This is a genomic window from Mesorhizobium sp. M0991 (assembly GCF_040318915.1).
In the GTDB taxonomy this organism is placed as follows: domain Bacteria; phylum Pseudomonadota; class Alphaproteobacteria; order Rhizobiales; family Rhizobiaceae; genus Mesorhizobium.
The window spans coordinates 111,000-168,670 of the sequence record NZ_JAMYNE010000012.1 but is presented as its reverse complement, the minus strand read 5'-3'; the positions used below and the strand labels follow the sequence as shown (position 1 = coordinate 168,670).

At 63.3% G+C, this 57,671-nt stretch carries 49 protein-coding genes and 2 pseudogenes (2 of these 51 cut by a window edge); 30 read left to right on the top strand and 21 right to left on the bottom strand.

The features are described 5' to 3' along the window. Positions 1-107, top strand: partial view of a LysE family translocator gene (locus tag NKH70_RS19160; protein ID WP_352909703.1) — the 3' end only. 508 nt of this gene lie to the left of the window's left edge; 107 of the gene's 615 nt are visible here — the last part of the coding sequence; its start codon lies off the left edge, out of view; the stop codon is at positions 105-107. 9 nt (positions 108-116) lie between these two features. Here the strand turns inward: NKH70_RS19160 and NKH70_RS19155 are convergent, their stop codons facing one another. Together NKH70_RS19155 and NKH70_RS19150 are read right to left on the bottom strand one after the other, a co-directional pair. After that, on the bottom strand, positions 117-440 hold the full coding sequence (locus NKH70_RS19155) for a YciI family protein (protein ID WP_023678126.1): 324 nt from the start codon (positions 438-440) through the stop codon (positions 117-119). A 137-nt stretch (positions 441-577) separates the two neighbouring features. Next, positions 578-1,141, bottom strand: coding sequence for a peroxidase-related enzyme (locus NKH70_RS19150; protein WP_352909706.1), 564 nt, complete (start codon positions 1,139-1,141; stop codon positions 578-580). Positions 1,142-1,275: 134 nt separating this feature from the next. On the opposite strand from NKH70_RS19150, the gene NKH70_RS19145 reads away from it, so the two are divergent. Together NKH70_RS19145 and NKH70_RS19140 are read left to right on the top strand one after the other, a co-directional pair. Continuing rightward, entirely contained in the window at positions 1,276-6,060 is a 4,785-nt protein-coding gene (locus NKH70_RS19145; RefSeq protein WP_352909709.1) for an NAD-glutamate dehydrogenase, read from the top strand. A gap of 188 nt (positions 6,061-6,248) precedes the next feature. Next, the gene (locus NKH70_RS19140) at positions 6,249-7,625 is read left to right on the top strand and encodes an MFS transporter (protein ID WP_352465602.1); all 1,377 of its coding nucleotides are present in this window, start codon (positions 6,249-6,251) and stop codon (positions 7,623-7,625) included. Positions 7,626-7,750: 125 nt separating this feature from the next. Here NKH70_RS19140 and purH read toward each other — a convergent pair whose 3' ends face one another. The 4 genes from purH to htpX all read right to left on the bottom strand — a co-directional run bounded on the left by purH (position 7,751) and on the right by htpX (position 13,742). Continuing rightward, positions 7,751-9,367, bottom strand: a complete 1,617-nt coding sequence (purH, locus tag NKH70_RS19135; RefSeq protein WP_353025821.1) for a bifunctional phosphoribosylaminoimidazolecarboxamide formyltransferase/IMP cyclohydrolase — start codon at positions 9,365-9,367, stop codon at positions 7,751-7,753. A gap of 84 nt (positions 9,368-9,451) precedes the next feature. Next, a complete protein-coding gene (locus tag NKH70_RS19130; protein ID WP_352909715.1) occupies positions 9,452-11,200 on the bottom strand; it encodes a heparinase II/III family protein in 1,749 nt (582 codons plus the stop codon). Between the two features lie 146 nt (positions 11,201-11,346). Continuing rightward, the gene (locus NKH70_RS19125; RefSeq protein WP_502908372.1) at positions 11,347-12,729 is read right to left on the bottom strand and encodes an RsmB/NOP family class I SAM-dependent RNA methyltransferase; all 1,383 of its coding nucleotides are present in this window, start codon (positions 12,727-12,729) and stop codon (positions 11,347-11,349) included. After that, complete coding sequence (gene htpX, locus NKH70_RS19120) at positions 12,726-13,742, bottom strand: zinc metalloprotease HtpX (RefSeq protein WP_352909721.1); 1,017 nt, start codon at positions 13,740-13,742, stop codon at positions 12,726-12,728. Before htpX ends, NKH70_RS19125 begins: the two co-directional genes overlap by 4 nt. Before the next feature lie 117 nt (positions 13,743-13,859). On the opposite strand from htpX, the gene NKH70_RS19115 reads away from it, so the two are divergent. Further along, complete coding sequence (locus NKH70_RS19115) at positions 13,860-14,072, top strand: DUF1674 domain-containing protein (RefSeq protein WP_352909723.1); 213 nt, start codon at positions 13,860-13,862, stop codon at positions 14,070-14,072. Positions 14,073-14,089: 17 nt separating this feature from the next. Here the strand turns inward: NKH70_RS19115 and NKH70_RS19110 are convergent, their stop codons facing one another. Then, positions 14,090-14,761, bottom strand: a complete 672-nt coding sequence (locus NKH70_RS19110) for an HAD-IA family hydrolase (RefSeq protein WP_353025818.1) — start codon at positions 14,759-14,761, stop codon at positions 14,090-14,092. A gap of 180 nt (positions 14,762-14,941) precedes the next feature. Between NKH70_RS19110 and NKH70_RS19105 the strand changes: the two genes are divergently transcribed. The 3 genes from NKH70_RS19105 to NKH70_RS19095 all read left to right on the top strand — a co-directional run bounded on the left by NKH70_RS19105 (position 14,942) and on the right by NKH70_RS19095 (position 19,156). Beyond that, positions 14,942-15,811 (top strand): transglutaminase-like domain-containing protein, encoded by an 870-nt coding sequence (locus tag NKH70_RS19105; RefSeq protein WP_352909729.1) that lies wholly within the window; start codon positions 14,942-14,944, stop codon positions 15,809-15,811. A gap of 328 nt (positions 15,812-16,139) precedes the next feature. Beyond that, entirely contained in the window at positions 16,140-17,501 is a 1,362-nt protein-coding gene (locus NKH70_RS19100) for a pilus assembly protein TadG-related protein (RefSeq protein ID WP_352909731.1), read from the top strand. A 386-nt stretch (positions 17,502-17,887) separates the two neighbouring features. Beyond that, on the top strand, positions 17,888-19,156 hold the full coding sequence (locus NKH70_RS19095) for a class I SAM-dependent methyltransferase (protein ID WP_352978937.1): 1,269 nt from the start codon (positions 17,888-17,890) through the stop codon (positions 19,154-19,156). Here the strand turns inward: NKH70_RS19095 and NKH70_RS19090 are convergent, their stop codons facing one another. Further along, positions 19,157-19,903: an MOSC domain-containing protein gene (locus NKH70_RS19090; protein WP_352909735.1), complete on the bottom strand. Its 747-nt coding sequence runs from the start codon at positions 19,901-19,903 to the stop codon at positions 19,157-19,159. 1 nt (position 19,904) lies between these two features. Then, positions 19,905-21,860, bottom strand: coding sequence for an acetate--CoA ligase (gene acs, locus NKH70_RS19085; RefSeq protein WP_352909737.1), 1,956 nt, complete (start codon positions 21,858-21,860; stop codon positions 19,905-19,907). Positions 21,861-22,165: 305 nt separating this feature from the next. Here acs and NKH70_RS19080 point away from each other — a divergent pair, with 305 nt between their 5' ends. After that, entirely contained in the window at positions 22,166-22,438 is a 273-nt protein-coding gene (locus NKH70_RS19080; RefSeq protein WP_352909739.1) for an usg protein, read from the top strand. 45 nt (positions 22,439-22,483) lie between these two features. Here NKH70_RS19080 and NKH70_RS19075 read toward each other — a convergent pair whose 3' ends face one another. Together NKH70_RS19075 and NKH70_RS19070 are read right to left on the bottom strand one after the other, a co-directional pair. After that, entirely contained in the window at positions 22,484-23,518 is a 1,035-nt protein-coding gene (locus NKH70_RS19075) for an aldo/keto reductase (protein WP_352909741.1), read from the bottom strand. A gap of 56 nt (positions 23,519-23,574) precedes the next feature. After that, positions 23,575-24,756, bottom strand: coding sequence for an MFS transporter (locus NKH70_RS19070; RefSeq protein WP_353025815.1), 1,182 nt, complete (start codon positions 24,754-24,756; stop codon positions 23,575-23,577). A 137-nt stretch (positions 24,757-24,893) separates the two neighbouring features. On the opposite strand from NKH70_RS19070, the gene NKH70_RS19065 reads away from it, so the two are divergent. Continuing rightward, positions 24,894-25,802 carry a LysR family transcriptional regulator gene (locus tag NKH70_RS19065; RefSeq protein ID WP_352909745.1) on the top strand — a complete coding sequence of 303 codons (909 nt, stop codon included), beginning with the start codon at positions 24,894-24,896 and terminating at the stop codon, positions 25,800-25,802. 58 nt (positions 25,803-25,860) lie between these two features. Here the strand turns inward: NKH70_RS19065 and NKH70_RS19060 are convergent. Both NKH70_RS19060 and NKH70_RS19055 read right to left on the bottom strand, forming a co-directional pair. Beyond that, positions 25,861-26,910: pseudogene (locus tag NKH70_RS19060) on the bottom strand (aldo/keto reductase). 109 nt (positions 26,911-27,019) lie between these two features. Further along, a complete protein-coding gene (locus NKH70_RS19055; RefSeq protein ID WP_352718302.1) occupies positions 27,020-27,682 on the bottom strand; it encodes a YggS family pyridoxal phosphate-dependent enzyme in 663 nt (220 codons plus the stop codon). A gap of 144 nt (positions 27,683-27,826) precedes the next feature. Between NKH70_RS19055 and leuS the strand changes: the two genes are divergently transcribed. Further along, positions 27,827-30,451 (top strand): leucine--tRNA ligase, encoded by a 2,625-nt coding sequence (gene leuS / locus NKH70_RS19050; protein WP_352978941.1) that lies wholly within the window; start codon positions 27,827-27,829, stop codon positions 30,449-30,451. Next, positions 30,438-31,019, top strand: coding sequence for an LPS assembly lipoprotein LptE (locus NKH70_RS19045; protein ID WP_352909754.1), 582 nt, complete (start codon positions 30,438-30,440; stop codon positions 31,017-31,019). The genes leuS and NKH70_RS19045 overlap by 14 nt, the downstream gene beginning before the upstream one ends. Before the next feature lie 157 nt (positions 31,020-31,176). Here the strand turns inward: NKH70_RS19045 and fsa are convergent, their stop codons facing one another. Further along, complete coding sequence (gene fsa / locus NKH70_RS19040) at positions 31,177-31,830, bottom strand: fructose-6-phosphate aldolase (protein WP_352465621.1); 654 nt, start codon at positions 31,828-31,830, stop codon at positions 31,177-31,179. Between the two features lie 90 nt (positions 31,831-31,920). Here fsa and NKH70_RS19035 point away from each other — a divergent pair, with 90 nt between their 5' ends. Next, the gene (locus NKH70_RS19035; protein WP_352909757.1) at positions 31,921-34,104 is read left to right on the top strand and encodes a primosomal protein N'; all 2,184 of its coding nucleotides are present in this window, start codon (positions 31,921-31,923) and stop codon (positions 34,102-34,104) included. Between the two features lie 9 nt (positions 34,105-34,113). On the opposite strand, the gene NKH70_RS19030 is transcribed toward NKH70_RS19035, so the two are convergent. Both NKH70_RS19030 and NKH70_RS19025 read right to left on the bottom strand, forming a co-directional pair. After that, the gene (locus NKH70_RS19030; protein ID WP_353025812.1) at positions 34,114-34,569 is read right to left on the bottom strand and encodes a type II toxin-antitoxin system VapC family toxin; all 456 of its coding nucleotides are present in this window, start codon (positions 34,567-34,569) and stop codon (positions 34,114-34,116) included. Beyond that, positions 34,566-34,811 (bottom strand): type II toxin-antitoxin system Phd/YefM family antitoxin, encoded by a 246-nt coding sequence (locus tag NKH70_RS19025; RefSeq protein ID WP_352909762.1) that lies wholly within the window; start codon positions 34,809-34,811, stop codon positions 34,566-34,568. Before NKH70_RS19025 ends, NKH70_RS19030 begins: the two co-directional genes overlap by 4 nt. 214 nt (positions 34,812-35,025) lie before the next feature. Here NKH70_RS19025 and NKH70_RS19020 point away from each other — a divergent pair, with 214 nt between their 5' ends. The 7 genes from NKH70_RS19020 (at position 35,026) to lepB (ending at position 41,898) form a co-directional block, all read left to right on the top strand. Then, complete coding sequence (locus NKH70_RS19020; RefSeq protein ID WP_352569521.1) at positions 35,026-35,421, top strand: AGROH133_08824 family phage infection protein; 396 nt, start codon at positions 35,026-35,028, stop codon at positions 35,419-35,421. A gap of 247 nt (positions 35,422-35,668) precedes the next feature. Continuing rightward, complete coding sequence (locus NKH70_RS19015; protein ID WP_352465625.1) at positions 35,669-36,229, top strand: F0F1 ATP synthase subunit delta; 561 nt, start codon at positions 35,669-35,671, stop codon at positions 36,227-36,229. Then, entirely contained in the window at positions 36,229-37,758 is a 1,530-nt protein-coding gene (atpA, locus tag NKH70_RS19010; protein ID WP_352489181.1) for a F0F1 ATP synthase subunit alpha, read from the top strand. Before NKH70_RS19015 ends, atpA begins: the two co-directional genes overlap by 1 nt. 28 nt (positions 37,759-37,786) lie before the next feature. Beyond that, positions 37,787-38,671 carry a F0F1 ATP synthase subunit gamma gene (locus NKH70_RS19005; RefSeq protein WP_352909767.1) on the top strand — a complete coding sequence of 295 codons (885 nt, stop codon included), beginning with the start codon at positions 37,787-37,789 and terminating at the stop codon, positions 38,669-38,671. Positions 38,672-38,738: 67 nt separating this feature from the next. After that, positions 38,739-40,304: a F0F1 ATP synthase subunit beta gene (gene atpD / locus NKH70_RS19000; RefSeq protein WP_352718290.1), complete on the top strand. Its 1,566-nt coding sequence runs from the start codon at positions 38,739-38,741 to the stop codon at positions 40,302-40,304. A 119-nt stretch (positions 40,305-40,423) separates the two neighbouring features. Beyond that, entirely contained in the window at positions 40,424-40,831 is a 408-nt protein-coding gene (locus NKH70_RS18995; RefSeq protein WP_352648928.1) for a F0F1 ATP synthase subunit epsilon, read from the top strand. A 323-nt stretch (positions 40,832-41,154) separates the two neighbouring features. Then, positions 41,155-41,898 (top strand): signal peptidase I, encoded by a 744-nt coding sequence (gene lepB / locus NKH70_RS18990; RefSeq protein WP_352721879.1) that lies wholly within the window; start codon positions 41,155-41,157, stop codon positions 41,896-41,898. A 2-nt stretch (positions 41,899-41,900) separates the two neighbouring features. Here lepB and uxuA read toward each other — a convergent pair whose 3' ends face one another. Both uxuA and NKH70_RS18980 read right to left on the bottom strand, forming a co-directional pair. After that, on the bottom strand, positions 41,901-43,079 hold the full coding sequence (gene uxuA, locus NKH70_RS18985) for a mannonate dehydratase (RefSeq protein WP_352721849.1): 1,179 nt from the start codon (positions 43,077-43,079) through the stop codon (positions 41,901-41,903). After that, positions 43,076-44,554 (bottom strand): mannitol dehydrogenase family protein, encoded by a 1,479-nt coding sequence (locus NKH70_RS18980; RefSeq protein WP_352909771.1) that lies wholly within the window; start codon positions 44,552-44,554, stop codon positions 43,076-43,078. The genes uxuA and NKH70_RS18980 overlap by 4 nt, the downstream gene beginning before the upstream one ends. Positions 44,555-44,730: 176 nt before the next feature. On the opposite strand from NKH70_RS18980, the gene uxaC reads away from it, so the two are divergent. The 9 genes from uxaC to recQ all read left to right on the top strand — a co-directional run bounded on the left by uxaC (position 44,731) and on the right by recQ (position 54,070). After that, the gene (gene uxaC / locus NKH70_RS18975) at positions 44,731-46,140 is read left to right on the top strand and encodes a glucuronate isomerase (RefSeq protein WP_352721853.1); all 1,410 of its coding nucleotides are present in this window, start codon (positions 44,731-44,733) and stop codon (positions 46,138-46,140) included. Between the two features lie 37 nt (positions 46,141-46,177). Beyond that, complete coding sequence (locus NKH70_RS18970) at positions 46,178-47,155, top strand: TRAP transporter substrate-binding protein (protein WP_352909774.1); 978 nt, start codon at positions 46,178-46,180, stop codon at positions 47,153-47,155. A 103-nt stretch (positions 47,156-47,258) separates the two neighbouring features. Next, the gene (locus NKH70_RS18965; protein WP_023719697.1) at positions 47,259-47,786 is read left to right on the top strand and encodes a TRAP transporter small permease; all 528 of its coding nucleotides are present in this window, start codon (positions 47,259-47,261) and stop codon (positions 47,784-47,786) included. Between the two features lie 5 nt (positions 47,787-47,791). After that, the gene (locus NKH70_RS18960) at positions 47,792-49,072 is read left to right on the top strand and encodes a TRAP transporter large permease (RefSeq protein WP_292656436.1); all 1,281 of its coding nucleotides are present in this window, start codon (positions 47,792-47,794) and stop codon (positions 49,070-49,072) included. Between the two features lie 10 nt (positions 49,073-49,082). Continuing rightward, positions 49,083-49,859, top strand: coding sequence for a FadR/GntR family transcriptional regulator (locus NKH70_RS18955; protein WP_352909777.1), 777 nt, complete (start codon positions 49,083-49,085; stop codon positions 49,857-49,859). Between the two features lie 28 nt (positions 49,860-49,887). Next, positions 49,888-50,745: a 5-dehydro-4-deoxy-D-glucuronate isomerase gene (gene kduI / locus NKH70_RS18950; protein WP_352909780.1), complete on the top strand. Its 858-nt coding sequence runs from the start codon at positions 49,888-49,890 to the stop codon at positions 50,743-50,745. Further along, positions 50,742-51,509, top strand: a complete 768-nt coding sequence (gene kduD, locus NKH70_RS18945; protein ID WP_352909782.1) for a 2-dehydro-3-deoxy-D-gluconate 5-dehydrogenase KduD — start codon at positions 50,742-50,744, stop codon at positions 51,507-51,509. Before kduI ends, kduD begins: the two co-directional genes overlap by 4 nt. Before the next feature lie 24 nt (positions 51,510-51,533). After that, positions 51,534-51,872, top strand: coding sequence for a cupin domain-containing protein (locus NKH70_RS18940; RefSeq protein WP_352721859.1), 339 nt, complete (start codon positions 51,534-51,536; stop codon positions 51,870-51,872). A gap of 362 nt (positions 51,873-52,234) precedes the next feature. Next, complete coding sequence (recQ, locus tag NKH70_RS18935; RefSeq protein ID WP_352721861.1) at positions 52,235-54,070, top strand: DNA helicase RecQ; 1,836 nt, start codon at positions 52,235-52,237, stop codon at positions 54,068-54,070. A gap of 21 nt (positions 54,071-54,091) precedes the next feature. Here recQ and NKH70_RS18930 read toward each other — a convergent pair whose 3' ends face one another. Continuing rightward, positions 54,092-54,346 carry a hypothetical protein gene (locus NKH70_RS18930; protein WP_352909785.1) on the bottom strand — a complete coding sequence of 85 codons (255 nt, stop codon included), beginning with the start codon at positions 54,344-54,346 and terminating at the stop codon, positions 54,092-54,094. A gap of 174 nt (positions 54,347-54,520) precedes the next feature. Then, positions 54,521-55,439 (bottom strand): annotated as a pseudogene (locus NKH70_RS18925) (alpha/beta fold hydrolase). Positions 55,440-56,166: 727 nt separating this feature from the next. On the opposite strand from NKH70_RS18925, the gene NKH70_RS18920 reads away from it, so the two are divergent. Both NKH70_RS18920 and NKH70_RS18915 read left to right on the top strand, forming a co-directional pair. Continuing rightward, positions 56,167-56,760, top strand: coding sequence for a TetR/AcrR family transcriptional regulator (locus NKH70_RS18920; protein WP_353025808.1), 594 nt, complete (start codon positions 56,167-56,169; stop codon positions 56,758-56,760). 76 nt (positions 56,761-56,836) lie between these two features. After that, positions 56,837-57,412 (top strand): DUF308 domain-containing protein, encoded by a 576-nt coding sequence (locus NKH70_RS18915; RefSeq protein WP_352721867.1) that lies wholly within the window; start codon positions 56,837-56,839, stop codon positions 57,410-57,412. 141 nt (positions 57,413-57,553) lie between these two features. Here NKH70_RS18915 and NKH70_RS18910 read toward each other — a convergent pair whose 3' ends face one another. Then, a protein-coding gene (locus NKH70_RS18910) for a DUF2182 domain-containing protein (protein ID WP_352721868.1) crosses the window boundary here: on the bottom strand, positions 57,554-57,671 show its 3' portion. 680 nt of this gene lie beyond the right edge of the window; 118 of the gene's 798 nt are visible here — the last part of the coding sequence; its start codon lies beyond the right edge, outside the window — the gene reads right to left on this strand; it ends in the stop codon at positions 57,554-57,556.

The following is a 57,671-nucleotide window of genomic DNA, read 5'->3' as shown; positions in this document are numbered from 1 at the left end:
CGCAGGCGCGCAAGCTCTTGAGGAGCAAGCGGGCGATGAAGATCGCCAACCGCGTCAGCGCCGGTACCATGGCCGGCGCTGCAGCGGCGATCGCCGCGCGGTCCTGAGCCGGCGCGTCAACCCATTTCGATTATCGGCGCAATCTCGACGCTGAAACCCGGGTCCGTCAGGATAGGACAATCCTTGGCTTTGCCGACGGCATCGTCGATGTCTTTCGCTTCGATGATGGTGTAACCGGCGGTCGGATTGCTGCCGCCATTGTTCTCGACCTTGCCGCCGGGCAGCAGGGTCTTCGACATGCCGACTGGATTGCCACCGTCGACCACGGCTGAGCCAAGCTTGCCGTACCAGCCGTTCCAGGCATCCATCGCTGCCTTCCGTTCGGCCTCCTCGGTCGGCATCTTGCCCGAGCCGTGATAGACGTAGAGAAATTTCGCCATGTTCTCCTCCTTTGATCGGCGGCATCGAACCGGCACGCGGTCATGCCGCATGCCGATCATCGGACCAAACCGGCAAACAAGCAACGAGAATGCGAAGTAGCTAATATAATGTGCGGTTGGATTCCATCAGCGGCGCCCTATCGCGCCATCGCGTGGTATTCATCGTTCGGCCGCATATCGATCGCCGATGCCAGCCGGTTCGACATGTTGAAGAACGCCGCGGTCGAGGCGACGTCCCAGATGTCGCGGTCGGAAAAGCCGACTTGCCGCAGCGCCGCCCGGTCCGCTTCGACGATCTTTGCCGGCTGTCCGGTCAGCTTCACCGCGAATTCGAGCATGGCGCGTTGCCTGTCCGACAGCTTGGCGGCGCGAAAATTCATCACCATCATTTCGCCGAAGGCCGGGTCGCCGGAAAGCTGGCGCACCGCCGCGCCATGCGCGACCAGGCAATAGTAGCAATGGTTGACCGACGAGACGGCCACCGCGATCATCTCGCGCTCGAGTTTCGACAGGCCGGATTCACCCAGCATCAAATCATTGTACATGTCGGTGAAAGCGCGCAGCTTCTTCTCGTCGAAGGCATAGGCGAGCAGCACATTGGGAACGAGGCCGAGCTTCTCCCGGCATTTGGCGAAATAAGCCTTGGTCGCGTCGCTCAGCTCCGCCGGTGCCAGGTCAAGCGCGGTGATTTTGTCCGTCATGGCGGATTTCTCCTCGTTTTTCGCCAGGCTGCCGGTGAATTCCGACATTTCGTCGCAAGCCGTCAAACCTTTGTCGCCAAATACCCGTCTTCTGCTACGATAGTTGTAAAAACATGACGGGAGGGAATTAGCTCATGGCCGGCCTGAAATCCGCAAGCCAGTTGAAAAAGATGAGCGCGGCCAAGGGTAGCGAAAAGCCCGGCAGGCTTGCCGACTACTTGCTGGCCCGAGCTCCGGCCGAAGATGTCGCCGCTTACGACGTCATCGATCTCGAACGTGCTGCCGAACTCGCCGGCCGCGCCGTGGCCAGGCACAAGAAGGACGACTGCGTCGTTGCCATAGACGTCGATTCCGGAGTCGTCCGCCAGGGCCGGCCGATGACGGTGATCACCGTCGTCAACGACAACATGCCGTTCCTTTTCGATTCCGTCCTTGGCGAGATCACCGAGAGCGCCGGCGAGCCGCTGCTGGTTACCCACCCGGTCATAGTCGTCAGGCACGGCAAGAACGGCGTCGAGGAAATCCTCGGCGATGGCGGTTATGCCAAGGGCGACCACAGCCATGACCGACTGAGCGTCATCCATGTCCATATCGGCCGCCTTTCGGCCGAGCAGGCCGAAGGCCTGGCCGCACGCCTGACGAAGCTGCTCGGCCACGTGCGCGCCGCCGTCACCGACTGGAAGCCGATGCTCGCCCGTCTCGACCAGGCGATCTCGGAATTCCGCTACTCGCCAGTGCCGCTCGACAAGGCCCATGTCACCGAGGCGATCGCGTTCCTCGAATGGCTGCGCGACGACAATTTCACCTTTCTCGGCATGCGCGAATTCAACTACACCGGCGGTGAGACGAGCGGCATGCTCGAGCGCGCCGAAAAGCCCGGCCTCGGCATCCTTTCCGATCCCGACGTGCTGGTGCTCAGGCGCGGCACCGAAGCGGTGAGCACGACGCCGGAAATCCGCGCCTTCCTGCATGGGCCGGAACCGCTGATCGTCACCAAGGCCAACGCCAAGTCATCGGTGCACCGCCGCATCTACCTCGACTACATCGGCATCAAGACCTACACCGGCAAAGGCGTGCTTTCAGGCGAGCTGCGCATCGTCGGCCTGTTCACCTCGACTGCCTATACGCGCTCGGTGATGAAAATCCCTTATCTGCGCTCGAAGGCGGAAACCGTCATTGCCAAATCCGGCTTCAATCCAAGCGACCATTCCGGCAAAGCTTTGATCAACGTGCTGGAGAGCTATCCGCGCGACGAGCTGTTCCAGGTTCCGGTGCCGATCCTGCGCAAGCATGCCGAAGCCATCCTGGGCTTGATCGAGCGGCCGCGCGTCAGGGCATTGGTGCGTGTCGACCAGTTCGACCGCTTCGTCTCCGTGCTCGTCTTCGTGCCGCGCGACCGCTACGACAGCGTCGTGCGCGAGAAGATCGGCACCTATCTGAAGACCGTCTTCGAAGGCCGGCTGTCGGCCTATTATCCGGCCTTCCCGGAAGGCGGGCTGGCGCGCGTCCATTTCATCATCGGTCGCTCCGGCGGCAAGACGCCGAAGGTCGAGCAAGCGACGATCGAGGCGGCGATCCGCGACATCGTACGGACCTGGGACGATGCACTGCGCGAGACCGCGACCGAGACCGGCGCCGATGCGAGACTCACGGCCATCGCCTCGCGTTTTTCGGAAAGTTATCGCGACAGTTTTTCGCCGGGCGTGGCGCTGGCCGACGCCGGGCGCATCGCCAAGCTCGATGCGTCAAATCCGATCGCCATCGACTATTACCGTCATGCCGACCAGAAGCCGCATCAGGCGGCGCTGAAGATCTATCACCATGGCAGCCCGGTGGCGCTGTCGCGGCGCGTGCCGGTGCTGGAAAACATCGGTTTCCGCGTCATCAGCGAGCGCACTTTCGGGGTCGGCGACAACCAATCCGGCATGGTCTTCATCCACGACATGGAACTCGAGAACAGCTACGGCAGGCCGATCGACCTCGGCAATGGCGGCGCGCTGTTCGAGGATGCGTTCCTTTCCGTCTGGCGCGGCGATGTCGACAATGACGGCTATAACGGCCTTGCCCAGACCGCCGGCCTGTGGTCGGGCGAGATCAGCGTCCTGCGCGCCTATGGCCGCTATCTGCAGCAGGCCGGTATCCCGCAGAGCCAGGATTTCATCGCCGCCGCACTCAACCGTTATCCCGAGATCGCCCGCGGCCTGCATGCGCTGTTCGTCGCCCGCCTCGGCCCGACGGCTGAAACGGAAGGCGTCGTCCAGGCCAAACATCTGAAGGCCAAGATCACGGATGCGCTGGAAGACGTTCCCAACATCGATGATGATACCATCATCCGCCGTTATCTGAACCTGATCGAGGCCTCGCTGCGCACCAATCATTTCGTTGCCGATACGAAAGAGAAGGGCCAATCGCTGGCGATCAAACTCGATTCGCAATCGGTCGACGGGCTGCCGGCGCCGCGGCCATGGCGGGAGATCTTCGTCTACGGCTCCGAGGTCGAGGGTGTGCATCTGCGCTTCGGCCCGGTCGCGCGCGGCGGCCTGCGCTGGTCGGACCGTGCCCAGGACTATCGCACCGAGGTGCTCGGCCTGGTCAAGGCACAGCAGGTCAAGAATGCGGTGATCGTGCCGGTTGGCGCCAAGGGCGGCTTCTACCCGAAAAAGCTGCCGATGAGCGCCGGGCGCGACGCCATTTTCGAGGCCGGCACGGCCGCCTACAAGAATTACGTCTCCAGCCTGTTGTCGATCACCGACAATATCGGGCTGGACGGCGTCATCCCGCCGGGCGGCGTGGTGCGGCGCGACCAGGACGATCCGTATTTCGTCGTCGCCGCCGACAAGGGCACGGCGACCTTCTCGGACACCGCCAACGCCATCAGCGAAAAGCACGGCTTCTGGCTCGATGACGCTTTCGCCAGCGGCGGTTCGGCCGGATACGACCACAAGAAGATGGGCATCACCGCGAAGGGCGCCTGGGAAGCGGTCAAGCGCCATTTCCGCGAGATGAACCGCGACATCCAAACCACGCCGTTCACTGTCGTCGGCGTCGGCGACATGTCGGGCGACGTGTTCGGCAACGGCATGCTGCTGTCGGAGCAGACCCGGCTGATCGCTGCCTTCGATCATCGCGACATCTTCATCGATCCCGATCCCGACATGGCGGCTTCGATGGCCGAGCGCCGGCGTATGTTCGCTCTCGCCCGCTCAAGCTGGCAGGATTACGACAAGACGAAGCTGTCAGAAGGCGGCATCATCGTCTCGCGCAGCCAGAAGTCGATCACCTTGCCGGCCGCCGCGGCTGCAGCGATCGGCCTCGGCAAGACAACGGCCACGCCGGTCGAGATCATGAGTGCCATCCTCAAGGCGCCGGCGGACCTTTTGTGGTTCGGCGGCATAGGCACCTATGTCAGGGCATCGGGCGAGACCAACCAGGACGTCGGCGACCGTGCCAATGACGCGATCCGCATTACCGCGCTCGACCTGCGTGCCAAAGTCATCGGTGAGGGCGCCAATCTCGGCGTCACGCAGCGGGCGCGCATCGAATTCGGATTGAATGGCGGCCGCTGCAACTCAGATGCGATCGACAATTCGGGCGGCGTGAACTGCTCCGACGTTGAGGTCAACATCAAGATCGCGCTGGCTTCCGCCATGCGCAAGGGATCGTTGACCCGGACAGCGCGCAACAAATTGCTGGCCGAGATGACCGATGAGGTCAGCGCCCTGGTGCTGTCCAACAATTACCAGCAGACGCTGGCGCTGTCCCTTGCCCGCAAGCGCGGCCTTGCCGACATTGCCCATCAGAGCCGTTTCATGGCGGCGCTGGAGGCGCGCGGGCTGCTCGACCGTGCCGTCGAGACGCTGCCGTCATCGGCGGCCCTTGCCGAGCGCGAGACGCGCGGCGAGCCGCTGACCCGGGCTGAGCTCGGCGTGCTGCTTGCCTATGCCAAGATCGTGCTGTTTTCCGATATCGTCGCAAGCGACGTACCGGACGATCCGCATTTCGACCGCGACCTGATGGGTTACTTTCCCGACCGCATGGCAAAGAAATATGCTGCGGAAATCCACGGCCATCGCCTCCGCCGCGAGATCATCGCCCGTGTCGTCGCCAATGATCTGGTCAATCGCGGCGGCCCGTCCTTCGTCAACAGGCTGCAGGAAGCGACCGGGCGCAGTGCCGCCGATGTCGTGCGCACGTTCGCCGTGGTGCGGGATGGCTTTGCGCTGCCGGCGCTCTATCGCCAGATCGACGCGCTCGACAACCAGATCGACGGGCAGATCCAGCTCGACCTCTATCAGGCGGTCAGCCGGCTGATCTATGTGACCAGCGGCTGGTACCTGAAGAACGATGCCGACACCGCACCGCTTGGGCAGCGGATCACCGAGTTGCAGGATGCGCGCAAGGCGCTGGAGCCGAAGCTCGTTTCGCTGCTGCCGGCCTTCTCGCGCGAGCGGATCGAGGAGCGGCGGCACAGCCTGTCAAAGGGCGGCGCGCCGGAGAGCGTTGCCGAACAGCTGGCGTTGACCGATGTGGCGGAACTCATCCCCGACATTGCGCTGACAGCGCGGACGTCAAATGCCGGCATCGTCGCTGCCGCCAAGGCGTTTTTTGCAGTCAGCGATGTCTTCCGCATCCCGCGCGTCGAAGATGCGGCGCGCTCGATCACGCCCTCGGATTATTACGATCAACTGGCGCTTTCCCGCGCCACCGACACGATCGGCGCGGCCAGGCGCGGCATCGCCGTGGCGGCACTCACCAGTCATGCCGAGGCGGCGGATCCGGTGACGGCATGGCTGGACGCCGGCGGCGAACGGGTCGGACGCATCCGCGAGCGGCTGCAGGCTCTGACCGAGGGCGGCGACATCACCGTGTCGCGGCTGTCGGTGGCGTCCGGCCTGATGAGCGATCTGACGGGGCTGTGAGACGTCTTCCACATCGCGCGGGATTGCCGGGAAGAACTGCGCTATAGAGCGAACGGCGCCCTGCTTTGGGGGGCGCCGGAGCATGATCCCAAAAAGTGACGATCGGCTTTTGGACAAGATCGTGCTCAACAGAAGACGGAGCATCATTCCGATTCGATCGGCATGGAGCAAGCTCCAGCGGAGGGGACATGGCTGAGATGGCAGTGCAGCGGGCATCGGGACGCGGCATCTGGGGATGGATGCTGTTCGACTGGGCGGCACAGCCGTTTTTCACGGTCGTCACCACCTTCATCTTCGGTCCTTATTTCGTCTCGCGCATGGCCAGCAATCCGGAGACCGGGCAAGCGGCCTGGGGCTACGGCATTGCCGCCGCCGGCCTCGTCATTGCCGTTTTGTCGCCGGTCCTCGGCTCGATCGCCGATCAGACCGGACCACGCAAACCGTGGATAGCCTTCTTCGCCGCGGTCAAGATCACCTGCCTCACTCTGCTGTGGTTCGCCGCGCCCGGCTCTAATCTTTTTCTGGTCGTGGCGTTGTTCTCGCTGGCGTCGGTCGCGGCGGAATTCTCGACCGTGTTCAATGATTCGATGATGCCGCGCCTGGTGCCGAAGAGCGACATCGGCAGGATCTCGAACATGGCCTGGGGGCTCGGCTATCTCGGCGGCATGATCGCGCTGATCTTCGTCGTTACCGTCATGGCCGGCTCGCCTGAAACCGGCAAGACCGTCGTTGGGCTCGACCCGATCTTCGGCCTCGATCCCAGGCTAGGCGAGGACGCGCGCGCCACCGGACCGTTGTCGGCGGCCTGGTATTTCCTGTTCATCCTGCCGATGTTCTTCTTCACGCCTGATGCGATCAAAGGCATTCCAATCGGGCCGGCGGTGCGCGAGGGACTATCGGAACTGAAGTCGACGCTGGCCGAAGTGCGCAAGCGTAGCGGCATTTTTCGCTTTCTCGTCGCCCGCATGATCTATCAGGACGGCGTCAACGCACTGCTGGCGCTGGGCGGAACGTTTGCGGCGGCAATGTTCCATTGGTCGATTACCGAGATCGGCCTGTTCGGCATCATCCTCAACGTCGTTGCCATCGTCGGCTGCCTGGTTGCCGCACGCCTCGACACAGCACTGGGGTCCAAGACCATAGTGATGATTTCGCTTGTCATGCTGAGCATTGCCACCATCGGCATCGTCTCGACCGGCCCGGGCTATACGCTGTTCGGTGCCTGGGTGATGCCCGGACTGGACGGCGGGGGATTGTTCGGCACGGCGGCTGAAAAAGCCTACATTTTCTACGGCCTGCTGATCGGGCTTGCCTTCGGGCCGGTGCAGGCATCGTCGCGCTCCTACATGGCGCGCAGCGTCACCGCTGCCGAATCGGGCCGCTATTTCGGCATCTATGCGCTGGCCGGCCGGGCAACGAGTTTTGCCGCACCCTTCATGGTGGCCACGATCACCCTGGCCAGCGGCTCAGCGCGGCTCGGCATGGCGGCGATTGTGCTGTTCCTCGGCGCCGGCATGGCGATCCTGATCGGCACGCCCTATCCGGCGGATCGGCCCGCGGAGTGAGCTTACCCCCGTGGGAGGGTAGATCCGCGAAGCGGAGCGGGGTGGGGGCGGCGCTGCCCCACCCCGTCTCACGAACTTTGCTTCGCAAAGATCCTACCCTCCCCACGAGGGGGAAGGGAGGGAGTTCAATGCCGGAAGTGCCTCACTCCGGTGAAGACCATGGCAATGCCGTGGGCGTCGGCAGCGGCGATGACATCGTCGTCGCGCATCGAGCCGCCAGGCTGGATCACGGCAGTGGCGCCGGCTTCGATTGCCGACAAAAGCCCATCCGCGAACGGGAAAAAGGCATCCGAGGCGACGACCGAGCCCTTGGTCAAAGGCTCCGTCAGACCGGCAGCCTCGGCCGCGTCGAGCGCCTTGCGCGCGGCGATGCGCGAGGAATCGACCCGGCTCATCTGGCCGGCGCCGATGCCGACTGTGGCGCCATCCCTGGCATAGACGATGGCATTCGACTTGACGTGCTTTGCCACGCGAAAAGCGAATTTCAGATCGGCCAATTCGGCCGGCGTCGGAGCGCGCCTGGTCACCACTTTCAGGTCGAGGTCATCCACCACCGCATTGTCGCGGCCCTGGACCAGCAAGCCGCCGGCAACCGATTTTAAGCCAAGGCCCGCCGCGCGCGGGTCGGGCAGGCCGCCGGTGACCAGCAGGCGTAGATTCTTCTTGGCGGCAATGATGCGGATTGCTTCTTCGGACGCCTCCGGTGCGATGATCACCTCGGTAAAGGTCTTGACGATCTCTTCGGCGGTTGCGGCATCGAGGATGCGGTTCATGGCGACGATGCCGCCGTAGGCCGAGACCGGGTCGCAGGCCAGCGCCTTGGCATAGGCCGCGTGCAGCGAAGCGTCCTCAGCGACGCCGCACGGGTTGGCGTGCTTGATAATGGCAATTGCTGCGGAGCGTGACGGATCGAACTCGCCGACCAGCTCGAAGGCAGCGTCGGTGTCGTTGATGTTGTTGTAGGAAAGCTGCTTGCCCTGAAGCTGGCGCGCCGTGGCGACGCCCGGCCGCCTGTCACCATTGACATAGAAGCCGGCGCCCTGATGCGGGTTTTCGCCATAGCGCATCACCGATTGCAGCTTGCCGCCGAAGGCGCGCCATGTCGGATGCTCGATCTCAAGCGCCTCGGCGAACCATCCCGAGATCGCCGCATCGTAGGTGGCGGTGCGGGCAAAGGCCTTGGCTGCCAGCTTCTTGCGGAAATCCAGCGATAACGAGCCGAAATTCATCTCCAGCGCGTTGAGCACCGAGGCATAGTCATCGGGGTCGGTGACGATGCCGACATAGGCGTGGTTCTTGGCCGAGGCACGGATCATCGCCGGGCCGCCGATGTCGATGTTCTCGACTATCGCCGCGTAGTCGGCGCCGGAGCGACGCACCTCTTCGAACGGATAGAGATTGGAGACGACGAGATCGATCGGCTCGATGCCGTGGTCGCGCATCGCCGCGGCGTGCTCGGGATCGTCGCGAACACCGAGCAGTGCGCCGTGCACCGACGGGTGCAGCGTCTTGACGCGGCCGTCCATGATCTCGGGAAAGCCGGTGAGCTCGGACACGTCGCGCACCGCCATGCCTGCCTCGGCAAGCGCCCTTGCGGTGCCGCCGGTCGAGACCAGCTCGACGCCGGCCGAAACCAGCGCCCTGGCGAAATCGATCAGGCCGGTCTTGTCGAAGACGGAGAGCAGCGCGCGACGGATGGGTACAAGGTCGGGCGCGGGAATATTCTTGGCGACGACGGCCATGGGCTGGCGGCCTTTCCAGTTCTGGTTGGAGAGCGTCCGCGGGCCGTAGCATATGAGGCCCGGAAATCAAGCCGCAAGGCTTGATCAGTGTCTGCCGTTGCCACCGGCTTCAGCTTTTTCCGGACGGCCGGCGATGATGGTGCGCGTCAATTGCCAGTGGACCTCGGAAATTTCCGAGGCCTTGAACGCAAGCACGATCTGGCGGCTGCGGCGCGGGCCGCCGAGTCCGGCGAAATAGATCGATTCCTCGACCTCGGGCGCCACTTCGGTAGAGGTAAACACCCAGGTGTCGGCGTGGTCGGCGGCCAGCACCAGACGGTCATGCTCATCCTGGAGCAGGTTTATGTCGGGATGGACATGGAAACGCACCGTAACGAAATCACGGCCATTGTTGCGGATAGAAGCGCCGCCCGGCCGCAGGAAGCGATCCCTGCCAGCAAGCACATTGCCCTCGGTCGATAATTTCAGCTCACGCTCATGCAGGAAGCCGAAGCGCGCCACATAGCCGTCATGGCGAGCGATGAAGCCTTGGCTGCCCCTCTGGTCGGTGCGCTTGCAAGGTACATGCTGCGGTCCGCCGATCAAAGGCGTGCCGAGCAGGTCGTTGACGCGCAGGGAGTGGTTGAAGCGCGCCGACGACGTGTCGTTGATGGTGGCGGTCGAGTGGGCGGCGGTGGCGCGCGCAAGCGGCCGGAACTCGGCGGCGCCATAAGTGTCTATTCCGGCATTGACGATGTAGTGCTGGCGGCCCGACGACAATTCGAAGGCGAGGCATCCGGCGTGAGCGGCATTGGATACGTCGACGGGGGGTGGCGGGCCGGTATCGGCGATCACCGTGACACCGCCCATCGACAGGCGCTCATAACCCGAATGCGGCGCGTGCAGCAACGGTGCGCCGGCGGTGTCGTCGTGATGCAGGATGCTGGCGATACGGTCGTGAATGGTGGCGCCCATGCCGTTGAAGCGGGCAAGGCTGCCATCCTGATGGCGAAAGAAGCGCAGTGCCGGCAGCATCCGGTCGATGGCGCCGATCAGGGCGGCCGGCGGCGTCTCGGCCTGATTGGCGTATGTCTGGCGCAACGGCAGAAGGTCGGCGAGGATTTCAAGCACGGTCATCGGATTGCGCGAGATATGGCCTCCGTCAGGCAGGATCTGGCGGTCGAGCTCCTCGGCGAGATTGCGGGTGGCACCGCGCAGCGCCGAGGCCGGCGCCGGCAGCGACAAAGCGGCAAAGGCCAGCGCAATGCGCGCGCGCAGCCTGTCCTTGCCGTCCGGCATCTCGCGCGCCATGGCGCGCAGATAGCGGATCTGGACGGCGAGCGATTTCAGGAAGGCGCGGTAGAACGGAAATTCGGCGCCCTGCAACACGATCGAGGAATGCTGCAGCCAGGCAATGACACGCTTGGCCGTCGTGCCGGGCTCCCAGGCGACGCCGGAAATATGGCTGCCATGGATTGCAATCCAGTCGGAAACCAGCGCCCGCGCGTTGGCGGCGGCGAGTTCGGTGCCGGCGGCGCGCATATGGCGCAGCCAGCGAAAGCCATGCAGCGTCTTTTGCCAGCCGGGGTTGGGCACGTCGATCTGGAAGGGCGATTTGCCACCGGTCTCGACCAGATGCCCCGAAAGCGGATAGCGGCCGTAATAGATCTCGAGCGCGATCTGAGGATCGGCGAGGCGCAGGTCCGGCGGGGCAATCAGGACGCGCTCGGGCGTGCGGCCTGAGTAACGCCAGCGATAGAGTGGCCCGGCACGCAAGCGCCGGCGCGTCTTGCGCCAGAACTCCCTCGCGACAAGCGTCCACAGACGCGTCGTGTTACCGGCAGCGATTGCCAAAACCCCTCCTGATCGTCCTCACCCAAGCACAAGTTTATATGATTCAAGAACTTGTGCGAAGGCGAATTCCGCGGCGGCGTGGCCGTTCAGCCTGTTTTCCATGCCTCCTCGCCCCAAGAAGTCGGATGGCGCTTCAAGATCGGCCCTTAGCCGGCTCTGCGCATGCGGGCGGCGAAGAAGCCGTCCAGCCCGGAGCGGCCCGGCGACTCTAGCTCCAGATCGGCAGGCGTGGTGCGCAACGTGCCTTGCGGCGTCAGGAACGGGTCGATGCCGGCGATCTCACCCGGCCGAAGCGGGTCGTCGACAATCTCCGCATTGCCGGCGAGAAAGTCGCGATAGAGCTCTTCGCCTTCCAGCGGATCGAGCGAGCAGTTGGAAAAGACGATGCGTCCACCATGCTTGACCAAGGTGACGGCGCGGGCAAGCAGCCGGCGTTGCAGGTCGGCCAGTTTTTCGACGTCGGCCGCCGTCTTCGTCCAGGGGACGTCGGGATGCCGCCGCACCGTGCCGGTCGAAGAGCAAGGTGCGTCGAGGAGGACGGCGTCGAAGAGGTCCTTCGGCTCGTATTTGAGCAGATCGGCCTGGACGATCTCGGCGGCCAGACCGAGCCGTTCGAGGTTCTGCGTCAGCCGTGCCAGCCGCGTTTTGGACATGTCGAGCGCGGTGACGTGGGCGCCGGCGAGGATCAACTGGGCGGTCTTGCCGCCGGGGGCGGCACAGAGGTCGGCGATTCGCAAACCATTGACGTCGCCGAACAGCCGGGCCGGCAGGCTGGCCGCCGCGTCCTGAACCCACCAGGCGCCTTCCGCGAAACCGGGCAGTTCGGTAACGGAAGCGCTGAGCTTTTCCACCCGCACCGTGCCGGTCGGCAAGACAAAGCCGCCGAGCCGTTCGGCCCACAGCGCCGGGTCCGACTTGACCGAGAAATCGACCGGTGCCTCATGGCGATGGGCGAGCAGTATCTGCCTGGCCTTGTCGAGGCCGTAGACCGTTTTCAAACGGTCGGAAAACCATTTTGGCGCCTCGTCGGTAGCGGCAAGTGCGGCCGCGAGCTCTTCCTGCTTGGCCCGCGCCAGCGTGCGCAGCACGCCGTTGACGAGGCCGGAAAAGCGCGCCGTGCGCGGATCGGACTTGGCGTGCGTCACGGCGAGGTCGACTGCGGCGCTGTCGGGAACATCGAGGAACAGGATCTGCGCCGCCGCCACATGCAAGATGTGCGAAAGCGCCGTGGCGTTGGGCGGCAGCGGCTTTTCCAGGCGGCGGGCCAAAAGGCCTGATATGGTCATGCGGTAGCGCAGGGCGGTGACCAGAATCGCACGCACCAGGGCGCGGTCGCGCAAGTCGAGCGCCTTGTATTGCGGATGGCCGTTCTCATGGTCGGTCAGCCCGTCGAGTGGCGTTTTCGCGTCAATGACGGCGGCAAGCAGGCGCGCGGCTGCCTTGCGCGCGGCGAGGCCGGCAACAGCCTCGCCGCCCGAATTGTGTTCACGATCGCCTGAAATTCCGTGCCCGCGCTTCGCTGAACTCACGACCACGGGCCTTTGGGTCCGGTCGGATTGCGTCCCCAGGGATTGGGTCTCGGCTTGGCCGGCTCAGGCGGCCTCTCGGGCCGCGCGGCCCTGTCCCACGGACCAGACGGCTGCTGCCCGGTCCCTTCCGGCGCCGGCATTGGCGTCGCGGCCGCTTCGGGTGCGCCGGCCATTTCGCTCGCCATCCTCTGCAACGCGGCGATGCGGTTTTCTATGCTCGGGTGAGTGGAAAACAAACTGTCCATGCGCTCGCCGGAAAGAGGATTGATGATGAAGAGATGGGCGGTTGCCGGATTGCGCTCGGCATCCGGGTTGCGGATGCGTTCGGCGCCCCGCGCGATCTTGTCAAGTGCCGAGGCGAGCCACAGCGGGTGTCCACAGATTTCGGCACCGCGCCGATCGGCCTCGTATTCGCGGGTGCGGCTCACCGCCATCTGCACGATCATGGCGGCCAGGGGCGCGACGATCATCGCCACCAGCACGCCGACGATGCCAAAGGAATTGTTGTTGTCGCGGTTGCCGCCAAAAAAGAAGGCGAAATTGCCGAGCATCGAAATTGCGCCGGCAAAGGTGGCGACGATCGTCATGGTCAGCGTATCGCGGTGCTGCACATGGGCAAGCTCGTGCGCCATCACCGCCGCGACTTCTTCATGCGAGAGCTGCTCGAGCAGGCCGGTGCTGGCGGCGACAGCGGCATTTTGCGGATTTCGGCCGGTGGCGAAGGCGTTGGGCTGAGGATTGTCGATGAGATAGGTTCTCGGCATCGGCAGGCCGGCACGTTGCGCGAGACCCTTCACGATGGCGTAATATTCAGGCGCGTTGCGTTCGTCGACCTCGATCGCACGGTGCATCGACAGCACCATCTTGTCGGCGTTCCAATAGCTGAACAAATTGGTGCCGGCGGCGATCAGCAAGGCAATCATCATGCCGCCGGATCCGCCGACCAGATAGCCGACACCCATGAACAGGGCCGTCATTGCGGCCAAAAGCATGGCGGTGCGAAGGGTGTTCATCGTCTGCTCCGTTCTGGCCCAACAAAGGGGTCGATCCTTGTGGGCCCATCGCTATATGATGGGAAACAGCGGTTCCCGTTTCAATCGGGGGCCTGTTTCAATCTAGCGGAAGATCGCATGATCGACGAAACCAGCACAACGAATGCTAACGGCGAGCCGCAAAAGCCGCTGACGCCAGCAGCACGGCGTGCCTTGGCCGAGGCCGAGGCCCGGCGGGAGAAATATCGCGAGAAGGAAGCCGCACAACCGAGAGAGATCGGCGGGCGCGGCGGCAAGGAGCCCGGCCGCTACGGCGACTGGGAGGTCAAGGGCCTGACCAGCGACTTTTAGCCCAGGCAGGGTGCTAGTTAAACAGGCAGCGCGGCCCGCTCCACTTCGATGGCAATCCAGCCGCTGGAATCGACGGCGATGCCGATCGCTTCATAGCCGGCGACGGTGGCATGTGGCGTCTCCAACGGATGCCGGTGCGTGGCGCTGATCACCACGATTGCGGCGCCCGCGGCTTCGGCCGCCGCAATGCCGGCCGGCGCGTCCTCGAAGACGAGGCAGTCGCCCACATCGACGCCGAGCCGTTCGGCCGCCAGCTGGAAGCAGTCGGGCGCCGGCTTGCCGCGGGATACGTCCTCCGCCGCAACGATCACGGCGGGAGCCGGAATACCGGCGGCCTGCAGGCGCAGCAGGGCGAGCTCGCGCGGTGCCGAGGTGGCGATCGCCCAGCTTCCGGGCGGCAGCGACGCCAGGAAGGCCGCGGCGCCCGCAATCGGGCGAATGCCCTCGACATCGGCCGCCTCGGCCTGCAGAAGCGAATCGGCTTCGCGGGCAGGATCGACGCCTCGGAGCGCCAGCCGGCCGATGGTCTCGATCGCCCGCAGGCCGTGGATGGTCGGCAGGAATGCAGCGACGTCAAGACCTTGCCGATGCGCCCAAGCTGCCCAGACCCTTTCCGCCGCGGCAATCGAATTGAGAATCGTGCCGTCCATATCGAACAGGAAGGCCGCGAATTTTCTGCCTGCAAACATCGGTTTTTCCGGGGTCATCTTGGAGGGATTATTTCGAAAGACGCGTGTCGATCGACCGTAACGTTGCCGCGTCCGTATGGGAAGCCGCGAGGGCGTCGTTTTCGACGTTCGCAAGGAACCGCCGCACACTCTCCTGCGTTGACCAGCACTATCTTCCATGACGATCGTAGGGGGACGGCGATGCTGATCAGGCTCGGCTATGAAATTGCCATTGAATGCGCTGCAGCCACGCCGGTCGTTTCGCTGCTCGAGATCCACAGGGATCGCCAGGCCGACATCAAGCGGCAGACGCGCGTGCTGACGTCGCCGTCGGTTCCAACCAGGGTCTACCACGATCTTTTCGGCAATAGCTGCCGCCGCTTCACGGCGCCGGCCGGAAGCTTTCGCATCCTCTATGACGCGGTGGTCGAGGACAGCGGCGAGCCGGACGAAGTCAACACGCTGGCCAGGGAAGTCCCGGTCGCCGAATTGCCGGACGAGGTGCTCGGCTATCTGCTCGGCAGCCGTTACTGCGAGACCGATCATCTCGGTGATCTGGCGTGGCAACTTTTCGGCCAGCGTCCGCCGGGCTGGGCGCGGGTGCAGGCGATCGTCGACTATGTCCACAACCGGCTGTCGTTCGGCTACGGCTATGCGCGCTCGACCCGCACGGCGGCGCAGGCGCATGAGGAACGCGTCGGCGTCTGCCGCGATTTTGCCCATCTGGCGATCACGCTCTGCCGCTGCATGAACATCCCGGCCCGTTACGTGAACGGCTACCTCGGCGATATCGGCGTGCCCGCCGATCCGGCGCCAATGGATTTCTCGGCGTGGGTGGAAGTGTTCCTCGAGGGCAGATGGTACACTTTCGATCCTCGCCACAATGTGCCGAGGATCGGCCGCGTCGTCATCGCCCGCGGCCGCGACGCCACCGACGTGCCGCTGCTGCACAGTTTCGGCCCGCATCGGCTCAGCCTGTTCAAGGTCTGGACGCACGAGCAGGAAGGCAATCTGTTCAAGCCGCCTTATCGTGGCGTCGACAAGACCGTCAGCGCACGGATGCTGGCCTAGTCTTTCGGGACACATTCACAGTCCGTGTTTCCATTTCCCGCCACCGCGGTCGTGCTGAACCGGTTCGATACATCTCGTCTGTACCGGATTGGGACGCAGTCCAGTCGTCCTGAATTGCGAGCCTGATCTTGGTAAGCGCTTTGTCAACAAAGCCGCGCCGACGCAGCTTTCGTTTACCCGCTGTTTACCTTGCCGCCGCTCGAAACCGTTTGGAAACAATGCGTGGGCGGGAGCCGGTCGCTTTCCCGCGCCCGGCGGCGCGATCCGGCCGGATTCCTGCAATGCACGTTCGGACAGCTGCAGGCTGTAGCGAATGGAGGCGGAAGGAATGCGGCGTTTCGGGGGTCTTGTTCAGGCGATCGGCGGCTTTGCCGGGGATCGCAGCGGAAATTTCGCGGTGCTGTTTGGGATAATCGGCTCGGTGTTGGCACTGAGTGTCGGCTTTGCCGTCAACTTATCCCAACTCTACAATGTGAAATCGAGCCTGCAGGGCGTGGTCGATGCGGCGGTCACCTCGACGGCCCGCGACTTGACAACCGGCGTCATCAGCGAGACCGACGCCAGCAAATCGGTGCAGGCCTTTCTCGACGCCAACAGCATGGCGGGTATCCTGCAGGACAACCAGATCGTTCTCGATAATCTGGTTGTCGACAGGACAGCCAAGACTGTCCAGGCGGACGCCCATGTCAACGTCAACTACTATTTCCCGCTTTTCAGCACGGGTGGCATGCAGCGCGTCCCCGCATCTACGACGGCGCTCTATTCGGACAAGCAGATCGAAGTCGCGATGATGCTGGACGTGACCGGGTCGATGGCCGGCCAGAAAATCATCGATCTGCGGACGGCTGCGGCGAATGCCGTCGACAGCTTCCTGGGCGGCCAGGACCCTGCCAACCCGCGAGTGCGCGTCTCCATCGTGCCCTACGCGAATTCGGTGAATGCCGGCGCGCTTGCCGCCAGCAGCGTCTATGTCGAAACCTCCACCAGCCAGCGCAAGCAGGCGCCCGGCAATGGCGCCGTACAGTATGTCTCCGGCTTTGTGCGTCCGGACAATTGTGCCACCGAGCGCAAAGGGACCTATCAGTATTCGGATGCAGGCCCCGACGTCAGCATGGTCAATCGCGACTACCTGCTGTCATCCTTCGCCTGGCAGACCGGCACGGCTGCCTGCCCTGCCGCCGCGTTGAAACCGCTGACGGCGGACGCCACGGCGCTCAAGAACGTCATCAAGACCTTTGTCGCGTCGGGTGGCACCGCCGGCCATGTCGGCGTGCAGTGGAGCTGGTACATGCTTTCGGAAAACTGGGGCAGTGTGATGAAAGCCTCGGAACGGCCGGCCAAGATGGATCCAAAGAAGGTTGCCAAGATCGCGATCCTGATGACCGATGGCGAATTCAACCTGTCCTATTTCGACGCCAGCACCGTCGGTGACGTCTACAATAGCGCGGGCAAGGAGCCGCCCCGCACGGCGGCCAAGACACTCTGCGCTGCGATGCGCAACAAGGGCATCGAGATATTCACCATCGGGTTTGACCTAAACGAAACGAATGCCAAGGCGACGCTCCAGGATTGCGCGAGCCCGGACACCGCCAAGATCAAGCACTTTTATCAGGCGGCCAATGGAACCGAACTCAACCAGGCTTTCCAGGATATAGCCCGCAACGTCGAGATGTTGACCGTAACCAAATAAGGGACAACAGCCCAAAAAGAAAAGGCCGCCGCTTCTCGCGAAGCCGGCGGCCTTCCGTGTTTCCGTCCATGGCGCGGCTCCTGGCTGCGACACTGGTCGCCAGCCGCGCATCTCGCGCCTTAACGGGAAGACTGCTTCCCGAAAGTGCGATCCGCTGAGGCCACGTTCTGGAAAACGAAATCACTCGACATCGGATCACCTCCTTTCGATTTGTTGAACACTTCCTCATGATGGGGTGTCATCCGGCAAATGGCAAGGCGCGGCACCCGAAAATCCTGAACAAGCGTGCTTGCGCGCCCAAGCGGCTTGCGGCCCGCCGATCGGGCAGGCAAGATCGAGCCGCTATTGTTCCGGGCCACTATTTTGCCGGGTAAGGGAGGACGGGGATGGAAGCAGCCGAGAGAGCGGCCCGGATTGTTCGGACGGTCATCGAAACGCTGAAGCCGGGTTTCGCGGTGAGGCTGTGGACAGGCGAGCGGATCGGCCCGGCTACCGGCCCGGTGCTCACCATCAACGACCAGGACATCGTCTGGCAGATCGTACGTCGGCCCTCTTTATCGACGCTGATCGAGATGTGGATTGCCAAGGCGGTCGACGTCGAAAACGGATCGCTGTTCGATTTCTACGCCTTGCCCACGCATGGCAAGCTCAGGACCAAGCTCAAGACATTGCCGAAGCTGGCGATCCTGCGCGACCTGCCGGCGGTGCTGTTTTCGCGAAAACAGATGACCGCGCGAACCGATCTTTCCGGCCGCAATCCTTACGTCAGCGGTTCGAGCAAAGAGGCGATCCAGCATCACTACGACATTTCCAACGCATTCTACCGGCTCTTCCTCGACGAGCGCATGGTCTATAGCTGCGGCTACTTCAAGGATTTCGCCAACGATATCGATCAGGCCCAGAGAGACAAGCTCGACCATATCTGCCGCAAGCTTCGGCTGAAGCCCGGCGAAAAACTGCTCGACATAGGCTGCGGCTGGGGAGCAATGCTCATTCATGCGGTGAAGAATTATGGCGTCGTCGGCCACGGCGTCTCGCTGTCGGAGGCACAGACCGAGCTCGCCCGCGAACGCATCCGCGCCGAGGGGCTGGAGGACCGCATCACCATCGAGATCAAGTCCTATGCCGAGCTGTCCGGCTCCTTCGACAAGATCTCGTCGATCGGCATGTTCGAGCATCTGGGGCTTGCCAACCATGCGGCCTATTTCTCGAGGATCCATCGCCTGCTCAAACCCGGCGGCATCTATCTGCACCACGCCATCACTCGGCGCGACAAGGGCAACATGAAGAAGACGCTGCGCAAGGGGCCGGAATTCAAGGCGCTGATCAAATACATTTTTCCGGGCGGCGAACTCGATACGATCGGCATGACGCTCGGCAATCTCGAGGCGCACGGCTTCCTCGTCTACGACGTCGAAAATTTGCGCGAGCACTATGCGCGCACCTGCAGGCTGTGGGCAGAGCGTCTCCACGCACGCTTTGACGAAGCCATCGCCGAGGTCGGCGAAGCCAAGGCGCGGCTCTGGCTGCTTTATCTCACCGGCTGCTCGATTACCTTCGAACGCGCCTCGGCGCAGATTTTCCAGACCGTCGCCACAAGGCGCGCGCGTGGGCCGAGCGGGCTGCCGCCGACGCGGGCAGATTTATATCGATAACTACAGAAGGCGTATCGTGGCGCCGATCTCGACGCGAGCCGATCGATCGACGGTGCAGTAGACACCGAGATTATGGGCGTTGTGGCGGACCAGGCTGCGCAGGATTGCCGGGTCGTGGTCGAACCCGTCCTGGCCAATGATGGTGAAGCCGCAGCGGCGGCACGGCTCGGAGATGGTCAGGAGCAGGTCGCCGATTGCCAGCTTGCGCCCGATCCATTCCGTCTCGGGGAACGACCCCTCGACCTCCGGCATATCGACGACGATGTTGGGGCGGAAGCGGCGCGGGTCGGCGGCGCCTTCCGGATGCAACGCCTTCAGGCGCGCCAGCGAAGTGGTGGTCAGGAGGTGGATGGGCGCCTTGCGGTAACTCTCGCCGGTCAGAAGGCCGGCGTAGTCCGGCGCATCTTTCTGGCGAAACGGCCGGATCGAGGCCGCGAAGCCGAGAAAGGCGGAAACGGCTCGGTCACATTCGGCTCCGGGCGCTGGCAGCCAATCGCCCTGCGGTGTAGCAATCTCGAGTTGGCGGGCTCGCGACAACCGGGTCCGAATGAGCGGCACTTTGTGCCATTTCGCCTCGCGGTCAGGCCGCGCGATCTCACCGTCAGAGGCGTCGACAAGGCCGAACAGGCGATCGCCGTCGATGGTTTCAGGGCCGACGGAGATCACGTCCTGGCGTTCGCCGGCGAGCGAACTCGCCGGATAGCGCCAGAGCTCGCTGACAGTGCCGATCTCCGTCGAGGCAGGCATCTCAGGCCCTCTTGTTCTGCCGGTTGGCGATCAGGTCGTCGACGACCGCCGGATCGGCCAGCGTCGAGGTGTCGCCGAGCGTGGCAAAATCGTCCTCGGCGATCTTGCGCAGGATGCGCCGCATGATCTTGCCGGAACGGGTCTTCGGCAGGCCGGGCGCGAACTGGATCTTGTCAGGCGAAGCGATGGCGCCGATCTCCTTGCGGACATGGGCGACGAGCTCCTGGCGCAGTTCCTCGCTTGGCGTCTCGCCGGCCATCAGCGTGACATAGCAGTAAATGCCCTGGCCCTTGATATCGTGCGGGTAGCCGACGACGGCGGCCTCCGAGACCTTCTCATGCGAAACCAGCGCCGATTCGACCTCGGCGGTGCCCATGCGGTGGCCGGAGACGTTGATGACGTCGTCGACGCGGCCGGTGATCCAGTAGTAGCCGTCAGCATCGCGGCGGCAGCCGTCACCGGTGAAGTACCTGCCCTTGTAGGTCGAGAAATAGGTCTGCACGAAGCGGTCGTGATCGCCATAGACGGTGCGCATCTGGCCCGGCCACGAGTCGGCAATACAAAGATTGCCGCTGGCTTCGCCTTCCAGCACCTTGCCGTCGGCATCGACCAGCTGCGGGTTGACGCCAAAGAAGGGCCGCGTCGCCGAACCCGCCTTGAGGTGGGTGGCGCCCGGAACCGGCGTGATCATGATGCCGCCGGTCTCGGTCTGCCACCAGGTGTCGACGATCGGCACCTTGCCGTTGCCGACGACGTTGAAATACCACTCCCAGGCTTCCGGATTGATCGGCTCGCCGACGGTGCCGAGCACGCGCAGCGACTTGCGCGACGTTTTGGTGACATGGGCATCGCCGGCGCCCATCAGCGCGCGCAGCGCGGTCGGTGCGGTGTAGAAGATGTTGACCTTGTGCTTGTCGATCACGTCCCAGAAACGCGACTGCGACGGGTAGTTCGGCACGCCTTCGAACATCAGCGTGGTGGCGCCGTTGGCGAGCGGCCCGTAGACGATGTAGCTGTGGCCGGTGACCCAGCCGACATCGGCGGTGCACCAGTAGATATCGCCGTCATGATAGTCGAAGACATATTGGTGGGTCATCGAGACATAAACGAGATAGCCGGCCGTGGTGTGCAGCACGCCCTTCGGCTTGCCGGTCGAGCCGGATGTGTAGAGGATGAAGAGCGGGTCCTCGGCGTTCATCTTCTCGGGCTTGCATTCGGCCTTAACCGTGGCGACCTCGTCATGGTACCAGACGTCGCGCCCGACGGCCCAGCCGGTCTTGCCGCCGGTGCGGCGTACTACCAAGACCTTTTCGACTTTCGTTCCGGCCTTGGCGGCGATCTCGATCGCCTTGTCGGTGTTGTCCTTCAACGGGATCGACTTGCCTCCGCGCAGGCCTTCGTCGGCGGTGATGACGAAGGTCGACTTGCAGTCGTCGATGCGTCCGGCCAGCGCATCCGGCGAAAAGCCGCCGAAGACGACCGAATGAATGGCGCCGATGCGCGTGCAGGCGAGCATCGCATAAGCGGCCTCCGGGATCATCGGCATGTAGATGGTGACGCGGTCGCCCTTCTTGACGCCGTGCTTCTTCATCACATTGGCGAGGCGGCAGACATGCGCGTAAAGCTGGTTATAGGTGATCTTCCTGTCGTCGTAGGGATTGTCGCCTTCCCAGATGATAGCGGTCTGGTCGCCGCGCTTCTTCAGATGCCTGTCGATGCAGTTCCAGGAAACGTTGGTCTGGCCATCCTCGAACCATTTGATTGAGACCTTGCCGTCGAAGGACGTGTTCTTGACCTTGCTGTACGGCTTGAACCAGTCGATGCGCTTGCCGTGCTTGCCCCAGAACTTGTCCGGGTTCTTGACGCTGTCGGCGTACCATTTCAGGTAGGTGTCGCTGTCAATCAGCGCGTTCTTCTTCCACGCCGGCTGGACGCGATGGACATGAACATCGGACATTTCTTCGCCTTCCTCCCCAAAACCAAACCGCCGGCTTGACTGCCGGCAGGATCGCAGCGATGCGGCCGCGAATTCGCGCGCATTATTAACAGTTCGGCCGCGACGGCAACATTAGACGTTGGATTCGCGCGGCGGGATGCCGCAGGCGCTTTACCAGGCGGTGTCAGCACTCTCGTTAGGCGGCTGCTAAGCGCATGTTTTTGCGGGAGAAATCTGGTTCGATCATAGAAATATCAATAGACGATTAAGCAAATCGGGTGCACAATTTCAGGCTGGGAGGAAGGAGAATCAACCAAGGGACCGCAATGCGCGACCATTCCGAAATGGACCTGATGCTCAAGGGCTATGGCTTGACCACGGCCAAGATTCTTTATCACTTTCCCGATCATCCGCATCTGCTGCAGAGCTTCATCTGGCAGGATTACGACATCGCCCCGAAATTTCCGGTGCTGATCCGCTTCATCGAGTTCTGGAAGGCCAAGCTCGAAGGCCCGCTGCATTCGGTCAGCTACACGCACCACAAGCTGATCGCGCCGAACGAATGGCGCAAGGTCGACGGCGAGTTCGTGCTGCATTAGCCGGGCGGGCGGCAGCCTGGGAGCCGCCGCCCAGCTTTTGGAGCGTCAGATTGCGGGCGGGTTCAGCCGGGCAAACCCCTCCTGCCGGCGATAGGGAAAATACGGGTAGGGTGCGGTGACCTCACTTGCCGTGTCGAGCTTCTCCATCTGCTCGGCTGTCAATGACCATCCGACGGCGCCGAGATTCTGGCGCAACTGCTCCTCGTTGCGCGCGCCGATGATGACGGAGGCGACGGTCGGCCGCTGCAGCAGCCAGTTGATGGCGATCTGCGGTACGGTCTTGCCGGTTTCCTCGGCGATAACGTCAAGCGCGTCGACCACCCGATAGAGATGCTCGTCCTCGACGGGCGGTCCGAAGCTTACCGTGTCGTGCAGCCGACTTTTCTCAGGCAGCTTCTGGCCACGGCGGATCTTGCCGGTCAAGCGGCCCCAGCCGAGCGGGCTCCACACCAACGCACCGACGCCCTGATCGAGGCCGAGCGGCATCAACTCCCATTCATAATCGCGTCCGACCAGCGAGTAATAGACCTGATGGGCGACGTATCGGGGATAGCCATGTCTATCCGCCAGGCCGAGCGACTTCATCACTTGCCAGCCGGAAAAATTGGAGACGCCGACATAACGCAGCTTGCCGGCGCGCACGAGACTGTCCAGCGTCGACAGCACCTCCTCGATCGGTGTTGCGGCGTCGAAAGCGTGCAGTTGCAGCAGGTCGATGTAGTCGGTGTCAAGACGCCTCAGCGCGTCTTCGACTGCCTTGATTAGGCGTGAACGTGACGAGCCGGCATCGTTGGGACCGTCGCCCATCGGCAGCGAGGTCTTGGTCGAGATCAGCACGGCGTCGCGGCGGCCCTTGATGGCAGCGCCGAGCACTTGTTCGGAAGCGCCATTCGAATAGACATCGGCGGTGTCGAACAAGTTGACGCCGGCCTCAAGGCAGATGTCGACCAGCCGTCGCGCTTCCGTCGCATCGCTGTTGCCCCAGGCGCCGAACAGCGGGCCTGAACCGCCGAAGGTTCCAGCGCCGAACGAGAGCGCCGGGACCTTCAGGCCCGATGCGCCAAGATTTCGATAATCCATGGGTTTGCTCCTTGTGGAAGGATGGCTGTTTCAAAGATTGGTTGAGCTTTGCCGTTCTATGACCGAGCGATTTCCGGTGTGGCGAGGACGGGATCTCGGTCGAGGCGCAGCGCAAACGCCGCCACGGCGAGCGCTGAAAGCGGTAACAGGGCCGCGACCCAGGTGACGGCACCGAGGCCGGGACCATGGGCGATGACCAAGCCGCCGAGCCAGGCGCCGGCCGCATTGCCGAGGTTGAAGGCGGCGATGTTGAAGGATGAAGCTAGGCTCTGGCCGGCGCCTTGTGCCTTTTCCAGTACCCACATCTGCAGCGGCGCCACGGTGGCGAAGGCGGCGGCGCCGAGCAGGCCGACATAGATAACGGCCATGACCTGGCTGTGCAGGGCGAAGGTCATGGTGCCGAGCACCAGTGCCAGGACGACGAGACTGCCGAGAACGGAAGGTACCAGCCAGCGGTCGGCGAACTTGCCGCCGGCGAGGTTGCCGGCGATGAGGCCGCCGCCGAAGACCAGCAGGATAGGCGACACCGCTGCTTCCTCAAAACCGGTGATCTCGGTCAGCAACGGGGCGATGTAGGTGAAGACGGCGAAGACGCCGGCATAGCCAAGCACGGTGGTGGCAAAGCCAAGCAGGACAGGCGTGCGGCCGAGCACGGCGAGATCGGCGCGCAAATTGCTCTTCTCAGGCTCTGTTCGGCTGCGCGGCACCAGCAGGAGAATGATGGCGAAGGCGGCGATGCCGACCAGGGTCACCGCCCAGAAGGTCGCGCGCCAGCCGAAGGCCTGCCCGAGCCATGTGCCGAAGGGCACGCCGAGGATATTGGCGATGGTCAGGCCGGTGAACATCAGGGCGATTGCCGAGGCTTTCTTGTTGGGCGCCACCAGTCCGGTCGCCACGACCGAGCCGACGCCGAAGAAGGTGCCGTGGGCGAAGGCGGTCAGCACGCGCGCACCCATCAGCGTCCAGTAGTCTGGGGCAAGTGCACAAGCGAGGTTGCCCAGCGTGAAGATCGCCATCAGCGCCAGAAGCACGGTTTTGCGCGGCCAGCGGCCGGTTACGATCGTCAGCAGCGGCGCGCCGATGACAACGCCGAGCGCATAGCCGGAAATCAACTGGCCGGCAGCTGAGATCGAGACGCCGAGGTCGGTGCTGACGTCGAGCAGCAGGCCCATGATGACGAATTCGGTGACGCCGATGCCAAAGGCACCGGCGGCAAGAGCGTTAAGAGCGAGGGGCATGGCGGTTCCCACTTCGATGACGACCGGTTTTGACGACCGGCGCCGTGTCCTCCCACGCCCCAATCCGGAAGATCGTGCCGCGATGTGCTGTGAACCAGCCTTGCATCGGGCACATCGTCTGTGAAATAGATTCACCAATGGCCAGGCCCGAAATCAATCGCTCCGGCGAGATCGAAGTGTTCGTCCGCGTCGTCGAGGCGGGCAGCTTTTCGGCCGCTGCCCGCGCGTTACGGATGACGCCGTCGGCGGTGAGCAAGCTGATCGCGCGGCTGGAGGCGCGGCTTGGCGCGCGGCTGGTCAGCCGTTCGACGCGCAAGCTGCAACTGACGCCGGAGGGGGCGGCGTTCTTCGACAGCGGAGTGCGTATCCTGGCCGACATGGCAGCGGCCGAGCGCGAGGCAGCGGCGGGTGCCGCGCCGCGTGGCCGGCTGCGGATTAACAGCTACGTGCCTTTCGGACAGCATCGGCTGATCCCGCTTTTGCCGCGTTTTCTGGAGCGCTACCCCGAAATCTCGGTCGATCTGGTGTTGACCGACGATGTCATCGATCTGATGGAGGAGCGCGCTGACGTCGCCATCCGCGCCGGGCCGCTCGGCGAATCACGGCTGGTGGCGCGCAAGCTCGGGCAGAGCCGGGTGGTCGTCGTTGCGGCGCCATCGTATCTCGAAGCGCGTGGCACGCCCAAGACGCCCGCCGATCTCGATCGTCACAACCGGATGGGCTTCCGTTTCGTACGTCACCTCGAGGGCTGGCCTTTTATCGACGCGGCCGGCAAGCCGACCACCCTGTCGATCATCGGAAATACGCTGGTCAGCGACGGCGAGGCGATGCGGCTGGTGGCGCTCTCTGGGGCGGGCATCGCCCGGCTGGCACGTTGGCACGTGGAAGCCGACATTGCCGCCGGCCGGCTTCTGCCGCTGCTGGAAGAGTTCAACCCCGGCGACGAGGAACTCACCCACGCCGTCTATGTCGGCCAAGGCAAGCATCTGCCGGCGCGGGTGCGGGCCTTTTTGGACTTTTTGGTCGAGACTGTCCGGCTGACCTGAGCCCAAAACGATCGGGAGCCTGCCGGCTCCCGAAGCATCAAATCGAAAGTAAGATTAACTACTTTTTCGGCACAAAGGGCGCCGGATGCCGACCGGCCGCATGACGCTCCAGCATCCAGCCGGGGTATTCGGCGGGCAGGGCACTGACTTCGTCGAGCCGAACAAGGTCATCGGCATCGAGCTGCAACTCGGTGGCCGCAAGGTTCTGTTCCAGCTGCTCCATGCGGCTGGCGCCGATGATGACGCTCATCACGAATGGCTTGGCCAGGACATAGCCGAGCGCCACCGTGGCGACGCTGACGCCGTGCTTGGCGGCGATCTCGCGCATGACGGCGACCGCTGCCCAGGCCCGGTCCTCGTTGACCGGCGGGAAATTGAAGCTGGCGCGGCGGCCCTCGCCATTGCCGGGGGCGCCCGGTCCGTATTTGCCGGAGAGCAGGCCGCCAGCCATCGGCGACCAGACCATCAACCCGAGCTTCTCCTCGTTGAGCAGCGGCACGATCTCGCGCTCGAGATCGCGGCCGGCAATCGAGTAATACGACTGGACGGTCTCGAAGCGGGCAAAGCCCTTGCGCTCGGCAATACCCAGCGCCTTGGCAATGCGCCAGGCCTGCCAGTTCGAGACGCCGACATAGCGGACCTTGCCGGCGGCAACCAGGTCGTCGAGCGCCCGCAGTGTCTCGTCGATCGGCGTCACTGTGTCGGTGCCGTGCAGTTGGTAGAGATCGATGTGATCGAGCTATAGCCGCTCGAGGCTGCTCTCGACCGAATCCATGATGTGGCCGCGCGAGGAACCGCGCTGGTTCGGGCCGCCGCCCATGGCGCCATGAACCTTGGTGGCGATGATCACGTCCTGTCGGTTGACGCCAAGGTTCCTGAGCGACTGGCCGAGAAGCCGTTCCGAGGCGCCGAAGGAATAGACATCCGCCGTGTCGAAGAAATTGACGCCGGCGGCGAGCGAGCGGGCGACGATCTCGTCGACGCCCTTCTGGTCGAGGCTGGCGATCAGGCCCCATTGGGCATTCTCGCCAGCGGCGCCGAACGTCATCGTGCCGAGGCAAAGTTCGGAGACGAACATCCCGGTATTTCCAAGTTGATTGTAACGCATGGTGGCTCCAGACGGGTTGAGAATAACTCGACCCATATAGGAACGAAACGTTCCGTTTCTATACGCTGGCTTAGTCAATGTCGGTCTGTGGCCTAAGGCCGGCTGAGCCTCATCTGGCGCCGAAAATCGCCGATCCAACCCTGACACTGGTCGCGCCGAAGGCGATCGCGGTCTCGTAGTCGCCGGACATGCCCATCGAGAGCTTGTCGACGCCGGCCTCGGTGCTGAGCTTCTCCAGCAGCGCGAAATGTGGGCCGGGGTTCTCGTCGGCCGGTGGGATGCACATCAGGCCCTCGACGGAGAGACCATGGACATCGCGGCAGCGGGCGACGAACGCGACGGCCTCGCGCGGCTCTATGCCGGCCTTTTGCGGCTCGGAGCCGGTGTTGACCTGGACATAGAGCCTTGGTGACCGGCCCTGCCTGGCGATTTCCTTGGCGAGTTCGGCGGCGATCTTTTCCCGGTCGACGGTTTCGATGACGTCGAACAGCGCGACCGCTTCCTTTGCCTTGTTCGATTGCAGCGGACCGATCAGATGTAGCTCGATGTCGGGAAACACCGCCCTCAGGGCCGGCCATTTGGCTTGTGCTTCCTGGACGCGGTTTTCGCCGAAGACGCGCTGGCCGGCCTCGATAACCGGGCGGATATCGGTGGCATCGAAGGTCTTCGAGACCGCGACCAGTGCCACAGCTCCGGCGTCGCGTCCGGCCTCGCGCTCGGCGGCAGCGATCCTTGCCTTGATGGTGAAAAGCTGTTCGACGGCGCTCGCCATGCCTATATCCTGCCTGTGTTTGGCTTTTCGCCGGATCGCCGCAGTTGACGGGTCCGGTAATCCATGGTGAACACCGCGACGACATTTTGAGCCGCACGGGCATTGTCCGGCGGCTCGTGCATGCTTTTAAGTGAAAAACACCCGATGGCAACCGAACGATACAATCCGCGCGCGTCAGAGCCCAAATGGCAGAAGGCCTGGGACGCCAAGAAGCTGTTCGAAGCCGACAACGACGACCCGCGCCCGAAATACTACGTGCTGGAGATGTTCCCCTATCCGTCGGGGCGCATCCATATCGGCCATACCCGGAACTATACGATGGGCGACGTGGTGGCACGTTACAAGCGGGCCAAGGGTTTCAACGTGCTGCACCCGATGGGCTGGGACGCCTTTGGCATGCCAGCCGAAAACGCGGCGATGCAGAACAAGGTCCACCCCAAGGACTGGACCTATCAGAACATTGCCGCCATGCGCGAGCAGCTCAAGGTCATGGGCCTGTCGCTCGATTGGGCGCGAGAATTCGCCACCTGCGATGTCGACTATTACCACCGCCAGCAGATGCTGTTCCTCGATTTCGTCGAGAAGGGGCTGGTGACGCGAAAATCCTCCAAGGTCAACTGGGATCCGGAGGACATGACGGTGCTTGCCAACGAGCAGGTCATCGACGGTCGCGGCTGGCGCTCGGGCGCGCTGGTGGAACAGCGCGAGCTGACGCAGTGGTTTTTCAAGATCTCCGACTACGCGCAGGATCTGCTGGATTCGCTCGATCAACTCGACGACTGGCCGGAAAAAGTGAAGCTGATGCAGGCGAACTGGATCGGCCGTTCGGAAGGCCTGCTGATCCGCTGGCCGCTGGCCAAGCCAGTCGCCGGCGAGCATGAGCTCGAAGTCTATACGACCAGGCCCGACACCATCTTCGGCGCCTCCTTCATGGCGATTGCGGCCGACCATCCGCTAGCCAAAAAGGCCGCCGAAGACAATCCGGCGCTGGCAAAGTTCATCGACGAGGTCCGCCATATGGGCACCTCGGTGGCGGCATTGGAGACGGCCGAGAAGAAGGGTTTCGATACCGGCATCCGCGTCATCCATCCGTTCGACGAGAACTGGACGCTGCACGTCTACGTCGCCAATTTCGTGCTGATGGACTACGGCACCGGTGCCATTTTCGGCTGCCCGTCCGGTGACCAGCGCGACCTCGACTTCGCCAACAAATACGGCCTGCCGGTCATTCCGGTGGTGATGCCGGAAGGCGAGAATCAAGGAAGCTTCCAGATCATCGACGAGGCCTATGTCGGCGACGGCGTGATGATCAATTCGCGCTTCCTCGACGGCATGAAGCCGGATCAGGCATTCGACGAGGTGGCGAAGCTGCTCGAACAGAAGACCATCGGCAACCGGCCGATGGCCGAGCGCAAGGTGAATTTCCGCCTGCGCGACTGGGGCATTTCGCGCCAGCGCTATTGGGGCTGCCCGATCCCGATGATCCATTGCGAGGATTGCGGCGTGGTGCCGGTGCCGAAAGCCGACCTGCCGGTCAAGCTGCCGGATGACATCGAGTTCGACCGGCCTGGCAATCCGCTCGATCGCCATCCGACATGGCGGCACGTCAAATGCCCGCGTTGCGGCAAGGATGCGCGGCGCGAAACCGACACGATGGACACATTTGTCGATTCTTCGTGGTATTTCGCGCGCTTCACCGCGCCCTGGGCCAACGATCCGACCGATCCCAAGGCCGCGACTGAATGGCTGCCGGTCGACCAGTATATTGGCGGCATCGAGCACGCGATCCTGCATTTGCTCTATTCGCGCTTTTTCACCCGCGCCATGCGCGAGACCGGCCATGTCGATCTCGCCGAGCCGTTCAGGGGCCTGTTCACGCAAGGCATGGTGGTGCACGAGACCTATCGGGTCGGTGGCGCCTCGAACGGCCGCTGGCTTGCGCCAAGCGAGGTCAGGCTGGAAGACGCCGACTGCAAGCGCCGCGCCTTCGAAATCGCCACCGGCGAAGAGGCGGTGATCGGTCCGCTCGAAAAAATGTCGAAGTCGAAGAAGAATACGGTGAGCCCGGAAGAGATCACCGACGGCTACGGCGCCGATACGGCGCGCTGGTTCATGCTGTCGGACTCGCCGCCCGAGCGCGATGTCGAATGGACCGACGAGGGCGCCGCCGGCGCGCACCGCTTCATCCAGCGCATCTGGCGCCTGGTGTCGACGGCTGCCGAATCGCTCGCCGGAGTTCGGCCAGAGGCGGCGAAGGACGGCGAGGCTGGGACAGTGTCCAAGGCGGCGCACAAGATCCTGAAATCGGTCGGCGAGGATATCGAAAAGCTCGCCTTCAACCGCGCCATCGCGCGCATCTACGAGCTCGCCAATGCCTTGACCGTGCCGCTCAACGAGGCGGCAGAGGGCAAGGCCGGTCCGGCGCTGCAAGCGGCCTGCCGTGAGGCCGTCGAGATCCTGGTGCACCTGATCGCGCCGGTCATGCCGCATCTGTCCGAAGAGTGCTGGCAGACGCTCGGCGGCACCGACCTTGTCGCCGAACGGCCCTGGCCGGACTACGATCCGTCGCTTGTCGTCGACGCCGAGATCGTGCTGCCGGTCCAGGTCAACGGCAAGAAGCGCGGCGATTTGACAATTGCCCGCGACGCGGACCAAGGTGCGGTCGAAAAAGCGGTTCTGGCCCTCGACTTCGTGCAGAAAGCGCTCGAAGGTAAGGCGCCGCGCAAGGTGATCATCGTGCCGCAGAGGATCGTCAATGTTGTTGCCTGATCCGAAAAAAGCGGAGCTGACGCTGCGCCGTGTCGTGCTTTGCGGGCTGCTCGCGTCGGTGGCGCTGGTTTCCGCCTGCACGGTGCGGCCGCTCTATTCAAGCGCGCCGCTGGTCGCCGGCTCGCAGGTCGGCGCTGCTGCCGAACTGGCATCGATCTCGGTCAAGCCGGTCAAGACCCGCTACGCCCAGCAGGTCCGCAACAATTTGATCTTCGCGCTCGGCCAGGGCGCCGGCGAGCCGGCTTCGCCGGTCTATTCGCTTGATCTCGGCGTCTCCGAACTCGTCGAATCGGCGGCAATCGAGCAGGTCACGACCGACGAGGACGAGCCGACCGCCGGCACAGTGACGCTGACCGCGAACTATGTGCTCAGCGATGCCAAGACGGGCACGGTCATAGCGAGGGGCAAGCGCTCGATTCCGTCGTCGTACGACAGGCCGCGCCAGGAATTCGCGTCATACCGGGCGCAGATCGACGCCGAGAACCGTGCGGCGCGCGAACTGGCAGATGTGCTGCGGCTGTCGATCGCCCAGGATCTGATCAAGCACGGCAAAACAGTGGCGGGTTAGAACCTCGGCACGGCGGTCGTCGATAAATCTTTCAGCGGCAAGCCTTCGACATTGGCCGAAACATCTTTCGCTTCGTCATCCCAGGGTCTGCGCTCCGCTTCGCGTTCGCTTCGCCCCGGGAATGACGAAGGCGTTATGGCCGCCGCCGACCTTCGCTTCAGCCGATCGTCTGGCCAGTCTTTGCCCAATCGGCGAGGAACAGCTCCAGGCCCTTGTCGGTCAGCGGGTGCTTGACCAGCGCCTTGAGCGTCGCTGGCGGGGCGGTGATGACATCGGCACCGATCAGCGCCGCCTGCTTGACATGGTTCACAGTACGCACAGAAGCGGTCAGGATCTCGGTCTGGAAATCATAATTGTCGTAGATGGTGCGGATATCGGCAATCAGCTCCATGCCGTCCCAGCCGCTGTCGTCGATGCGGCCGACGAAGGGCGAGATGAAGGAGGCGCCGGCCTTGGCGGCGAGCAGCGCCTGGGTGGCCGAGAAGCACAGCGTGACGTTGACCATGCGGCCGTCCGACCGGATGTCCTTGCAGGCTCTCAGGCCGTCGAGCGTCAGCGGCACCTTGATGCAGACATTGTCGGCGATTCTGGCCAGGATCTTGGCCTCCGCCATCATGTCCTTGTATTCGGTGGCGACGACTTCGGCCGAGACCGGGCCCTTGACGATCTCGCAGATCTCTCTTGTGACGTCGGCGATCTTGCCGCCGGATTTCAGGATAAGCGACGGATTGGTGGTTACGCCATCGAGCAGCCCCAAATCGTTCAGCTCGCGGATTTCCTTGACATCGGCGGTGTCGACAAAAAATTTCATGGCGGTCTCCTGAAGATTTTTCATGTGCACGTCATGCACATTTGGGGTCGGACTTTGATCTAGACCAAAGTCGGGGCAAGGTCACGCCTCATGATCGAAGATTCGCCCTTTGTCGCGGCCGCACCGGTGCTGGTGCCGATGCCCGCCGAGCGCCCCTACACCTATGCCGTGCCGGCTGGCATGCGCGTGGTGCCGGGCTCGATCGTGCGCGTTCCGCTTGGGCCCCGCCAGGTCGCCGGCATCGTCTGGGACGGCGCCGTCGAAAAGGTCGACGCGAAGAAATTGCGACCGATCGAGCAGGTTTTCGACTGCCCGCCGATCGACCGCGCGATGCGGCGTTTTGTCGATTGGGTGGCGCAATACACGCTGTCGCCGCCCGGCATGGTGGCGCGCATGCTGCTCAGGGCACCGGAGGCGTTCGACCCGGAACCGTGGATCGAAGGGCTGCAGCGCACCTTCGCCAAGCCCGACCGGATGACGGAGGCGAGGACGCGCGTGCTGGAAACGGCCGAAGGCGGCCTTGCCTGGACGCGGTCCGGCCTGGCGCATGCGGCAGGCGTGTCGTCGACGGTGGTGGACGGGCTGCGGGCGCAGGGCGTATTCGAGACGGTGATGATCCCGCCGCGGCCGGTGGTCGCAGCACCCGATCCCGGCTACGCCGTGCCGGCACTGATGCCCGACCAGAGCGATGCCGCCGAGACGCTGCGCGTCAATGTCGCGGCCGGCACATTCGGTGTCACCCTGCTCGACGGTGTGACCGGATCCGGCAAGACGGAGGTCTATTTCGAGGCGGTCGCGGCCGCGCTCGACCGTGGCACGCAGGTGTTGATCCTGCTGCCGGAAATTGCGCTGACCCACGCCTTCCTCGAACGTTTCCAGGAGCGGTTCGGCGCTAAGCCGGCGGAGTGGCACTCGGACCTGCCGCCAAGGATGCGCGAAAAGGTTTGGCGGCAAGTAACGGAAGGCGGCGTGCGGGTCGTCGCCGGCGCACGTTCGGCGCTGTTCCTGCCGTTCAGGGAACTTGGACTGATCATCGTCGACGAAGAGCACGATCCCGCCTACAAGCAGGAGGATCGCGTCTTTTACAACGCCCGCGACATGGCCGTGGTGCGCGGCCATATCGGCGGCTTTCCGGTCGTGCTCGCCTCTGCGACGCCGTCAGTCGAAAGCCGGGTCAATGCCAGCCAGGGCCGCTACAGCAGGGCGGTGCTTTCGGGGCGCTTTGCCGAGGCGGCACTTCCCGATCTCAAGACGGTCGACATGCGCCGCGCGGCGCCGGCACGCGGCGGCTTCCTGTCGCCTGTACTGCTCGGCCATATGCGGCAGACGCTGGAAAGAAAGGAACAGTCACTGCTGTTCCTCAACCGGCGCGGCTATGCGCCGCTGACGCTCTGCCGGGTCTGCGGCCACCGCTTTGGCTGTCCGGTCTGCTCGGCCTGGCTGGTCGAGCACCGCTTTCGCGGCCAGCTCGTCTGCCACCACTGCGGGCACAATGAACGCCGGCCAGAGGCCTGCCCCGAATGCGGCACGCTCGACCATCTGGTCGCCTGCGGGCCGGGCGTCGAGCGCATCGCCGAGGAGGTCGTCGCGCAGTTCCCCGATGCCCGCACCATCGTACTGTCGTCCGACCTGATGGGCGGCGTGCGGCGGCTGCGGCTCGAGCTCGAAGCCATCGCCAATGGCGAGGCCGACATCGTCATCGGCACGCAACTCGTCGCCAAGGGCCATAATTTCCCCAACATGACGCTGGTCGGTGTGGTCGATGCCGATCTCGGCCTTGCCAATGGCGATCCGCGCGCCGCCGAGCGCACGTTCCAACTGCTCAGCCAGGTGACCGGCCGCGCCGGCCGCACCGGCAAGAAGAGCCTCGGCCTGCTGCAGACCTTCCAGCCGGACCATCCGGTGATGCGCGCGATCGTCTCCGGCGATGCCGAGGCCTTCTACGAGCGCGAGATCGTCGAGCGCGAGCGGGCGGGGCTACCGCCCTTCGGCAGGCTCGCCGGCGTCATCGTCAGCGCGGCGACACGGGCCGAAGCCGAAGGGCACGCCCGTGGCCTGCGTCGCGCCGCGCCGCAAGCCACCGACCTGTTCGTGCTCGGCCCGGCCGAGGCGCCGCTGTCATTGATCGGCGGCCGCCATCGCTTTCGCCTGCTGATCCAAGGCGAACGGCGCGCCGACATGCAAGGGTTCATTCGCACCATGCTGGCCGAGGGGCCGAAGATAAGGGGTTCGGTGCGGGTCCAGGTCGATATCGACCCGCAAAGCTTTTTGTAAGGTGTCGAATTACCCTTTCGAGACGCGTTCGGTGAATGGGTTCAGGTAAGGCACGTCGAGAATCGCAAAATGCCGGGTGTTGGCCGTCAAAACTGACAGGCCGTGCAAACGGGCAGTAGCTGCGATCAGAACGTCCGCCAGCCCCGGATTGGCGCCTCTGGCGATAGTGGCGTCTTCCAGTTTTCCGGCTTCTCGCGCGATTGCTAAATCGATGGGAAGGATGCGCTGGTTGAACTCTAGAAGCAACCTTTCGAACCACTCATTGATGCGCTCTGCCTTCATATGCCCGCCCGCCCGCTTCAGTTTCGCGATTCCTCGTTCCAACTCCAAGATGACGATCGATGAGAGCTGCCAAGAGCCGCGTTCTCCTTGTTCGGCAACCCAGTTCTGCACGTGTGACGGAAGCAGAGGCCGACCAGGTGCAAATGCCGAGAGAAAAGACTTATCAAGCAGATAGCCGGTCAAAACTCCACTTCCCGCGACGGCGTTTCGTTTCGCTCAAGCTCGATGCCGCCTGGATACTGAAGCAGGAAATCCACGAAGTCTTTTTGGCTGTTCTGCGGATAAAGTTTCCGTCCCTCACCGATTGGCACCACCATGACCGCGGGCTTGCCGTGCTTGGTGATAACCGTGGGCTCACCGTTCTCAGCAGCCTCCACGAGCGCGGAAAGGCTGGCCTTTGCCTCTCGTAGTTGCATCGTCTTCATGCGCGGAACCTCTTGTGGTCTCATGTAGTCACAATATAGGAATTGTGCAGAAAAAAACAGCCCGTTGTGTAACGTCCTGTTAGCCCGGTCGAGACAACGGTCGCGCTCGCGTTGGGCTGACGCGCCCTGCAAATTGCCGGCGGCCCATCTGGCGCATGTCAGTTGCTTCGCTAGAATGCCCGAAATTTTGAATATGCATTTAAGAGGGGACAAGATGGAATTTGCGTTTCCGTGGCCGATGAGCCAGGGCGAGTGGCTGGCATGGTCGAGCGCCGTGGTGACCCTGCTGTTCGGCCTGCTGCTGTTCCTGGCGCCAGGACTGGCGTTCCGGATCCTGCGGCTGCAGGTCAGACCGGAGAAGGCAGCGGCGATCGCCGAGGGGCGCGGCCGGATGTCGGGCTTCTATCTCGGCGTCAGCTTGTGCTGCATCCTCCTGGCGCAGCCGCTGCTCTACATGGCGCTCGGCTTCTCCTGGCTTTTCACCGCCTTCGGCCGGCTGCTGTCAATGATGTCGGACGGCGCCAACACGCCGTTCAACTGGGCTTCCATTGTCGTCGAGCTGGTGCTGGCAGCGCTGCCGCTTGCCTTCGCCTTCGGCTTTTTGCCCTGAATCAGGGATCAATCCGGGGTTGGTTGCTGAACTCGGCCAGCGGATGCGACAATAGTGCCTGAAAACCATGCCGGACGACGCATTGCGGTCTGAAAATGCCTGTGCTAGACGGCAATCGACTTTCGACCGGGGATAGCGGAAGCCCCGCCTCCGTGCTTGGAAAAATGCAGTAAGGTCAAAGATTTAGCCAGAGTTTTTGCTCGCGCCAACAATCTGCGGCCTGTCAGACAAAGAGAAAAGACGGTCCGTGGCCCAATCGTCATCGCCAATCTCAGGTGTCGCAGAACGCTATGCGGGTTCGCTGTTCGAACTCGCGCTGCAGACCAATTCGGTCGCCAGCGTCGAGGCCGACCTCAACAGGTTCGAAACGATGCTCGAAGGCAGCGCTGACCTTTCGCGGCTGATCAGGAGCCCTGTCTTCTCCAGCGAGGACCAGGCCAAGGCGATCGCCGCGATCGCCGACAAAGCGGGGATAACCGGCCTCACCGGCAATTTCCTGCGCGTCGTTGCCCAGAATCGCCGGCTGTTTGCCGTGCCCGGCATGATCAAGGCGTTCCGCCAGATCGCCGCCGAACACCGTGGCGAGACTGCCGCCGAGGTCACCTCGGCGCATGCGCTGACGCCTGCCCAGGAAACCGAGCTGAAAGCAGCGCTGAAAAGCGTCGCCGGCAAGGACGTTGCGATCACGGTCACCGTCGATCCGTCGCTGCTCGGCGGACTGGTGGTCAAGATCGGCTCGCGCCAGATCGATACGTCGCTCAAAACCAAACTCAATTCGCTCAAGCTTGCACTGAAAGAGGTCGGCTGATGGACATCCGCGCCGCGGAAATTTCCGCAATTCTGAAAGACCAGATCAAGAATTTCGGCAAGGAGGCCGAGGTCTCCGAAGTCGGCCAGGTGCTGTCCGTCGGTGACGGTATCGCCCGCGTCTACGGCCTCGACAATGTCCAGGCCGGCGAGATGGTCGAGTTCCCCGGCGGCATCCGCGGCATGGCGCTCAACCTCGAAGCCGACAATGTCGGCGTCGTCATCTTCGGCGCCGACCGCGACATCAAGGAAGGCGACACCGTCAAGCGCACCGGCGCCATCGTCGATGCGCCCGTCGGCATGGGCTTGCTCGGCCGCGTCGTCGACGCGCTCGGCAACCCGATCGACGGCAAGGGCCCGATCCAGGCCACCGAACGCAAGCGCGTCGACGTCAAGGCGCCCGGCATCATTCCGCGCAAATCGGTGAACGAGCCGATGTCGACCGGCCTCAAGGCCATCGACGCGCTGATCCCGGTCGGCCGCGGTCAGCGCGAGCTGGTCATCGGCGACCGCCAGACCGGCAAGACCGCGATCATCCTCGACACCATGCTCAACCAGAAATCGGTGCACGACAACGGCCCTGAGAAGGAAAAGCTGTACTGCGTCTATGTCGCCGTCGGCCAGAAGCGCTCGACGGTGGCGCAGTTCGTCAAGGTCCTGGAAGAGCGCGGCGCGCTCGACTATTCGATCATCATCGCCGCGACCGCCTCCGATCCGGCGCCAATGCAGTTCCTGGCGCCGTTCACCGCCTGCACCATGGGCGAATATTTCCGCGACAACGGCATGCACGCGCTGATCAGCTACGACGATCTATCGAAGCAGGCCGTCGCTTACCGCCAGATGTCGCTGCTGCTGCGCCGCCCGCCGGGCCGCGAAGCCTATCCCGGCGACGTTTTCTACCTGCACTCGCGCCTGCTCGAGCGCGCCGCCAAGCTCAATGACGAAAACGGCGGCGGGTCTCTGACGGCCCTGCCGATCATTGAGACGCAGGCCAACGACGTTTCGGCCTACATCCCGACCAACGTCATCTCGATCACCGACGGCCAGATCTTCCTGGAAACCAATCTGTTCTTCCAGGGCGTCCGTCCGGCGGTCAATGTCGGCCTGTCGGTGTCGCGCGTCGGCTCCTCGGCGCAGATCAAGGCGATGAAGCAGGTTGCCGGGTCGATCAAGGGCGAGCTCGCGCAGTACCGCGAAATGGCTGCTTTCGCGCAGTTCGGCTCCGATCTCGATGCCGCCACGCAACGCCTGCTCAACCGCGGCTCGCGCCTGACCGAGCTGTTGAAGCAGCCGCAATTCTCGCCGCTCAAGGTCGAGGAGCAGGTCGCGGTGATCTTCGCCGGCGTCAACGGCTATCTCGACAAGCTGGCGATCAACCAGGTCGGCAAGTTCGAGCATGGTCTGTTGTCGCATATGCGCTCGGCCGGCAAGGACGTGCTCGACGGCATCCGCAAGGAGAAGGCGCTGTCCGACGATCTGCGCGCCAGGCTAAAGGCAGAGATTGACGCCTTCGCCAAGACCTTTGCTTGAGCAGGACGGACGGGATCAGGTTTGAAGCATGCCTTCGTTAAAAGACCTTCGTAACCGTATCGCCTCGGTCAAGGCGACGCAGAAGATCACCAAGGCGATGCAGATGGTCGCCGCGGCGAAGCTGCGTCGCGCGCAGGAAGCGGCGGAAGCGGCGCGTCCCTATTCGGAGCGCATGGGCGCGGTGCTGGCCAACATCACCCAGGCGATCGGTGGCGGCGGCGACGCCCCGGCGCTGATGACCGGCACCGGCAAAGACGACGTGCATCTGCTTGTCGTCTGCACGGCCGAACGCGGCTTGTGCGGCGGCTTCAATTCGCAGATCGCCCGTTTTGCCCGCGACCACATCCGCAAGCTTCTGGCCGACGGCAAGCAGGTCAAGATCATCTGCGTCGGCAAGAAGGGATTCGACATATTGCGCCGCGACTACGGGGCGCTGATCATCGAGCGTGTCGACCTGCGCGAGGTCAAGACGCTGGGCTTCGTCAATGCCGACGCCATCGCCAAGAAGTTGATCCACCTGTTCAACGAAGGCGGCTTCGACATCTGCACGCTGTTCTATTCGCAGTTCAAGTCGGTGATCAGCCAGATCCCGACGGCGCAGCAAATTGTCCCGGCGGGCGCGCCTTCGGCTGCCGCAGAAGTGAAGGACGGCGGCAGCGCCGTCTACGAATACGAGCCGGAGCCGGGCGAAATCCTCTCCGATCTCATCCCGCGCAACATTTCCGTGCAGGTTTTTCGCGCGCTGCTCGAGAATGCTGCCGGCGAGATGGGTGCCAAGATGAGCGCCATGGACAATGCGACGCGCAACGCCGGCGACATGATCAACAAATTGTCGATCACCTACAACCGCCAGCGGCAGGCGCAGATCACCAAGGAATTGATCGAAATCATTTCGGGCGCCGAGGCGCTCTAGGCACGCTCACAAGGAGGTCATCGACCTCAAGCGTGTGAGAAACAAAGAGACGAAAAGGGTAAAGACGATGGCGAAAGCAGCGACCCCCAAGACGGCAGCCCCTAAGGCCGCGGCACCAGCGAAGGCTCCGGCGGCAGCAAAGGCCGCTCCGGCCAAGAAGGCGGCAGCAACCAAGGCCGCCGCTGTGAATACGCCGGCCGTTACCATCAAGAAAACCGGCCTGGCAGGCAAGGTTCGCCAGGTCATCGGCGCCGTTGTCGACGTCCAGTTCGGCGAACATCTGCCGGCGATCCTGAACGCGCTTGAGACGATCAATGTCGGCAATCGCCTGGTGCTCGAGGTTGCCCAGCATCTGGGTGAGAACACCGTGCGCTGCATCGCCATGGACTCGACCGAAGGTCTGGTCCGCGGCCAGGATGTCTATGATACCGGTGCACCGATTACCGTGCCGGTCGGTCCGGGCATGCTCGGCCGCATCATCAACGTCATCGGCGAGCCGGTCGACGAGGCAGGCCCGGTCAACGGCATCGAAATGCGCTCGATCCACCAGCCGGCGCCGACCTATGTCGAGCAGTCGACGGAAGCGCAGATCCTGGTCACCGGCATCAAGGTGCTCGACCTGCTGGCCCCCTATGCCCGTGGCGGCAAGATCGGCCTGTTCGGCGGCGCCGGCGTCGGCAAGACGGTGCTGATCCAGGAACTGATCAACAACGTCGCCAAGGCGCATGGCGGCTTCTCGGTGTTCGCCGGCGTCGGCGAGCGCACCCGCGAAGGCAACGACCTCTATCACGAGTTCATCGAGTCCGGCGTCAACAAGAAGGGCGGCGGCGAAGGCTCCAAGGCGGCGCTCGTCTATGGCCAGATGAACGAGCCGCCGGGCGCCCGCGCCCGCGTCGGCCTGACCGGCCTGACGGTTGCCGAATACTTCCGCGACCAGGGCCAGGACGTGCTGTTCTTCGTCGATAACATCTTCCGCTTCACGCAGGCGGGCTCGGAAGTGTCGGCGCTGCTCGGCCGCATTCCTTCGGCCGTGGGCTACCAGCCGACGCTGGCCACCGACATGGGCGCCCTGCAGGAGCGTATCACCACGACGACCAAGGGCTCGATCACCTCGGTGCAGGCGATCTATGTGCCAGCCGACGACCTGACCGACCCGGCACCGGCGACCTCGTTCGCCCACCTCGACGCGACGACCGTGCTCAACCGCGCGATTTCGGAGAAGGGCATCTATCCGGCGGTCGATCCGCTCGATTCGACTTCGCGCATGCTCGACCCGATGGTCGTCGGCGAAGAGCACTATCAGGTCGCCCGCCAGGTGCAGTCGATCCTTCAGCGCTACAAGTCGCTGCAGGATATCATCGCCATCCTGGGCATGGACGAGCTGTCGGAAGAGGACAAGCAGACGGTTGCCCGCGCCCGCAAGATCGAGCGCTTCCTGTCGCAGCCCTTCTTCGTCGCCGAAGTGTTCACCGGCGCACCGGGCAAGCTGGTCGACCTCGCCGACACCATCAAGGGCTTCAAGGGCCTTTGCAACGGCGACTACGACCATCTGCCGGAAGCCGCCTTCTACATGGTCGGCGGCATCGAGGAAGCGGTCGAGAAGGCGCAGCGCCTGGCCGCCGAAGCGGCCTGATGGTGAATGGTCAATAGTGAATTTGTGAATGGGGAGTAGCGGATAGGAAATCGGGGCTGAGTGAAGGTCATTCTTTCTGACCATTCACCATTCACCATTCACCAGTCGCTAAACTGATCATGCCTGAAGCTTTCAAATTCGAACTGGTCTCGCCGGAGCGCCTCTTGGTTTCCGAGCAGGTCGAATCCGTCGTCATTCCGGGCGCCGAGGGCGAAATGACTGTCATGGCGCATCACGCGCCGGTCATGACCACAATCAAGCCGGGCGTCGTTACGCTGAAGACCGCGCAAGGCAAGGAAGAGCGCTATGTGGTGTTCGGCGGCTTTGCCGACATCGTTCCGGCCGGTTGCACGCTGCTGGCGGAATCGGCTGTGGCCGTCGGCGACATCGATCGCGCCGACCTTGCCCGCCGCATCCAGGAGGCGAGGGAAGACGCCGCCGACGCCAAGGACGACCAGACCCGCAGCAAGGCCGAGCAGTTCCTTAGCCAACTCACCACGCTAGAAGGCGCCATCCTGCCGGCTTGAGGTTCGCTCAAATGACTGACTGAAAAAGCGGGCTTGCCCCGCTTTTTTGTTTGGTGGACAGTCTGGCTGCCTTGGCGTGGGGGTGGCCGATGACAGAACAAGCAGTGCAACAAGAAACTATCTCGCGATCCAGATGGTCGACGGCCCTGGTGTCGGCCTTTGGCGGCCCGTTTGGCGGGTTCCTCTGGATCGGCAGCGGCAAACTGGCGGTTGCCAGCCTGCTAGTGATCGGCGCCGTCGTTTTCGCGCTTGTCTATATCGGATTTCCGGTGTTACCCGGCGTCGATCTTGCCTGGCTGGCCGATCTTTCAAGTATCGGCTTGATGATCCTGTGGGCAGCGCTTGTCGTGCCGTTCGCGCGCCGATTTAAGCCGGACAGATGGTATGCGCACGGGCTTTGGGTGCTGGTGCTCGTCTTTCTGACCACGTATCCGGCCGCATTTGCCACGCGCGCGTTCCTATTCCAGCCGTTTTCGATTCCCTCCGGCAGCATGGTGCCGACGTTGCAGGAGGGCGACTATCTCTTCGTTTCCAAATCCGCATACGGTTACAGTCGCTACAGCGTGCCCTTCAACGTTCTTTCATTTGACGGGCGGCTGTTCGGCGCGGAACCCAAAAGGGGAGATGTGGTTGTCTTCAAGTTCCCGCCCGATCCGAGCGTGGACTACATCCAGCGGATCGTCGGCTTTCCGGGCGAAAGGATCCAGATCATCGACGGGGTGCTTCACATCAACGATGTCGCGGTGGGACTCGACGATATCGGCACTTTTTCGTCCGAAGAGTTCTCGAAAGCCAAACTTCAACGCGAAACTCTGCCGGGGGGCGTCACCCATTCCGTCCTCGACCTTACCGACAACTCGATTGGTGACAATACGCGCGTGTTTGAGGTGCCCGAAGGCCACTACTTCGTGCTTGGTGACAATCGCGACAATGCCTCCGACAGCCGGTTCAGTGTCGGGTTTGTTCCCTATGAAAATCTGGTCGGCAAGGCTGTGCGGTTGTTCTGGAATTCCAAGGGCACCGATTATTCATCTCGACAGACGCTGAACGGCCAGGCGAGCAGATAGCCTCAGCTCGTCAGCATTTCTACTGCGCGCATGACGCCGCGCAGTTCGGCGAGGCCCTTCAGGCGGCCGATGCAGGAATAGCCGGGGTTCACCTTCTTGCCGATGTCGTCGACAATGGCATGGCCATGGTCCGGACGCATCGGAATCTGCCAGTCCGCCCTGCCTGCCGCCTTGCGCCGCCGCTCTTCGCCAATCAGCGCCGACACGACCGCCACCATGTCGGTGTCGCCGTCGAGGTGCTCGGCTTCGTGGAAGGAGCCGTCCGGCTCCTTGGTGACATTGCGCAGATGGGCGAAATGGATGTTCTCGGCGAAAGCCTTCGCCATTGCCGGCAGATCGTTCTGCGCGCCCGCGCCATAGGAGCCGGTGCACAGCGTCAACCCGTTAGCCGGCGAAGCGATAGCGTCGAGCAGCGCGCGGGCATCATTGGCGCTGGAAACGATGCGCGGCAGGCCGAACAACGAAAAGGGCGGATCGTCGGGGTGGATCGCTATCCTGACGCCGGCCTCTTCGGCCACCGGCACGATCTCGCGCAGGAAGGCAAACAGGTTTTCGCGCAGGCCTTCGGTGGAGACGTCCTTGTAGAGGTCGAGGGCGCGGCGGAAGCTTGCCCGGTCGAAGATGAATTCGCGCGCCGGCACCCAGCCGATCAGGTTGCGCTCCAGCCTTGCCTTGTCACTTTCGCTCATCCCTTGCAGCCGCGCCCGCGCGGCCTCGACGCGGGCCGGCGGGTGATCGGCCTCCGCCCCTTCTCGCTCGAGGATGAAGACGTCATAGGCGCAGAGCTCGACGACATCGAAGCGCAGCGCCGTGCCGCCATGCGGCATCGGATAATCGAGGTCGGTTCGCGTCCAGTCGGTGATCGCCATGAAATTATAGCAGACGGTGTTGATGCCGGCGGCGGCGACGGCGCGGATCGAGGCCTTGTAATTGTCGATCAGGGTCCGCCAGTCGCCGCTGCGGGTCTTGATGTCCTCATGGACGACGATGCTCTCGACCACGTCCCAGGTCAGGCCTGCTGCCTCGATCTCGGCTTTGCGCCTGGCGATCTCGTCCGCCGGCCAGGCGCGGCCGTCATTGAGGTGATGCAGCGCGCTGACGATGCCAACGGCGCCGGCCTGATGGACATGGGCGAGCGTCACCGGATCGTCGGGCCCGAACCAGCGCCAGGTCTGTCTCATGGCTTCTCACTCCCTATGCCAAGCGCCGCGAAGGCGGCGGCAGGCCCGCCCCGCCGCAGGCGCTCGAGATGGGCTGCCGTCAGATCGATCAGTGTCATGCGATGTGAATGGTCCTTGGCGAAGCCGGCGAGATCGAACATCGCCGTCACCGTTTCGACAGCCGGCCGGCTGCCGAGCTCCGTAAGCCGAGTGTCGATCGGGTCGGTGAAATGGGCTTCCGGCAAGGTTTTGCCGCGCGCTTCGCAAGCGGCGATCCAGGCGGCCACTACCGCCATGAGATGGGCGGGCGGGTCACCGGCACCCAGCCGCTCGAGGGCCGAGGCGACGATGCGCTGCGGTAGCTTCTGGCTGCCGTCATTGGCGATCTGCGCCGTGCGATGGGCGAGCGCGGTGTTCGAGTAGCGTTCGGCGAGCTGGGCCGTGTAGCCGGCCGTATCGAGCCCGGCGTCCTGCGGCAGCGTCGGGATGGCCTCGGCCCATAGCCCGTCGACGAATTGCCGGATCGCCGGATCGGCGAAGGCGCGGTCGACCGTGTCGTAGCCGCTGAGCAGGCCTAGATAGGCGATTGCGGAATGCGAGCCGTTGAGCAGCCGCAGCTTCATGTCCTCGAAGGGCCCGACGTCGCCGACCATGGTGACGCCGAACTTTTCCCAGGCCGGCCTGCCAGCCGGGAAATCGTCTTCGACCACCCATTGGCAGAACGGCTCGGTCATCACCGGCCAGGCATCCTCGACGCCGAGCTCGACGGCGATACGCGCCCGGTCGGCATCGGTGGTCGCCGGTACGATTCGGTCGACCATGCTCGACGGAAAGGCGACGCCGTCGGCGATGTGCCCCGCGAGGCTCGGATCGCGCAGTGCTGCGAATTCGACCAGCAGGCGGTGCAGGGTGGCGCCATTGGCCGGAAGGTTGTCGCAGCAGAGCACGGTGAAAGGCTGGATGCCGGCGGCACGGCGGCGCGACAGCGCTTCGGTCAGGAAACCATGCGCCGTCCGTGGCATTTGTGGGTTAGCCAAATCATGGGCGATGTCCGGATGGGTGCTGTCCAGACCGCCGCCGGCTGCTCTCAGATAAGCCTTTTCGGTGATCGTGAGCGTGACGATGCGGGTGCGCTGATCGGTCAGGGCGGCGAGCACGGCAGCCGGATCTTCCGGCGCCACCAGCAGCGTCAGGATCGAACCGACGACGCGCAGCTCTTCGCCCATGCTGCTCCTGATCGCCAGCGTGTAGAGGCCATCCTGCGGCGCTAGTGCGTCGCGCGTGTCTGGACTGCGCAAGGACACGCCGACAATGCCCCAGTCCGCCTCTCCCGCCGCCAGGCAGTCATCGACATAGGCCGCCTGGTGGGCGCGATGGAACGCGCCGACGCCGAGATGGACGATGCCCGGTGCGATGCCGCTGCGGGCATAACGCGGAACCGCGACCGAAGCCGGCAGTGCCTTCAGCGTGCTGTTGGAAAGGCGTCTATTGGTCATTGCGCCACGCGTGTCTGACGAGATTGTTGGGTCGCTGCTGGCAGGCGGCGTAACACCCGATGCCGTCATGCACAATGGGCAATGACCGACGAAAAGTCATCATACAACAACCCAGTTTTTGTATGTTGACATTATTTCTTTCCAACCCTACCGATGTCCGGATTGGGAGGATTTACGTGGCCGCATTGACGGATCCGGATTTGCTGTTTCCCGCCGAGGCGCGCCCGCTTTCGCTGGCCCGCGATCTCTATGCCGCGGTCAAGGACCTGCCGATCGTCAGCCCGCACGGCCACACCGACCCGCGCTGGTATGCGCTCAACGAGGCGTTTCCGGATCCGGCGCAATTGCTGATCGTGCCGGACCACTACATTTTCCGCATGCTGTTCAGCCAGGGCGTTCGCCTTGAGGAGCTTGGCGTACCGACGCTTGATAGCTCGCCGGTGGAGACCGACGGCAGGACGATCTGGCGGCGCTTCGCCGAGCATTATTACCTGTTCCGCGGCACGCCGACCAGGCTGTGGTTCGACCATATTCTTGCCCATCTGTTCGGCATCGAAGAGCCGCTGACGGCCGCAACCGCCGACCGTCATTACGACACGATCTCGACCTTGCTGCAGTGGGAGAATTTTCGCCCCCGAGCGCTGTTCGAGCGCTTCAACATTGAGGTCATCGCGACGACCGAAGGTGCGCTCGACGATCTCAGATGGCACCAGATGATCCGCGACAGCGGCTGGGAGGGCCGCGTCGTCACCGCCTATCGGCCGGACGCGGTCGTCGATCCCGATTTCGAAGGGTTCTCGGCCAATCTCGACCGGCTTGGCGAGATAACCGGGTGCGATACCGGCAATTGGACCGGCTATCTCGAGGCGCACCGTCAGCGGCGCGCCTTCTTCAAGAGCTTTGGTGCGACTTCCTCCGATCACGGCCATCCGACGGCCGAAACCGCCAATCTCTCGGATGCCGCCGCCGAGGAGTTGTTCAACCGCATCCGCCGTGGCTCGGACGACGAGCGGGAGCGAAAACTGTTTCGCGCCCAGATGCTGACCGAGATGGCCAAGATGAGCCGCGACGACGGGCTGGTCCTGCAGATCCATCCCGGCTCCTGGCGCAATCATTCGCCGGCTATCTTTCAAAAGTTCGGCAGGGACAAAGGCTTCGATATTCCGACGCGGACCGATTATGTGACGGCGCTGAAGCCACTGCTCGACTGTGTCGGGCTGGAGCGCGACCTCACCATCATCCTCTTCACCCTCGACGAGACCAGCTATGCGCGCGAGCTAGCGCCGCTCGCCGGCGTCTACCCGGCATTGAAGCTCGGGCCGGCCTGGTGGTTCCACGACAGCCCCGAAGGGATGCGCCGGTTCCGTGAGATGACCACCGAAACGGCCGGTTTCTACAACACCGTCGGTTTCAACGACGACACCCGCGCCTTTCCATCCATACCGGCCCGCCATGATGTGGCGCGCCGGGTCGATTGCGCATATCTGGCGCGTCTCGTCGCCGAGCATCGACTCGGCGAAGACGAGGCGCACGAGCTGGCGCAGGAACTTGCCTATACGCTCGCGAAAAAGGCGTACCGGCTCTAACGGCGCTTGCCGCCATCGTTCAAACGGGAGGAAACCAATGCTGCATTTTTCAAGACTGGCGGGAGCTACGCTACTTGCCGCCGCACTGCTGGCCGGAACGGCAAGCGCCCAGACGGTTCTGCGCTCGTCCGACACACACCCGGACGGCTATCCGACGGTCGAGGCGGTCAAATATTTCGGCGAGCTCGTGAAAGAGCGCACGGCCGGCCGCTATGTGGTCGAGATCTATCCTTCCGCGCAACTCGGCGAGGAAAAGGACACGATCGAGCAGGTGCGCACCGGCGTGATCGATCTCAACCGCGTCTCGATGGCGCCGTTCAACGGGCTCATCCCGGAGACCACCGTGCCCTCGCTGCCCTACATCTTCCGTTCTGAAGAGCATATGCACAAGGTCATGGACGGGGCGATCGGCGACCAGATCGCGGCGGCGTTCGACCAGGTCGGGCTGGTGCTGCTCGCCTTTTACGACGGCGGCTCGCGCTCCTTCTACAATTCGAAGAAGCCGATCAACACCGTCGCCGATATGGCCGGGATGAAGTTCCGCGTCATCCAGTCCGACATCTTCGTCGACATGGTGGCGGCACTCGGCGCCAACGCGACGCCGATGCCGTATGGCGAGGTGTATTCGGCGATCGAGACCGGGGTCATCGACGGCGCGGAGAACAATTTTCCGAGCTACGACACCGCCAAGCACGCGGAAGTCGCCAAGTACTATTCGCTCGACGAGCACACGATGGTGCCGGAAGCCTTCGTCATGGCGAAGTCGAGCTGGGACAAGCTGACGCCGGAAGACCAGGCGATCTTCAAGGCGGCCGCCAAGGAAAGCGTCGCCAAGCAGCGCGAGCTGTGGACCGCCAAGGTCAAGGAATCGCGCGCCAAGGTCGAGGCGGCCGGTTCGCAGATCACGACGCCGGACAAGCAGCCCTTCATCGACGCGATGGGGCCAGTCTACGACAAGCACGTCAAGGACGACAAGCTGAAGGCCATGGTCGAAGCCATCAAGGCCGTGCAGTGATCAAGCGGCGGCGCGGACATTCCGCGCCGCCATCCTCCTGGGGAGAAAACCGGTGACTTCCAGCCCAAAACCAACACCGCTCCTGTCCGGCGTCGCGCAAGTGATGTCGCGCGTCAGCACGGCGGCACTGTCGATCGCCGGCATCGGGCTGGTGCTGATGACCGCCTTCGTCGCCTGGCAGGTGTTCGGCCGCTATGTTCTGAACCGCTCGCCGAGCTGGACCGAGCCGGGCTCGGTGATGCTGATGAGCTGGTTCATTTTCCTCGGCGCGGCCGTCGGTGTGCGCGAGAACTACCATCTTGGCTTCGACGTCCTGCTCTACGTGCTGCCGAAAGGCGGCAAGCGCTGGCTGCGGATGATTTCGGACCTCGTCGCGCTCGCCTTCGGCATCGGCATGATCTGGTATGGCAGCCAGCTGGTCGCATTGACGTGGGGCTCCGTCTTGCCGTCACTCGGCATATCGGGGGGCTGGGATTACGTCCCGCTTGTCGCCGGAGGCGCGCTCATCGTGCTCTTCACGCTGGAGCGCATCGTGCTTCGCCTCTCCGGCGCGCCGATCGACGATGCCCTCGATGAATTGCCGCCGGCCGAAGTAGCAGCCGAACTCGACACTGCCAACGTGAAGGTCTGACGCCCATGGAACTGTGGATTCTCTTCGGCGTCTTCACCCTGCTGATGCTTATCGGCACGCCGATCGCTTTCTGCCTCGGCGTCGCAAGCCTTGCCACCGTCCTCTATATGGGCCTGCCTCCGCTCATCGTATTCCAGCGCCTGAATTCCGGCATGAGCGTCTTTTCGCTGCTGGCCATTCCGTTTTTCATCTATGCCGGCGACTTGATGGTGCGCGGCGGCATCGCCAGCAAGATCGTTGCCTTCGCCGGCTCGCTCGTCGGCCATTTGCGCGGCGGCCTCGGCCAGGTCAACATCGCGACCGCTACACTGTTCGGCGGCATCTCCGGCTCAGCCGTTGCGGAGGCGGCGGCGGTAGGCGGCCTGATGATCCCGCAGATGAAGGCGCGTGGATATGGAGCGGACTACGCCGTCAACGTCACGTCGATGGCGGCACTGATCGCACTGCTGCTGCCGCCGTCGCACAACATGATCATCTACTCGATCTCGGCAGGCGGAAAGATCTCCATCGCCGATCTGTTCACGGCCGGTATCATCCCGGGCCTGCTACTGGCCCTGTCGCTGATGGTCACCGCCTATATCGTGGCGCGCTCCCGCGGCTATCCGACCGAGGCGTTTCCGGGCTTCACCGCCGTCGCGCATCTTTTCGCCGTTGCGGTGCCCGGCCTGCTGCTGATCGCGATCATCTTCGGCGGCGTGCGATCGGGCGTCTTCACCGCCACCGAGAGTTCCTGTATCGCCGTCATCTATGCGTTGCTCGTGACCGTCTTCGTTTACCGGCAGATGACCTGGGAAGGGTTCGTTCATGCCACCCATGGCGCCGTGCGCACCACGGCCATGGTGCTGCTCATCATCGGCATGGCGGCGGCGTTCTCGTGGCTGATGGCCTTCCTGAAAGTGCCGGCAGCGCTCATCGCCTCCATGAACGCGATCTCGGACGATCCGCTGGTCGTGCTTCTCCTGCTCAACCTCTTGATGCTGTTCCTCGGCACGTTCATGGACATGGGGCCGACGATCATCATTTGCACGCCGATCTTCCTGCCCGTGGCGCAGGCCTACGGCGTCGACCCGGTGCATTTCGGTGTCATCATGATCCTCAATTTCGGCATCGGGCTGAACACGCCGCCGGTGGGCGCAGTGCAGTTCGTGGCGTGTGCAGTGGGCAAGATATCCGTCTGGGAATCGATGCGCTCGATCTGGCCGTTCTATGCGGCAGGTCTCGTTGTGCTTGCGCTCGTCACTTACATTCCGGCCATTTCGCTATGGCTGCCGAGCGTCTTCAAATAGGGGGTGCGACATGGCCTCGGACACCGCAGTCGACCTCCGTGTCGAACGAAGACCGAAGCTTTCGGAAGTCGTCGTCGCGGCGATCCGCAAACAGCTGCAGGCGGGCGAGATCCAGCCGGGGCAAAAGCTGCCGACCGAGGGTCAGTTGACCGAGACCTTCGGGGTTAGCCGCACCGTAATACGCGAGGCGCTGGCCAAGCTTGCCGCGGACGGCCTGGTCGAACCGCGCCAAGGCGCGGGCGTCTTCGTCACCGAGCATATCTCGACAGCGTTCGGTGCGCTGGCAGCAGAGATGGGCAGCAAGGATTCGATCGCCCTCAACGTGCTCGAAGTCAGGTTGGCGATCGAGATCGAATCCGCCGGGCTCGCTGCCATCCGCCGCAACGCCGCGCAGGAAGCGGCGATCCAGGAAGCCTTCTTCGAATTCGAACGGCTGCTCCTCAACAGCGAGCCGACAGGACCGGCCGACCTTGCCTTCCACCGCGCAATCGCCAGCGCCACCAACAATCCATTCTATGTCGAGATGCTCGACGTGCTCGGCCGCCGCGCCATCCCTTGCGATGTGACCTCGCCCTGGTCGACCGAGATCGCCCAATCGGACGCCTATCAGCGCGGCCTGCAGCGTGAGCATCTGGTGATCCTCAATGCCATCTCGGCAGGCGATGCCGAGGCGGCCCGGGAGGCGATGCGCGCGCATCTCGGTGCCAGCCAGCAGCGCTATCGCGAGCGCCTGCACGCGCGCCAGGTTTTTTATGCCGACTCGGTCAAGGCCGCGGCAACTGAATAAGCAATTGAGGCAGCCCCATGGGACAGCAATGAATCACACTGACAATCATACGGATTTCACCTCCCGGTTCGCCGTCGATCCTGTTTCTGCCGCAGCTATGGGAACGGACGAACTGCGTCACAATTTCCTGATCGAGGACTTGTTCCAGCCCGGCCGCATCAGCCTGACCTACACCCATTACGACCGCATGATCGTCGGCGGCGCCATGCCCGCCGGCACACCGCTGCCGCTGCAGGCGATCAAGCCGACCGGGACCAAGAATTTTCTCGACCGCCGTGAGATGATCATCGTCAACATCGGCGGCGCGGGCATCGTGACAGCCGGCGGTCAATCCTACGAGCTGCAGGCGCGCGACATGCTCTATTTCGGCATGGGCACGGATGAGGTATCGTTCGCTGCGACCGATCCGGATGAGCCGGCTAAATTCTACCTGCTCAGCGCGCCGGCGCATCAGAGCCATCCCAACCGGCTGATCCGCATCGGCGATGCCAAGCGGCTCGATCTCGGCAGCCACGCAACCTCCAACGAGCGCTCGATCTTCCAGTTCATCCATGCCGACGGCGTAAAGACTTGTCAGCTTGTCGTCGGCATGACCCAGCTTGCCTCCGGTTCGGTCTGGAACACCATGCCATGCCATGTGCATGACCGGCGCATGGAGGCCTATCTCTATTTTGACCTGCCGGAGGCGGCGCGGGTGTTTCACTTCATGGGCGAACCGGACGAAACGCGCCATCTCGTCATGCGCAACGAGGAGGCGGTGCTGTCGCCGGGATGGTCGATCCATTCGGGCGCCGGCACCTCGAACTACGCCTTCATCTGGGCGATGGCCGGCGACAATGTCGATTATACCGACGTCGACCTAGTAACGATGGAGGAGCTCAAGTGAGCGACCTCTCGGCCTTCAGCCTTGCTGGCAAGCGTATCCTCGTCACCGGCGCCAATACCGGCATCGGCCAGGGCATCGCCGTGTCGATCGCGCGCGCCGGCGGCGCGGTCGTCGGCGTCGGCCGCTCGGCGATGGACGAGACGGCGGAGAAGATTGCGGCGGCCGGCGGCCGCTTCGAGGCGGTCCGCTGCGATCTTGGCGATGATGCAGCCGCCCAAGCGATGCTTGACCGCGTCTGGGACGATACGGGGCCGCTCGACGGCCTGGTCAACAATGCCGGCATCATCCGGCGTGCCGATGCGGTCGACCTCACCGAAGCCGACTGGGACGACGTCATCGACGTCAATCTCAAGACGGTATTCTTCCTCAGCCAGAGTTTTGCCAGGCGCGTGCTTGCCGATCCGGAACGGCGCGGCAAGATCGTCAACATCGCCTCGGTACTGAGTTTCCAGGGCGGCATCCGCGTTGCCTCCTACACCGCCTCCAAACATGGCGTGCTCGGCATCACCCGGCTGCTTGCCTGCGAGTGGGCGGCAAAGGGCATCAACGTCAACGGTATTGCGCCCGGTTATATCGAGACCAACAACACCGAGGCGCTGCGCGCCGATCCCGACCGCAGCGCTTCGATCCTGGCGCGTATTCCGGCCGGACGCTGGGGTGCGCCGGAAGACATCGGCGACGCAGCCGTATTCCTGCTGGCGCCGGCGTCGAACTACATGCATGGCGCGGTGGTGCCGGTGGATGGCGGCTGGCTGGCGCGATAAGCAGCAAATGATAAGAGTTTGGCGATGACCGGAACCAAAATCTTCTCGCATGCCGGCGAGGGTGCGTGGACGCCGACGCCGGATGGCAACCGCAGACGCGTGCTCCTGCACACGGATGAACTTATGATGGTCGAGTTCGGTTTCGACAAGGGCGGCGTCGGCGCGCTGCACTCACACCCGCACGTCCAGGCGAGCTACGTCGCCGAAGGTCGCTTCGAGGTCACCATCGACGGCAGGACCGAGGTCCTGGAGACCGGCAGCAGCTTCATCGTTCCTTCCAACCTTGTCCATGGGGTCAAGGCGCTGGAGGCGGGACGACTGGTCGACAGCTTTACGCCGTACCGCGCGGATTTCCTCGACTGAGCTGCGGGCCCGAAGATCAGGCAGCCGGTTCTCATAACGAAAAACCCGCGCCTCCGGAGAGACGCGGGCGTGTTGCCTGGGCGCTTGTGGCGCCGCGGTACTCAAAACATCACCGCAGAACCTGAACCTGCCGAATGATGGTGAAGATAGGATTAACCGCTCCGAGGCGGCGCGATATTCACAGTCAAGGCGAATAGGGGCTGGAACGGCGGTCCGATATCGGCCAATGAGAGAGAAGGTCGCTTCAGGCGGTGCCGAGGGCGGGACCAGAGGGGTCGATAAATGTTCGAATCTGCTGTCCAGGCAATCACCTGGCGATTCGCCGGGGAATTTCGGCAGGTCGTATCCCCGAAAGTTCTGTAATGCAGATTGCAGCGAGCATCCCGGCAGAGGATTCCAAGCGGCGCATTCTGAAGGATGTGTTCGGCTTCGATGACTTTCGTCTCGGCCAGGCGGCCGTGATGGAGGCGCTGCTGGCCGAGCGCCATGTGCTGGCTGTCATGCCGACCGGCGCCGGCAAATCGCTCTGCTACCAGGTCCCGGCGCTGGTCCTGGGCGGGCTCACCATTGTCGTTTCGCCGCTGGTGGCGCTGATGCAGGATCAGGTCGCCGCATTGCGCCTTGCCGGCGTGGCGGCCGATACGATCAATTCCTCACTCGACCGCGATGCCAATGTCGCTGCATGGCGCCGCGTCGCGGCAGGCCAGACGCGCCTGCTCTACCTTGCACCGGAGCGGCTCATGACGGTGCGAATGCTCGAGGCGTTGACCAAGCTCGATGTCCGGCTGATCGCCATCGACGAGGCACATTGCATCTCGCAATGGGGACCGGCGTTCCGGCGCGAATACGAAGAATTGTCACGGCTGCGCGGCATCTTCCCCGATGTGCCGATCATTGCGTTGACGGCGACGGCGGACGAGGCGACGCGCACCGACATTGCCGCGCAACTGTTCGACGGGCGCGTCGATACCGTGGTGCTCGGCTTCGACCGGCCGAACATCAAGCTAAGCATCGAGCCCAAGCAGGACAGCAAGCGCCAATTGCTAGGTTTCGTGCAGCGCCATGCGGGCCGCAGCGGAATCGTCTATTGCCTGTCGCGCAAAAAGACCGAAGAGATGGCGGCGTTCCTCGAGCGGAACGGCGTACGCGCGCTCGCCTATCATGCCGGCATGAGCAAGGACGCGCGTGAAGCGAATCAAAATGCTTTCATGACCTTGTCCGGCGTGGTGATGGTGGCGACCATCGCCTTCGGCATGGGGATCGACAAGCCGGATGTCGCCTATGTTTTCCACACCGACCTGCCGGGCAGCTTGGAGGCCTATTATCAGGAAATCGGGCGGGCGGGCCGCGACGGGCGGGCGGCCGAGGCACATATGCTCTTCGGTCTCGGCGATATACGCATGCGCCGGCTTTTCATCGAAGACGAGGATGCGCCGGCTGAGCACAAAAGGCGCGCGCATGGCCGGCTCGATACGCTGATCGGTTATTGCGAGACGACGCAGTGCCGCCGTCAGATCCTGCTTGGCTATTTCGGCGAAAGTGCTTCGCCTTGCGGCAATTGCGACAACTGCCTCGACCAGGCGCCGCATGCGGATGGCGAGGCGGAGGCGCGGATCATCCTGGCGGCGATCGCACAGACCGGCGAGCGCTTCGGCGCCGCCCATGTCGTCGATGTCCTGCTCGGCCATGAGACCGAGAAGGTCCTGGACAGGAACCACCACAGGCTTGCCAGCTTCGGCACCGGTGTGGTGCATAAAAAGAGTTTCTTGCTGTCGCTGCTCCGCCAACTCGTCGCGGGAGGGTTCCTGACATTGAACTCAGCCGGCCATGGCAGCCTCGCCATTGCCGAGAAGGGCCGTGCGCTGGCTCGGGGCGAGGCTTCATTCCGGTATCGCTTGGACGCGCGCCAGTCATCGCGAGGCAAGATACGTCCTGAGGATACCGCAGCAGGCACGGAAGGTCTGGATTCGGCGCTGCTGGCCGCGCTCAAGGCTGTACGGCTGCGTCTTGCCCGGGAACGCCAGGTGCCGGCCTTCGTGATCTTTTCGGATCGTACACTGATCGATATGGCTGAACGCTGCCCGCGCGATCTGGACGCCTTCGCCGCGGTCAACGGCGTCGGCGCCGCCAAGCTCAAGGATTTCGGCGAGATATTCCTCGGCGCGATCGCTGCGCATCAATCCGGTGTGGCGGGCTGAAGACCCACTTCAGTGACGCAATCAGCACCGGCTTCGTCTCGCCGCTGCAATCGCAGCCTCCTGCTGCCGCAAGCGCTCGATCTTCGCACTCTGGCGGGCAGCCACGGTCGAGGCGACACGCTGCCCTCCCAACAGCCAGCCCGGAATGTTGGTGTGGACGACTTTGCCGCGAGCAATGGCCGTTGCCGACATTTCGTCAGCGACCGCGCCCATCGCCACGTTAAGCTCGACGCAACTCATCTTGTCGTATTTCGCAGCACCAAAGGATGCCGGCAAAGGCGATGCGCAACTTCCGACAAACATCAGGCTGCATATCAGAGGCGCGGCCGTGGAGATCGCCTTCATTCCCTTATCAGGCACGTTGATGCCGGACGGGCGGATTTCCGGAGGGCTCTCGATCTCGGGCCGCGAAGCGCTCCCGAGGTTCCGCGTAACTGAAGCATGTGACCTCTACAATACTCTGTGCTGACCGTCCTGTTTGTCTTCGAAGAATTCCGAGAGAACCGCTGCGATCCTTTCGGGGTGCTCTTCCGGGAAAAAGTGCCCGCCTTGGACAGCGCGTCCTTCCACTCTGTCGGTCCATTTCCTCCAGATGGCCAGCGGCCCGCCTTCTTGCGCATACCAGTTCTCCAGGGCGCCTTCGCCACTCCATAGCGCCAGTAGCGGACACTCGATGCGACGACCGTTTGCCTGGTCCAGCGCGTCATGTTCACGATCGATCGTCGCAGCGGCGCGATACTCTTCGCAGATGGCATGAATATGCGCGGGATCGCGAAGCGCATCAACATAGGCGTTCCTGACCTCTTTGGAGACCATTTTCGCCGACGATCCCCATTGCGTTATTGCATCGTCGACGACGGCATCGGGAGCCGCGCCTATCAGACGTTCCGGCAGGGGCTCCGGCTGGGCAAGAAGGCTCCACGGCCAGAAGCCGAGAGCCAGTCTGGCATCCGCCCGATCCCATGTTGCGGCGGTGGGGATGATGTCGAGGACCGCGATTTTGAGGACTTTGTCGGGATGGTCGAGCGCCAGGCGATAGGCAAACCCGCCCGCCACGACCATGCCCGGCAACCATGAACCGCTCAAACCCCAGTTGCTTCATGGCTTGAACCATGTCGCCGGCCATGGCGCGTTTGGCGTATGGGCTATGATCGGCAGAGGAAACCGGGCATCCGCTTTGCCCATAGCCTCGAAGGTCGGCGGCGACCACCGTGAAGCGGGGCGCCAAGGCTGCGGCGACATCCCTCCACATCAGATGCGTTTCTGGAAAACCGTGAAGAAGCAGCAGCGGCGGACCGGTGCCACCGACCCTTGCGAAAATGGTCGTATCGTCCAGTCGCAAGCTGGTGGCTCTGAAACCTGCAAACACCGTCAGCCTCCTCGGGCGTCCTTAGACAAGCTCTCTAAGGGCGCTAACGGTCGCCTGAGGCGAAAACCCCGGTCGCGATGGCAAGGGTTCAAGCCGGCTAGTTGCTAGAATCGAAACCAGACCCAGGCGCGCCTGCGGAAGCACCGCCTGCGCCGATAGCCGTTTCGCCAGTAAACGCGACAGACCCTTCTCCAACCGCGCCGGCGGCGGCGACGCGGCCGGTGCCACCGGCGATGATAGACTGGTTGCAACTCTGCTTGAGTTTCGTCGTCGTCGAAGGTCTCGACATCCGGCGCCTCGAGTTCATCGAGAATGCCGCTTCTGGCAGTTGGAACGCCGGCCACTGCGTTGATTGGCCGAACTGTGCTTGCAAGGGCCGCAGCCCCGGCAATGCCAAACATTCCTGTCAAAAATAGTCGCCGATCCATGGAAACCTCCCGATCTTCAACCAGCGATAGAACAAGGCTAACGATGGGGAGATAGCGCAGTCGGTGCAAACGCCCAGAGCCGCGCGGCGATTAGCGGTGGTCCGGTCGGCCGGCGGGTGTTGCCTCGTCCTCGAAGTGGGATGGCTACCTCGATCGACAAACACCCGGAACTTTCTGAATGGATGGCGGGCCGAAAACAATGAAGATCGAATGACCGTCTACGCCATAGCCACCCAATTTCACGCTACTCGCGTCGCAAGGAGGCTTGACTGCCATCCTACCAGAAGGTAGGTAAGGGCATGGGCAACTTGTCTACCACCTCTGACGACATCCTGGCTTGTGCGCGTTCACTGATCGTCGCTGGCGGCTACAACGGTTTCAGTTATGCCGACATCGCTGATGTGGTCGGGATCCGTAAGGCGAGCATCCATCACCATTTCCCAAGCAAGGTCGATCTGGTCCGAACGCTGGTTGCGCGGTATCGGGAAGAAGCTGAAGCGAGGATGGCAAATGTCGAACTTCACGAATCCGATCCGCTCGAACAGTTGCGGATCTATGCCGGGTATTGGGAAGCCTGTATTGCGGACGCCAGCGCCCCGTTTTGTATCTGCGCGCTGTTGGCAAGCGAGCTCCCCGTGCTGCCCGAGGAAGTTGGCCTTGAGGTCCGGGCGCATTTCCGCTCCCTGTCGGCTTGGCTGACATCCGTGCTCGAGCGCGGCGCGCGGCACGGCCAATTTCAACTGATGAGTACCCCTCGTGCCGAGGCCGAAGCGTTCATGGCGACTGTTCACGGCGCGATGCTTTCGGCACGGGCCTATGGCGATCCGAAGATATTCGGCGTCGTGACAGGCTCGGCACTGGAGCGGCTCCGCGCCCCCAAGATACGGCCCTAGATCTCAAATAACCGTAATGCAATCGCTCTGCGACGTTCGTCGAGAGCCTCTACCTACTAGTCGAAAGGACGATCCAATGACGGTTCACAGTGGCGATCTTTCCCGCGCCAGCCAGGAACAATGGCTCAAGCTCTATTACTTCGCTCGGACGGCGTTCTCGGCTGTCTGGGTGGCGGCTGCCTTTACGGTGGGACAGAATTCCGGGGTGATCGCGGCGGTGTTGCTCGTGACTTATCCTGCATGGGATGCCCTCGCCAATTTTGTCGACGCATCGCGCAGCGGAGGATTGGGACGGAATCGCACGCAGACCATCAACGTCGTGGTCAGTGTGGCGACAACGCTTGCGGTCGTTGTTGCGCTGAAGATGAGCATGAATTGGGTGCTCGGGGTCTTCGGTCTATGGGCGATCCTGTCTGGCTTGCTTCAACTCGGCACCGCAGTCCGCCGTTGGAAGAGCTCTGGTGCGCAGTGGGCGATGGTCCTGAGCGGAGGGCAATCAGCACTGGCAGGCACGTTTTTCATCGCGCAGGCGCGGATGCCGATGCCGCCATCCATCACCAACGTGGCCGGCTATGCCGCAGTAGGCGCCCTCTACTTCCTGGTTTCGGCGGTTTGGCTGAGCGTGAGCCAATTGCGGCGGAAAGCTGCATAGCTCTTCATCTTGAGCCAGCACCGCGCCCGATCAGAGGTCTGTCAGCTGCTAGCATCGGTTCGCCAAACAGAACGACCCACCCTTACCCCTAAGGACTGAAAATGAGACCGATGTGTTTGGAATTTCACCACCCGGCTGGGGCTAGCCGCTCATCCAAGGCATCTCGATCGCGCCGAACGATACAGCGATCCCGAGGGCCATCAGCGCAATGCCCAAAGCAACTTCGAAGCGGCGGCCGCGCTGCAGCAGCTTCTCGACG

Excerpts from the sequence above, each read along its gene's own strand:
- NKH70_RS19155 (WP_023678126.1), bottom strand. The coding sequence starts at position 440 with ATGGCGAAATTTCTCTACGTCTATCACGGCTCGGGCAAGATGCCGACC.
- NKH70_RS19150 (WP_352909706.1), bottom strand. The coding sequence starts at position 1,141 with ATGACGGACAAAATCACCGCGCTTGACCTGGCACCGGCGGAGCTGAGC.
- NKH70_RS19145 (WP_352909709.1), top strand. The coding sequence starts at position 1,276 with ATGGCCGGCCTGAAATCCGCAAGCCAGTTGAAAAAGATGAGCGCGGCC.
- NKH70_RS19140 (WP_352465602.1), top strand. The coding sequence starts at position 6,249 with ATGGCTGAGATGGCAGTGCAGCGGGCATCGGGACGCGGCATCTGGGGA.
- purH (WP_353025821.1), bottom strand. The coding sequence starts at position 9,367 with ATGGCCGTCGTCGCCAAGAATATTCCCGCGCCCGACCTTGTACCCATC.
- htpX (WP_352909721.1), bottom strand. The coding sequence starts at position 13,742 with ATGAACACCCTTCGCACCGCCATGCTTTTGGCCGCAATGACGGCCCTG.
- NKH70_RS19115 (WP_352909723.1), top strand. The coding sequence starts at position 13,860 with ATGATCGACGAAACCAGCACAACGAATGCTAACGGCGAGCCGCAAAAG.
- NKH70_RS19110 (WP_353025818.1), bottom strand. The coding sequence starts at position 14,761 with ATGTTTGCAGGCAGAAAATTCGCGGCCTTCCTGTTCGATATGGACGGC.
- NKH70_RS19105 (WP_352909729.1), top strand. The coding sequence starts at position 14,942 with ATGCTGATCAGGCTCGGCTATGAAATTGCCATTGAATGCGCTGCAGCC.
- NKH70_RS19100 (WP_352909731.1), top strand. The coding sequence starts at position 16,140 with ATGCGGCGTTTCGGGGGTCTTGTTCAGGCGATCGGCGGCTTTGCCGGG.
- NKH70_RS19095 (WP_352978937.1), top strand. The coding sequence starts at position 17,888 with ATGGAAGCAGCCGAGAGAGCGGCCCGGATTGTTCGGACGGTCATCGAA.
- NKH70_RS19090 (WP_352909735.1), bottom strand. The coding sequence starts at position 19,903 with ATGCCTGCCTCGACGGAGATCGGCACTGTCAGCGAGCTCTGGCGCTAT.
- acs (WP_352909737.1), bottom strand. The coding sequence starts at position 21,860 with ATGTCCGATGTTCATGTCCATCGCGTCCAGCCGGCGTGGAAGAAGAAC.
- NKH70_RS19080 (WP_352909739.1), top strand. The coding sequence starts at position 22,166 with ATGCGCGACCATTCCGAAATGGACCTGATGCTCAAGGGCTATGGCTTG.
- NKH70_RS19075 (WP_352909741.1), bottom strand. The coding sequence starts at position 23,518 with ATGGATTATCGAAATCTTGGCGCATCGGGCCTGAAGGTCCCGGCGCTC.
- NKH70_RS19070 (WP_353025815.1), bottom strand. The coding sequence starts at position 24,756 with ATGCCCCTCGCTCTTAACGCTCTTGCCGCCGGTGCCTTTGGCATCGGC.
- NKH70_RS19065 (WP_352909745.1), top strand. The coding sequence starts at position 24,894 with ATGGCCAGGCCCGAAATCAATCGCTCCGGCGAGATCGAAGTGTTCGTC.
- NKH70_RS19055 (WP_352718302.1), bottom strand. The coding sequence starts at position 27,682 with ATGGCGAGCGCCGTCGAACAGCTTTTCACCATCAAGGCAAGGATCGCT.
- leuS (WP_352978941.1), top strand. The coding sequence starts at position 27,827 with ATGGCAACCGAACGATACAATCCGCGCGCGTCAGAGCCCAAATGGCAG.
- NKH70_RS19045 (WP_352909754.1), top strand. The coding sequence starts at position 30,438 with ATGTTGTTGCCTGATCCGAAAAAAGCGGAGCTGACGCTGCGCCGTGTC.
- fsa (WP_352465621.1), bottom strand. The coding sequence starts at position 31,830 with ATGAAATTTTTTGTCGACACCGCCGATGTCAAGGAAATCCGCGAGCTG.
- NKH70_RS19035 (WP_352909757.1), top strand. The coding sequence starts at position 31,921 with ATGATCGAAGATTCGCCCTTTGTCGCGGCCGCACCGGTGCTGGTGCCG.
- NKH70_RS19025 (WP_352909762.1), bottom strand. The coding sequence starts at position 34,811 with ATGAAGACGATGCAACTACGAGAGGCAAAGGCCAGCCTTTCCGCGCTC.
- NKH70_RS19020 (WP_352569521.1), top strand. The coding sequence starts at position 35,026 with ATGGAATTTGCGTTTCCGTGGCCGATGAGCCAGGGCGAGTGGCTGGCA.
- atpA (WP_352489181.1), top strand. The coding sequence starts at position 36,229 with ATGGACATCCGCGCCGCGGAAATTTCCGCAATTCTGAAAGACCAGATC.
- NKH70_RS19005 (WP_352909767.1), top strand. The coding sequence starts at position 37,787 with ATGCCTTCGTTAAAAGACCTTCGTAACCGTATCGCCTCGGTCAAGGCG.
- atpD (WP_352718290.1), top strand. The coding sequence starts at position 38,739 with ATGGCGAAAGCAGCGACCCCCAAGACGGCAGCCCCTAAGGCCGCGGCA.
- NKH70_RS18995 (WP_352648928.1), top strand. The coding sequence starts at position 40,424 with ATGCCTGAAGCTTTCAAATTCGAACTGGTCTCGCCGGAGCGCCTCTTG.
- lepB (WP_352721879.1), top strand. The coding sequence starts at position 41,155 with ATGATCCTGTGGGCAGCGCTTGTCGTGCCGTTCGCGCGCCGATTTAAG.
- uxuA (WP_352721849.1), bottom strand. The coding sequence starts at position 43,079 with ATGAGACAGACCTGGCGCTGGTTCGGGCCCGACGATCCGGTGACGCTC.
- NKH70_RS18980 (WP_352909771.1), bottom strand. The coding sequence starts at position 44,554 with ATGACCAATAGACGCCTTTCCAACAGCACGCTGAAGGCACTGCCGGCT.
- NKH70_RS18970 (WP_352909774.1), top strand. The coding sequence starts at position 46,178 with ATGCTGCATTTTTCAAGACTGGCGGGAGCTACGCTACTTGCCGCCGCA.
- NKH70_RS18965 (WP_023719697.1), top strand. The coding sequence starts at position 47,259 with ATGTCGCGCGTCAGCACGGCGGCACTGTCGATCGCCGGCATCGGGCTG.
- NKH70_RS18960 (WP_292656436.1), top strand. The coding sequence starts at position 47,792 with ATGGAACTGTGGATTCTCTTCGGCGTCTTCACCCTGCTGATGCTTATC.
- NKH70_RS18955 (WP_352909777.1), top strand. The coding sequence starts at position 49,083 with ATGGCCTCGGACACCGCAGTCGACCTCCGTGTCGAACGAAGACCGAAG.
- kduI (WP_352909780.1), top strand. The coding sequence starts at position 49,888 with ATGAATCACACTGACAATCATACGGATTTCACCTCCCGGTTCGCCGTC.
- NKH70_RS18940 (WP_352721859.1), top strand. The coding sequence starts at position 51,534 with ATGACCGGAACCAAAATCTTCTCGCATGCCGGCGAGGGTGCGTGGACG.
- recQ (WP_352721861.1), top strand. The coding sequence starts at position 52,235 with ATGCAGATTGCAGCGAGCATCCCGGCAGAGGATTCCAAGCGGCGCATT.
- NKH70_RS18920 (WP_353025808.1), top strand. The coding sequence starts at position 56,167 with ATGGGCAACTTGTCTACCACCTCTGACGACATCCTGGCTTGTGCGCGT.
- NKH70_RS18915 (WP_352721867.1), top strand. The coding sequence starts at position 56,837 with ATGACGGTTCACAGTGGCGATCTTTCCCGCGCCAGCCAGGAACAATGG.